Raw genomic sequence first — 55402 nt, forward strand, 5'->3', positions numbered from 1 at the left:
TGGTTGGTGGTCCAGACGCTCGAGGCGAGGGCGTATTCAACATCGTTGGCCATGTCCACGGCCTGCTCCTCCGTATCGAATTTCTGCACCGTGATCACCGGACCGAAGGTCTCCTTCTGCACCACGTCATCGTCCTGCCGGGCGCCGGTGATGACGGTGGGCTCAAAGAAAAAGCCCCTCGACCCGGCTCTCCGGCCCCCGGTTTCCACGCGGCAGTGGGCAGGCAGCGCTTCGATCACGGCGTTGACCGCGTTGAAGTGGTTGATGTTGTTCAGTGGACCGAAGTAGTTCTCCTCGTCGTTGTCGCTGCCGGTTTTCAGTTCCTTGGCAGCGGCCACGAGTTTCTCCACCAAAGCGTCGTGCACGGAGTCCTCCACCAGCACACGGGTGATGGCCGTACAGTCCTGGCCGGCATTGAAGAACGCAAATTCGGCGACGGCGGTGGCGGTCCGGTCCAGGTCAGCATCCGCGAAAACGACTGCCGGCGCCTTGCCGCCCAGTTCCAGGTGGGACCGCTTGAGCATTTTGGCGGCGCCGGAGGCCACGGCAATACCGGCACGGACGGACCCGGTGATGGAGACCAGCCCGGGCACAGGGTGTTCGACCATCAGGGCACCGGTATCCCCCGTGCCCAGGACCACGTTGAGCACCCCGGCCGGGAAGATCTCCCCCGCAAGCCGGGCCAGGACCAGGGTGGATTCCGGGGTGGTGTCCGAAGGCTTGAGCACCACGGTGTTGCCCGCCGCGAGCGCGGGGCCGATTTTCCACACAGCCATGAGCAGCGGATAGTTCCACGGGGCCACCTGCGCGACGACGCCGATCGGCTCGCGGCGGATGAAGGACGTGAACCCTTCCATGTACTCTCCCGCGGACTTTCCCTCAAGGACCCTGGCTGCGCCCGCAAAGAAGCGCAGCTGGTCTGCCCCTACAGCTACTTCCTCTGCGGCAATCAGGGAGCGCACCTGGCCGGTGTTGCGGTGCTGCGCTTCGACCAGTTCGCCGGAATTAGCCTCGAGAGCGTCCGCCAGGCGGAGCAGCATCCGCTGCCGTTCGCTTGGAGTGGTCCGCTTCCAGGTCCGGAACGCCGCAGCGGCAGCATCCATGGCGGCATCGACGTCCGCCTGCACGGAGACCGGTGACACGGCAACAACGTCGCCGTTGGCCGGATTCACGATGTCCAGCACTTCGGGACCCTTGGACGGCACAAACCCTCCATTGATGAAGTTCTGCAGTATCTCGGCCATTCCGGATGTCCTTTCGCGGCGGGCGGGTACGAACCCGATTACGGCTAAACCTACTGCGCTGCGTGGATCACATCCATCGTCTCTTACACGAGACACGGCCTCCGCCGAGCCGGTACACCTGTACCTTGCGCCGAATGTACGTCATCTGGGCAGTTAACCTGTAGGGATGACTACCACCGCGAAGGCCAGGACCATCCGCTGGCAGGGAGAGGATGATCCGGACCGCATGGATACGGCAGTGGTGTCCTTCCGGGACCGGGAGCTTGCTGCCGCCGGCACCTCGGTCGCACCGGAATACCGCGCGTCGTGGACCCTGTCCACGATCCCCGGCTGGGTCACCCGGCGGCTGACGGTACAGGTGACGGGCAAAGGCTGGTCCAGGTCCCTGCACCTTGAACGCAGCGCCGAGGGGCGGTGGAGCGCCGAGACAACAGTCTCCGGCCTCACGGACCTGCCCGCGCCGGGGATTGCGGACCCGCGCACCCTCGACGAAGCCCAGGACTGCGACCTCGGACTGTGCCCGCTGACCAACACCATGCCGATCCTGCGGCTGGACTTGCTCAACGAGTCCGCTCCCCCGGACGAAACACAGCTCACGATGGCCTGGGTGGAGATGCCCAGCCTGCGGGTGCTGCCCAGCAGGCAGGTCTATTCCCAGGTCCGGCCTTTCTCGCCCGACGCCGGACCCGCCGTCGTCCTCTACAGTTCAGCCCACGGCGGGTTTACCGCCGAACTCACCGTAGACGCGGACGGCACCGTGATCGACTATCCCGGACTGGCCACGCGTCTGCCCTAGCCCGCAGAGGGCACCAAACCTGGCGCCACGGCAGACATGGTCGGGAACTCCCGCACGCTCCATGCGGACTCCGGGAGCCCGACCGCGTCCGGACCCCGTCCGTGTCCCGGCTAGGATTGGAATACATCCACTCAACGCACGCTTGGAGACCACATGAGTGAAATTTTCCTGGATCGATTCCGCGCCCTGGTCCCCAAGTACCTTGAGGACAACTGGCGGGAAGAAGACGGCATCCCCGAGCAGGAGCTCGATTCGATGCTCGCTGCCCACGATTTCAACATCCCGCTGGTACTGCGTGAGTTCTATCTCGCTCTCGGAGGCTGCGAGGACCTGATGGAGGCCTTCCACTTCTTCTGGGATCCGGACGAGCTCGAGATCGAAGACGGTTACCTGCTTTTCCTCGAGGATGAGGACGAGAAGTTCGTTTGGGGCATCCGTGCGGATCAGTTGGACGTTCCGGACCCCATAGTCTGGCGCCGCAACAACGCACGCGGTGACTGGCAGAGCGAGGAAGGCACCCTCAGCGAGTATGTCCTGGACATGTTCGAGTGGGTTTTCGAAGAGGACGAAGACGAGGACTAAGCCTTCGATGAAGGACGCTTTCCGCGAAGAAACCTGGAAAAGCCACGCACCGGACGGCTATGAATGTCCGTTCTGCGACATGGCATCCGGGGAGTTCCGCTACCCCGGCAATCTGTGCGAGCCCGGGGATCTGATCTACTCCGATGACCTGGTGCTAGCGTTCATCGCCTCCCACGGCTTCGACCCGGAACCCGGACACGTGCTGGTCACCCCCCGCGCGCACTACGAGCTGCTCTATGAGCTGCCCGACGACGTCGCAGCGCGGATCATGCTGGTGACCCGGGACATGGCCGTAGCCATCAAGAAGGCCTGGAATCCCGACGGCGTCACCACCCGGCAGCACAACGAACCTGCCGGCAGCCAGCACGTCTGGCACTACCACCAGCATGTGCTTCCGCGCTGGACCGACGACGGCCTGTACTTCACGCCTAAGCGCCCCATCGTGCCGCCCGCTGTCCGGGCACGCAAAGCAGCGGAGCTGCGCGCCGTCCTGTAGGCAGGACACTCTCCTGCGCAGCTGGCAGGCGCGGCATCTGGCGGCCCTTGGTGCGCAGGACAATGAGGGCCGCGCTGGCGGCAGCCCGGCAACAGACCGTCAGACCTCGCGGTTGACTACAGCCCGGGCGAACGCGGCGAGGGCTTCCTTCACTACGGAGTCCGGCAGCGGTGCGAGGGCAGCCACGGCGTCTTCGGACCAGCCGCGTGCCACTTCCCATGCATCCTGGGTCACCGGACTGCTGCGCAGGGCGGCTACGGCTTCCGCCAGAGCCTCATCCGAGCTGAGGTCACGGTCCACCAGTTCCAGCACCGCAGCAGCGTCCGTGTCTCCTCCGGCCGCAGCGCGGCGCAGCAGCAGTACGGGCAGCGTGGGGACGCCTTCACGCAGGTCCGTGCCGGGCGTTTTCCCGGACTTGACCTGCATGCCGGTGACGTCGATGACGTCGTCGGCGAGCTGGAAGGCAATACCCACCTTCTCGCCGTATTCGACCATGATGTCGATGACGTCCTGGCCGGCACCGGAGAACAGGGCACCGAACTGGCCGGAGGCGGAAATCAGCGACCCGGTTTTGTCCGCAATTACGGACAGGTAGTGTTCCAGCGGATCCTGGCCCTCCGCAGGGCCGACGGTTTCATGCAGCTGGCCCAGGCACAGCCGCTCAAAGGTGTGGGCCTGAATAGCCAGGGCCGGACCCCCGAGGGCGGAAACGAGGCTCGACGCACGGGCAAAGATCAGGTCGCCGGTCAGTACAGCCACCGAGTTGCCCCAGATCTCGTGCGCAGTCGGTGCTCCGCGGCGGTACGGAGCCTCATCCATCACGTCGTCGTGGTAGAGCGTGGCAAGGTGCGTCAGCTCAACAACCACTGCCGACTGGATGACCTTCTCGGGCGCATCCTCCGCACCGAGATGGGACGCAAGCAGGGTCAGGAGCGGACGGATGCGCTTCCCGCCGGCCTCCACGAGGTGCCGGGACGTGACATCGGCAAAGGGATCGGAATTGGCGACAGCTTCACGCAGCCGCAGTTCCACCTGCTCCAGGGACGCGGCCATCGACGGGCCCAGCCTCGGGTCCTCCGCCAGCAGAGCGAACCCCGGCGGCAGGGCGGAAGTGCTCGGCGCGGTCTCCGGGCTGGTGTTGGTGGATTCAGTCACTGTTCAAGACTAACTATTTGTCGGAACGGGTGGACAACAGGCATCTAGCGTCACGGCAGCTGCGCGGATTGCCGGGAGGTCCCCGGCGTTCCCTGGTTGCTTGCCGCAGGAACCAGCATTTCCAGTAAGGCAATAACTCTATCCTCTATGCCTTTGGAGCTGCGGTCCGTGAGGTTCGCGAGCATACGCACCACAAACCGCATCAGCACCGGAATGGGCATCCCGGTGCGGAGAGCCAGTTTCATGATTGCAGGACGGCCGATCATGGAGGCAAAGATACGGCCGAGGGTGAAGTGGCTGCCCCACTCTTCCCGCACGTGCCCTGCATAGCCGCGCAGCTCGCCGTCGAACGCGGCACGGGACGTAAGCAGGCCGGGCGTGAGGGCAGCGCCTTCGCCCTCGATGATGTGTTCGGCGGCAAACCGAGCCGATTCCATGGCGTAGGAGATGCCTTCGCCGTTGAAGGGGCTGACCATGCCGCCCGCATCACCGAGCAGAAGCAGCCCGGGTGAATAGTGCGGAGTGCGGTTGAAGCCCATGGGCAGAGCTGCACCGCGGATTTCGCCCACTTGGTTCTCGGGAGTGAAACCCCACTCTGCGGGCATGCCCGCAGTCCAGTCGCGCAGGACCTTGCGGTAGTCCAGCTTCCCGAATTCCTTGGAGGAGTTCAGGATGCCCAGGCCCACGTTGGAGGTTCCGTCGCCGACGCCGAAGACCCAGCCGTAGCCGGGCAGCGGATTGCCGGCGGCGTCGGGAAGTTCCAGCCAGCCTTCCATCCACTCGTCATTGGTGCGGGGGCTCTCAAAGTAGGTGCGCACGGCCACGCCCATGGGACGGTCGTCGCGCTTTTCGATGCCCAGACTCAAGGCTGTGCGGCTGGAATTTCCGTCAGCAGCCAGCACGACGTCGGCAAAGAACTCCCGCCGTTCGCCGGTACGCCTTCCGTTTTCGTCCAACACGTTGGCGACGGCGCCTTCCACCCGTCCGTCGTCCGCACGGATTGCGGAGACCACCGTATGCCGCTCAAGGATTTTCGCTCCAGCAGCCTGCGCGTGGCGGGCCAGGGCCTCGTCGAAACCGAGTCGGGTGCGGATCAGGCCGTAGTCCGGGAAGTCCGAAAGCACCGGCCACGGCAGCTCAAGGGTCCGGCCGCCGGCGATCAGGCGCAGTCCCTTGTTCCGGCGCCACCCTTCAGCCTCTTCGTGCGGCAGCCCAAGGAACTGGATTTCGCGCACCGCACGGGGAGTCAGGCCGTCGCCGCAGACCTTTTCCCGCGGGAAAGCAGTCTTCTCGAGAACGGTGACGTCCACTCCGGCAGAGGCGAGGTAGTACGCGGCTGTGGAGCCGGCGGGACCGGCACCGACAATAAGGACCTTCACTTTGCCGGCTGTCCTCCGGGCTTGACGGCGCGGTGCACGGCGACGATTCCGCCGGTGAGGTTCCGGTAGGCCACATCCTGCCAGCCGGTTTCGGCGATCCACGATGCAAGGCCGTCCTGGTTCGGCCAGGCCCGGATGGATTCAGCCAGATAGACGTACGCATCCGGGTTGGAGGCAACCTTGCGTGCGATCGACGGCAGGGCACGCATCAGGTACTCGGTGTACATGGTGCGCCACACCGGAACCACCGGGGAGGAGAATTCAGCAATGACGAGGCGTCCGCCGGGCTTGGTTACCCGGAGCATTTCCGCCAGGGCCTTCTTCGGCTCGTTGACGTTACGCAGGCCGAAGGAAATGGTGGAGGCGTCAAAGGAGTTGTCCTCGAACGGCAGGTTGGTGGCATCGCCGGCCACGAAGTCAATGTCGGGACGCCGGCGCTTGCCTACCTTGAGCATGCCAAGCGAGAAGTCGCAGGCAACGACGTCGATCCCTGCATCGGCATAGGGCTCGCTTGAGGTACCGGTGCCGGCGGCCAGGTCCAGGACCCGCTGTCCGGGCACGGCCCCCACGGCGTCCACCACAACACGGCGCCAGCGGCGTGTCTGTCCCAGGGACAGCACGTCGTTCACGACGTCGTATTTAGGTGCCACGTCGTCAAACATGGCAGCAACTTCATCCGGGCGTTTTTCCAACGATGCGCGGTTCACTCTGTCATTGTCTCAAACAATGCAGGGGCCACCGAACCGGGCGTCCCTTGTCGTGTTGCTCTCAGCCCCGGGGCCCGATATCCGGCCTGCACCGGCGGCGGAGTACTGTGGAAGCACTATGACCACCCTGCGTTCTGTGACAGTGCCCGTCGGTGAGCTTTCCGCCGCCATGGGTCTCCTGGAGTATCTGGTTCTCGACGAGCAGCTGTGCTGGATCCGGCGCCAGGAAGGACTTGTCGGCTTCGGAGAAGCCGCCCGTTTCACCTCCAGCGGCCCCGAGCGCTTTGCCCGTGCACAGCAGTGGTGGCGGTCCATCCTGGCGGAAGCCGAGGTCGAAGACCCCCTGGCAGCCCCCGGCACCGGCGTCGTCGCCTTTGGCTCCTTTGCCTTCTCCAAACGTTCCCCCTTTGAATCCCGGCTGGTGATTCCCGAAATTATCGTGGGACTGCGCGACGGCGAGGGCTGGGTAACGTACACCACCGCCGATCCCGACGCCGACCTCAATGCCGAGACGGCGAAGGCGGCACTGGCCCGCTACCTGGAGGATCTGCCGGTCTACCGCGAAAGTGATGCGTCGGACCGGGTGCTGCCGGGCATGCTGAGCGAGTCCGAGTGGAAGAACGCCGTGGCACGCTCCGTGGCCCACGTCGCCGCCGGAGATCTCAGCAAGATTGTCCTGGCCCGCGACATTGCCGTGAAGCTGGGCAGCCCGGTGGTCTCCTCGCAGGTACTGCGTGAACTGGCCGTACGTTACCGCGACTGCTGGACGTACTCCGTGGATGGACTGATCGGCTCCACCCCGGAGATGCTGATCCGGGTCCGGAACGGAACCGCCGAGGCCCGGGTGCTGGCCGGCACCCTGGACCGTGCAACGGCACCCGAAGATGATCCGGACTACGCCCAGCGGGTGCTGGCGGGGTCCGATAAGCAGCAGCACGAACACCAGATCGCCATCGATTCGCTCACCCGCTCCCTGGAGCCTTTCACTTCTTCGATGACTTCCCACACGGAGCCGTTTGTCCTCGAGCTGCCCAATGTGTGGCATCTCGCCTCGGATGTCCGGGCCGCGCTCGCTCCCGACGAAGGCGGCCTGATTCCTACACCGCTGACGCTGGTGGAAGCACTGCACCCCACCGCGGCCGTCTGCGGGTTCCCGACCAGCGTTGCGGGCGAACTGATTAGTGAACTTGAACACATGGACCGCGGCCCGTATGCAGGACCGGTGGGCTGGATGGATGCCGCCGGAAACGGCGAGTGGGGCATCGCCCTGCGCGGTGCGGTGATCGAAAGTCCCACCGATGTGCGGCTCTATGCAGGCTGTGGAATTGTCGCCGGCTCCAATCCTGCGGCGGAACTAGAGGAAACCTGGAGCAAGTTCCGGCCGATGCTTGAGGCCCTTGGCCTCGGCCGGCCCGTCGCCAGGGCGCAGCGTATTCCCGACTTCGCCGCATCGCCGGCAGGGTTCTGAGCCACCACTGATGTCCCTCCCGGGACCGGTTGCATAACCGTATGGTCCTTTGCATAAATTTACAGTGGGTAGAATAGAAACTCGGAAGTGGCCCTCACGGGCCTTTCCGCCTGATGCCGCTCTGGAGACGGTTGGTTTCCGCCTGCGGCTTGATCTATTCCTGCCGACCAAAGGTCTGAATTCCCATGCCGCATAAAGTCCGTACCACCGTTGCTGCCCTCCTGGCTGTCGGGGCACTCGCCCTTACCGCCTGTGGCGACTCCACCTCAGCTGACGAATCCGGCCTTGCCACGGTCAACGAGGGTTCCCTCACGGTTTGCTCGAATGTTCCCTTCAAGCCCTTCGAATACGTCGTGGACGGGGAATACACCGGATTCGACATTGAGCTCACCCGCGAGATCGCCAAGGGCATGGGCCTGGAGCATGAGATCCAGAATGTTGGCTTCGACGGCCTCCAGAGCGGTACCGTGCTCGCGGCCCGTCAGTGTGACCTCATAGCTGCGGCCATGTCCATCACTGAGGAACGTGCCGACAAACTGGCTTTCTCCGACCCGTACTATGACTCGCCGCAGACCCTGCTCGTTCCTGCCGATTCACCGGTTGCCTCCCTTGCGGATCTGAAGGGCAAGAAGATAGGCATCCAGCAGGGCACCACCGGCGAAACCTATGCACGGGAAAATGCCGGCGACGCGGAAATCATGTCCTTCCAAACCGATGCCGAGCTTTTCCAGGCCATCCAGGCCGGAAACATCGACGCGGTCCTGCAGGACCACGCCGTAAACCTGGACCACACCGAGGATGGCAAGTTCCGGATTTCAGCCACCTTCGAGACAGGTGAGTCCTACGGCTTTGCCATGAAGAAGGACGGCAGCGAGGAACTGGTCGCGAAGGTGAATGAACAGCTTGCTGCACTGCGGGAGAATGGGAAATACCAGGAGCTCCATGACCGGTTCTTCACGAAGTAGGCGCAGGCAGCAGCAGGCCCTCAGCACGGCATCCGCCGGGCACGGGCGGCGGCCGGAGCCCGCGGACATGTTGCCGAAATATGTACTGAGTACGCTCTAGACTGCTTCCCAATACCAAGCTACGGGTGAGTCCTCTCACACCGTCCGACGTTAGGTTGTATACCAATGCCGCACAAAGCCCGCACCGCTGCCCTCACCTTTCTAACCATCGGCGCCCTCTCCCTGACCGCCTGTGGTGGCGACGACGCCGGAGCCTCCGACGACTCCGCCAACGGTTTTGATCTGGTTTCAGAAGGCACCCTGACGGTCTGCTCGGACATCCCGTTCGTTCCGTTCGAGTATGAAGAAAACGGTGAATACACCGGTTTCGACATGGACCTGGTCAAGGAGATCGCAACGGGCCTGGACCTTGAACTGGCAGTCCAGGACGTTGGATTCGAGGGCATTGCCAGCGGCACCGTGCTGGCTGCGGGCCAGTGCGACCTCGAAGCAAGTGCCATCACCATCACGCCGGAACGCGAAGAGGCCATGGGCTTTGCGGATCCGTACTATGACTCGCTGCAGTCCCTGCTGGTCCCGGCGGATTCTGATATCAAAACCATCGCTGACCTGAGCGGAAAGAAGCTCGGCGTCCAGCAGGGCACGACAGGCGAAGCGTACGCGCGGGAGAACGCTCCGGACGCTGAGATCGTCTCCTTCCCCTCAGACGGCGAACTGTTCCCGGCCATTCAGTCCGGTAACGTCGACGCTGTGCTCCAGGACCTGCCGGTGAACATTGGACACACGGAGGATGGTGACTTCACCATCGCCGAAGAGTATGAGACCGATGAGTCCTACGGCTTCGCCATGGACAAGGACAACACCGAACTCATCTCCGCCGTCAACGAGCAGCTCACAGAGATGCGCGACAACGGCAAATACCAGGAGATCTACGACAAGTACTTCACCGAATAACGCCTAGACCACTGCGTCGTCCCGGGCCGGGCGCCCGGGACGACCCCTTTTCTTCCCCGGAAGGCCCCCACTTTGAAACCCTCCACCCGCAGACGCCTGTTCCGGGGCGTCCTGTATGCCGTTTTTGTCATCGCGCTGGTAGCCGTAGTCCTGGCTGCCGACTGGGAAGCTATCGGTGAGAACTTCTTCGACGCCGAGGTGGCCCGTGAGGCTTTCCCCACCATCGTTACGGTGGCGGTCAAAAACACGATTATCTACACCATCATCGCTTTCGCCGGCGGGCTCCTGCTGGGCCTGCTGCTGGCCCTGATGAAGCTCTCCCCCGTCGCTCCGTACCGCTGGGCCGCCACGGCCTACATTGAACTTTTCCGCGGACTGCCGGCCCTGCTGGTGATCTTTGGTTTCGCCTTTGCCGTCCCCATTGCCTTTGACTGGCGTCCGCCGGGAGGCAGCGCCGGCGCCGGGCTCCTCGCCCTGATCATCGTGTCCGGTGCGTACATTGCCGAGACAATCCGCGCCGGCATCCAGGCAGTACCTTCCGGCCAGGCCGAGGCCGCCCGGTCCCTCGGCATGGGTCCGGCCTGGACCATGATCTCCGTGACCCTGCCCCAGGCGTTCCGGATCATCACGCCGCCGCTGACCAACGAGCTCGTCATCCTGATCAAGGACACCTCCCTGCTCTTCATCGCCGGCATGGCCCTGCAGGACCGCGAGCTGACCACCTTTGCACGGGACTCCGTCTCCCAGACCGCGAACGCCACTCCGCTGGTGCTCGCCGCACTGATGTACCTGATCATTACGCTGCCGCTGACCCAGCTGGTGGCAAAGCTTGAACGACACAACCAGAGAGGCAGGTAGCAGCCATGAGCGTTCCGAACACCAACGCCCCTGCCATCGAGGTCCGTAACCTTCACAAGTCCTTCGGAAGCAACGAGGTGCTGAAGGGCATCGACTTCCATGTGGACCAGGGTGAGGTGGTCTGTGTGATCGGCCCCTCCGGTTCCGGCAAGTCCACCCTGCTGCGCTGCGTCAACCGCTTGGAGGAGCCCACCAGCGGCACCGTCCTGGTGGAAGGCGTGGACATCACCCATCCCGACACGGACCTGGACAAGGTCCGTACCCGGATCGGCATGGTTTTCCAGCAGTTCAACCTCTTCCCGCACCTGAATGTGCTGCGCAACCTGACCCTGGCGCAGCGCCGGGCGAAAAAGCGCGGTCAGGAAGAGGCGTCCAAGGTCGCCATGAAGAACCTCGCCAAGGTTGGTCTGGAGGACCGCGCCACCGCGTTCCCCGCCCAGCTGTCCGGCGGCCAGCAGCAGCGTGTGGCCATTGCCCGCGCGCTGTCCATGGACCCCGACATGATGCTCTTCGACGAGCCCACCAGCGCCCTGGACCCGGAGCTGGTTGGCGATGTGCTTGCCGTAATGCGCCAGCTGGCCGAAGAAGGCATGACCATGATGGTGGTGACCCACGAGATGGGCTTCGCCCGCGAAGTAGGCGACCGTGTGGTCTTTATGGACGGCGGCGTAGTGGTGGAGCAGGGACGTCCCGAGGATGTCCTGGGCAACCCGCAGCACGAACGCACACGGGCGTTCCTCTCGAAGGTTCTCTAAACCGGTTCCCTTGGACCGTGGGCCCTGTCCTGTGTCAGGCCCGCGGAGACCAGTGATGTTCCGTCGGCACGGCCCGCACCTTCTGGTGCGGGCCGCGCTGCGTTTCGGAGGCAGGGTTTCACGGGTTTCAGGGGCTCCACAGTTGTGTCCGGGTTTCCAAGGCGTCCAAACACCCTAAGGTGTCCAAACGCCCCGGGTGTCTCCGCTTCAGCCCAGTGCGAGTCCGTGTTCGGCCAGGGACTGTTCTACGATGCGAAGCGCCTTCGGACCCATGCCATGGAGCGAAGCAAGCTGCTCCCGCGGGACGCCGGCCAGCTGGCGAAGTGAGTCATAACCTGCCCCGGTCAAGGCGCGGGCCGCAGGGGCTCCAACCTTCGGCAGGGCATCGAGCGGTGTAGCCATGCAGCGAGGCTACGCTTCAGCCAGGCGGGACGTATAGGCCGCAGCAGCCCTTGTCTGGGCAGCATCTCCGCGGCTCCGGCGCAGCTCCTCTCGTCGCCGCTCCGGCCGTCGCCTCTCCGCAGCGCTCCCAGCCGCCCGTTATTTCCCCAGCGCTGCCGTCACAGCGCTCTGGACCTGACGGTGCAGGCCGCGCAGCGTTTCCCGCGCGGTGCAGACTTCCAGTACCGAGCGCCCATTGACCGGTTCCGCCAACGCAGCTTCGAGTTCATCCGCAGACCGGATCAGTTGATGGCGCACTCCATAACCGCGGCACAACCCGGCGAGGTCTGCGCGGTGCGGTGTTCCGAAGAAGCGTTCCACCAGTGCCGCATACCGCGGATCCTCCCCCAGTGCTCCGTGTTCCAGCACCGAAAAGATGCCGCCTCCGCCGTCGTTCAACACCACGATCTGCAGATCAGGCTCGGTCTCCCCATCACCCAGGAGCAGGGCACCGGCGTCGTGCAGGAAGGTGAGGTCCCCCAGCAGCAGCCGGGTCGGAATGCCGTTCGCCAGCGCGATGCCCGTTGCCGTGGAAATCGTTCCGTCGATCCCGGCGAGCCCGCGGTTGGCGTATACGTCCAGCGGATGCCAGCCTGGGGAGGCGACCAGGTCCATGTCCCGGATCACGTTGGAGGAGCCAAGCACAAGGTTCGCATCCGCAGCGTCCCAGACCAGGTCCGCCACCTGCAGCCCGGTCAGCTGGTCCTGCTGCTCCAGCAGGTTGGTCAGGGTGTTCAGAGCAGCCTCGGATGCGTTGCGCCACTCCTCGAGCCAGCCGGGTGCACCGGTGCCGGCGAATTCGAAGAGTCCGGGGATGTCGCTGATGATGGTTTCCGGACGCCGGCCCGGAGCGAACCAGTTCACCGGCCGGGGCAGATACAGGGCCTTCTCGACGTCGGTACGTGCCAGCAGCGCCGCTACCGGCCGGGAGAGCGTGGGCCGGCCAAACACCACAACGCGTTCAATCCTCGGACCCAGTTCCGGCAGCAGCAGGCGGTAGGCGCCCACTGCATTGGGACCAAAACGGGCGTTGGAGGACGGCTCGGCCAGCAGCGGAAGCCCGGCACGCAGCGCGAACAGTGCCGCAAGCTCCCCGGCGCCGTCGCCCGCCACCACCACAGTGCGGTGCGTCCCGGGAATTGGCGGATCGGTTGCCGGGACCCGATCCGGGAACGACGCCGGCGCGGGCAGCGCCGTGCGGTCCGCCGCGGACTCCAGGAACAGCGGATCCGACTCCCCGGGGGTCAACGGATCACGGAACTGGAGGTTCACGTGGACCGGCCCTACCGGCATGGCGTCACCGAGCCCGGCCAGCGCTGCGGAAATCGGCCCGGCGGGATCGGTCCCTGCCTCCACATCGGCGGAAGCCATGGGGAAACCGGCGAAGATTCCCGGCTGCACGGTGGTCTGGTTCGCGCCGGTGCCGTGCAGTTCTGCGGGACGGTCGGCCGAGAGGACCACCAGCGGGACGCCGCCGTGGTGCGCTTCCATGACAGCGGGCATCAGTTCGCCGACGGCGGTGCCCGACGTCGTCACCACGGCCGCGGGACGCCGGCCTCCGCGGGCCAGGCCGAGGGCCGTGAACCCGGCAACCCGTTCATCGATCCGCACGTGGACCCGCATCCGGTCCTGCAGTTCGGCTTCGGCCAACGCATAGGCCAGCGGAGCGCTGCGGGATCCGGGAGCGAGGACGACATCACGCACTCCGGCGGAAGCCAGGGCGGCAACGGCGGAGCGGGCTGCCTGGAGCGCAGTCAGGTCGGCGGAAGACGGGGTGGGGGCGTTCGAGGTTCCAGTCACCTTTCCATCCTAGGGTTCCGGGCATCAGGCCCGTAGCCGGCCCAATCCCACGGATTTCCCACCCTGGCGAAGTCCCCGTCACACCTAGCCGCGCCTATTCCACCAGTTCGTACACCCGTTCCAGCCGGTCCAGCCACCACTGCGTGCGCTCCGGCGGGGCCGCGAACCGTTCCAGCAGTTCCCCGGACACCGGTACGTCCCGCACGGCCAGAGCGCCGCCGTCGGGCAGCAGGGACTCCTCGGTCACGTCCCCTGCCATCAACGAAAGTGTGCCCAGCCCGCAGGCGTAGGGAAGCTCCGGCAGGGCCGCGGCCAGCGCGACTCCGGTGCGGATCCCCACCGAGGTGTCGATGGCGGAACTGACCACTGCTGGCAGCCCGGCCTGCGCCACAATCTGCACAGCCCGGCGCACCCCGCCCAAGGGGGCGGCCTTGATGATGATCAGGTCTGCGGCGTCCTCCCGGGCGACCTTCAGGGGATCGGATTCCTTGCGGACACTCTCATCGGCGGCGATCAGCACCGGGATCCCGCGGCGGCGCAGCTCGGTCCGGACGGCACGCAGCCCATCGATGCCGGCGACCGGCTGTTCGGCGTATTCCAGTCCGGCTTCGGCCAGCAGGGTCAGTGTTTCGACGGCGGTGCGAAGGTCCCAGCCCGCGTTGGCGTCCACGCGGATACCGGCGTCGGGCAGCAGCCGGCGGACTTCGGCCACCCGGGCCAGGTCTTCCTGAGGAGTCTGGCCGGCTTCGGCAACCTTCACCTTCACTGCGGATACGGCCCCGAAACGGGCCAGCACGCCCTCGACCTGGTCGACCGCTACGGCGGGCACCGTTCCGTTCACGGGAATCGAGCGACGGAGAGGTTCGGGGTAGCCCTGCCATGCCGCTTCCAGTGCGGAGGCAAGCCAGGGCGCGGCTTCGGCATCGGAGTATTCGGGGAAGGGCGAAAACTCGCCCCAGCCGGCCGGACCCTCAACCAGCAGGGCTTCGCGGTGCAGAATGCCGCGGAACTTTACCCGCATCGGGAGGGAAACCACGCGGGCTCCGGCCAGGAGGTCAGTCAGTTCGGGGGTCTGGGGCACCCTGCCAGCCTACGCGTTGCCGCCCGCATGCCGCCTGGGCTGTCTGGGCAAACAGGAAACGATCATGATCATGTGGCAATCTGGAACCAATGGATACTCGCAACTTGCTGGCACAGCGCTCCCGTGCCCAACGACCGGCTGCGCATAATCCGGCGCTCTTCCTTTTTGCCGCGCTTCTCTGTGCTGCCGGCGTTGCCGCAACCTATTGGTTTTTTGTCCGCACCACGATTGGCCAGCTCGCCGATGAGTCGGCCTTCAAGGAAGCCGAGCTCATTGCCCCGGGAACCGGCCGGCCGGTGCTCGCCTTCCTGGACAACCTGCCGCTGATCTCGGTGTTCATCGCGGTGATTGTGGTGGTGTTCGTGTCCATCCTGCGGCACCGGATTTCGCCGGCAGTGATTGCCCTGGGCACGTTCGCGGCCGCCAATGTCAGCAGCCAGCTGTTGAAACGGACCGTGCTGGACCGGCCCGACCGCGGGGTGGTGACCCTGGATTTCAACTCGCTTCCGTCCGGCCACACCACGCTCGCGGCCTCTGCCGCTGCCGCTGTGTTCCTGCTTGCCTCGCCGCGTTGGCGGCCGCTGACCGCGCTCTTTGGCGGCAGCTACGCGGTGCTCGCAGGTGCAGCCACCTTCCTGAACCTCTGGCACCGGCCCGCCGACGTCGTCGCCTCGCTGCTCGTGGTCGCGGCATGGACACTCGTGGGCGGCCTGGTCATGATGCGGACGAATCCTGAATGGAACCGATGGCCGGCCAAGGGCGCGGCGCAGGGCTCCGCCAAGGCTGTTGCCCTGCTCTGCGCCGTCCCGGGAGTGCTCGCCACGGCGGCAAGCCTGGGCCTGTACTTCTATGCCCGCTGGGATCCGACGGCACTGACCACCTCCGCGCCGCTGTACTTCTGGGCGGGACTGGCCCTGATTGTCGGCGTCGGCTACCTGGTCAGCGCCCTCGCCTGCTGGCTCTTCAGCCAGCAGGCCGGAGATCCTGCCCGGCGCTAACGCACTTCGCGTACGCCGGCCGGATTGCCGGTGGCTTTCCGTCCGGGAACCCAGAGCCAGAGCACAACGGCACCCAGCAGTCCCAGTCCGGCTGTCGCCCAGATGCCCGCCGAGAGGGACACGAGAGCGGTGACGGCCGAGAGGATGCCGGGCCCACCCATGGTCCCGATATCCGCCAGCAGCCGCCAGATCCCGAGGAACTGCGGACGTCCCGGAGAGGGTGAGAAGTCCGCGCCGAGAGTCATCACGATTCCGGATCCGATACCGTTGCCGAACCCAATCAGCAGCGCAGCAAGGAGCAGACCGGTGGCCCCGGAGGCCAGCGGCAGCAGCGCGAGGCCCAATCCCATGATCAGCATGCAGGGCACCGCCACCGAGCGTCTCCCCCAGAGGTCCATGGCCTTGCCTGCGGGGTAGAAGATCAACATGTCGATGGCACCGGAAAGCCCGTAGATCAGTGCCGTGGAGGTGGGATCGAGACCAATGTGCTGGCCCCAGAGCGGAATCACGGCCTGCCGGGTGGCCCGGACGGCTGCTATCAGCAGCACCCCTATCCCAATGGTCCGGAACACCCGTGCATGGCTGCGCAGGATGGACCGCACGGTGGGCGCCGGGGCGGAGTCCAGGGGTTTCACTCCCTGTCCTGCCCCTCGCCCGGAACGGACGGCCAGGTCCGGCACTTGGAAGCTGAGGATCCCTGCCCCGACGGCAGCCAGGGCCCCCACCCAGTAGGCGCCCGTGGTACCAAAGAAATGGATTGCTCCCGCAGCCGCGAAGGGCCCGATGAACACACCGATCCGGTTCACCCCGCCGAGCGTGGACAGTGCCCGGGCCCGGAAATGCACGGGCACGGCCTCCGTCAGGTAGCTTTGCCGGGCCAGTCCGAACACCGATCCGGCCATCCCGACCATAAACACCGCCACCGCAAAAACCCACAGCACCGGGACCGAGGCCGCGAGGACCATAGCCAGCGCGGACCAGGCGGAAGCAGCGACAAGGGCCCATTTTTCCCCGAAACGCGTGGTCACGATGGTCGCCGGGACATTCGTCAGCAGAGAGCCCACGCCGGTAAGCGTGATAACGAGGGCGGCAAGGGCCACAGTGGCACCGAGGCCACGGGCGCTGAGCGCGATCACCGGCAGGATGGCTCCGGTCGCCAGCCCGTAGAGGAGGGTGGGACCGTACGCCGGGATGGCTATTTTCCGAAGGCTGAAATCGTCCGCTGGCACGGCCCCAGACTATCGCTGACCGCGCCTGCTTCCGGTCCGGGCTACTTCAGGTCTATCTCCGGACGACTTCAGGCCTATTTCCGGAGCCATTTCCACCGGGCCAGGGTCCGCAGCCGGGTGAGCAGCGCCCGGGACTGGTCCGGACCGTACGGCAGGATGGGGATGGCTTTCGTCATGTCCACGGACGCCTGGTCCATGGCGCTGCGGGTGACGGCGACGGCGGTGCGCATCTTGTTCATCTGGGTGGTCACGAAGTCGACCGTGACGGGTCGCCCGTGCCCCGGAACGAAGACCGTGTACAAATCTTCCAGGGAGGCGACTTTCCCCAGGGTCCGGATCCAGTCCTTGGGGAAGGAATCTTCAAAGGCCGGATCTGCGCCTTGTTCCACCAGGTCACCGGTGAAGAGCACATCGCCGGCTCCCACCAGCAGATCATGGTCCGTGTGGCCGCGGCCCAGCTGGAAGAGCGTCACGGAGATACCGCCCAGATCCAGGTCAACGGGAACGTCCTCCACCAGTTTCGTGGGCTCGGCAATTTCCGTGTGGGCCCCCATGGCTGCAGCCATTTCCGGTTCCGCATCGGCGGCCTGGGGCCGGTGGCTGTTTCCGTTTTCACGGATGCTGGCGGCGCAGCCGGCGGTTGCCCAGATGTCCTCCGCACCCTTGGCAAGCAGCAGGGCGTTGCCGAAGTAATGGTCGAAATGCGCATGCGTGTTAACTGCTGTCAGCGGCAGATCGGTGAGTGCCCGCACAGCGTCGTAGATCTCCTGCGCCATGCCCGGCCCGGCACCGGTGTCAATAAGCAGGGCACGTTCGTCCCCGATCACTAGCCCGGTATTCACGGCGAAGGCAGCGTTGGAGCGCACCCATACCCGGGGCGCCACCTCCTGCCAGCCGAGCTGGCCCGTGACGTGCTGCGGTGTTTCAGTCATGTCGGCTTTCCTTTCGCTGGCCGGTCTCCAACCTATCGCGGGTGATTGCTCCCGGCCCGTATTAGAGGTCCGCAAGGACACGGCCAGGGTTTTCGACGGCGTCGGCAACGTAGCGCAGGAAACCGCCGGCGGTCGCGCCGTCGCACACGCGGTGGTCGAACACCAGGGTCAGCTGGGTGACTTTCCGGACGGCAAGCTGGCCGGAGACGACCCACGGCTTGTCAATGATGCGTCCCACGCCGAGGATGGCCGACTCGGGATAATTGATGATCGCGGCGCTTCCGTCCACGCCGTAGACACCGTAGTTATTCAGGGTAAAGGTGCCCGAGGAAAGCTCCTCCGGGGTAGCCCTGCCGTCCTGTGCAGCGGTGGTGAGGCGGCGGATCTCTGCATCCAGGTCCCGTGTGGACAGGGCGTCTGCCCGCCGGACGGAGGGAACCATCAGCCCGCGCCCGGTCTGGACAGCGATGCCAAGGTTGATGCCGTCGAAAGCCTCAATCGCAGCTTCGTGTTCTTCCCCCTCAGCCGGGCTCCCGGAGCTGTCCCCCGCGGCCACGAAGCGGGTGTTGAGCGCCGGGAATAGGGCGAGACCGGCGAGCGTGAACCGCGCCAGGAAGGCCAGCAACGAGGGTACGTCCTGCCGCTGCTCCGACAGGACATCACGCAGCTCCATGAGGGGCGTCGCATCCACATCCACCCAGACGGTTGCTTCCGGTATAAGACTCCGGCTCCGGCTCAGGTTCGCGGCAATCGTGCGCCGGACTCCCCGGACGGGCGTGCGCGAGATGACGCCGAGCCCCGTCCGGACATCTCGTATGTCCCGGACGTCCCGGATGTCCCGGACGTCTCGGGCAGCCCGGACGGCTCGTGTCTCCGCGGCGTCCCGGGCAGCCCGGCCGGCTGCCTCAACCACCTCGCCCTCGACCACCTCACGCTGGGCCACCTCAACCTGGGCCACCCCGCTCTGGACGCCCTCGGCCACCCGTGCGGTAGCCGCTGCCCGGCTGGCCACCTCGGCCTCGACGTCGCGCCGGAGGATCAACCCCTCGGGACCGGTCCCGGAAAGATCCGTCAGCTTCACTCCGGCATCGCGGGCCATCCTGCGGACCAGCGGGGAAACGCACCGCGGAGCTTCGGGCCGGACCGGGACCGCCGCAACCGGGGCAGCAGGCGCCGCCATCCGCCGGCGGGGTGCGCGGGTGCGCCGGGGTGCTAAGCCGGATTCCGGGGTCCCGTAACCGATGAGCACATTCCCAGACCCGGCCCTCTCTTCCTGCCGGTACGCCTCTCCCTCCGCCGATGCCCCAACACCCGCTTCAGGAACCGCCGCCGTCACAGACGTTTCGGGTGCTGCGGCCGAGGTCTCCACCGAGATCAGTGGACGCCCGACGTCGATGCTGTCGCCGGCCTCACCGTGCAGCTGGGCAATCGTGCCGGCAAACGGCGACGGAACCTCGACCAGGGATTTGGCGGTTTCCACCTCCGCCACAGGCTGGTCGACGACCACCGTGTCTCCTTCAGCCACGAGCCAATTCACCAGCTCGGCTTCCGTCAGTCCTTCGCCCAGGTCCGGCAACAGGAAGGTACGCACGCTCATCGTCGGGCCTCCGAACTGCCGGATCGCGGGGAACTGCGGGTTTCCAAGCTGCCGGCTTCCATGCTGCCCGTTCCTTCGTTTTCAGCTGCGGGCTCGTCCCACTGCAGCTCATCCACGGCGTCCAGGATCCGGTCCACCCCGGGCAGGTACCAGTGCTCCAGCTTCGGTGCCGGATACGGAACATCGAACCCGGTCACCCTCAGCACCGGGGCAGCAAGGGAATGGAAGCAGCGTTCCTGGATACGGGCAACGATTTCAGCGGCCACGGAAGCGAAACCGGGGGCTTCGGCAATAACCACTGCCCGCCCGGTGCGCCGGACCGACTCGTCCACGGTGGCGTCGTCGTACGGGACAATCGACCGCAGGTCGATGACTTCCAGGGACCGTCCCTCGGCCTCGGCGGCTGCCGCGGCAGCCAGTGCCGTCGACACCGACGGACCGTAGGCGACCAGCGTCGCATCCGTTCCGGTGCGTGCCACCGCAGCTGTACCGATGCCTCCCGGAACCTCCCGGCCTGTGCGTACTGCCTCATCGGCTGCCTGCCGCAGGGCGGCAAGGTCCACCGTTTCCTTGCTCCAATAAAGCTTCTTCGGCTCCAGGAACACCACCGGATCATTCAGCCGGATGGCGGCGCGCAGCAGGGAGTAGGCATCGGCCACGGTTGCCGGCGCGACGACGGTCAGGCCCGGAGTGTGTGCGTAGTAGGCCTCCGAGGAATCGCAGTGGTGCTCCACTCCGCCAATTCCACCGGCGTACGGAATGCGGATCACCATGGGCAGCTTCACCTTCCCGCGCGTCCGGTTGGACATCTTCGCGACGTGGCTGACCACCTGCTCGAAGGCGGGATAGGCGAAGGCGTCAAACTGCATTTCCACCACCGGCCGCAGTCCGTTCATCGCCATGCCGACTGCCATGCCCATGATCCCGGACTCGGCCAGCGGAGTGTCGAAGCAGCGGCCTGTTCCGAACCGTGCCGTCAGCCCGTCGGTGATCCGGAAGACCCCTCCGAGCGGCCCTACATCCTCGCCGAAGACCACCACCGACGCATCGGCAGCCATTTCGTCGGCGAGCGCGGCGTTGAGTGCCTTGGCGAAGGTCAGGGATTCAGACCCGGAAGGTGCTTCGCCGTCCAGGTCCCGCGCCTCGGGGCGGGTGTCCGTAGCGTTTGCTGCCATAGTGCTGCCTTTCCGATGGTCAGCGCTGGGCGCTGGAGGTGCCGGGGGTTTCCGGGTGGGAATTGGCAGCGGGGCTGCCGCCCGGTTCCCCGCTTTCCGGGTCGCCGCCCGGGTCGCCGCCCGGTTCGCGGCCAGGTTCGCTGTCGCTGCATTCCGGTTCACCGTTTTCCGGTGCATCTCCGCTGGGTCCGCTGCGGCCGATTTCACCGCGCAGAAGCTCGGCCTGCTCATCCAGCTGCGGTGTGGCCCGAGTGTAGACATGCTTAAACAGGGCCATCGGATCCGGGTCGACGTCGGTGTTCAGGCCTTCCCGCATGGCCGCCGCGAGGGCTTCGGCCTCTGCCGCCAGTGCTTCCTCGCGCTCATCATCCAACAGTCCGGCGGCGCGCAGGTAAGTCCGTGCCCGCACCACCGGGTCCCGGGAAACCCAGCCCTGCACTTCCTCGGCCGAGCGGTACCGGGTGGCGTCGTCGGCGTTGGTGTGGGCCTGCATGCGGTAGGTGTGCGCCTCCACGAGCGAGGGGCCGCCACCCTCGCGCGCCCGCTCCACGGCCGCACCCAGGACGGAAAGGAGCGCGGCGACGTCGTTGCCGTCCACCCGTTCCCCCGGCATGCCGTAGCCGACGGCTTTATGCGCCAGGGACGGAGCCACCGATTGGTTTTTCAGCGGCACCGAGATGGCATATTCGTTGTTCTGGATGAAGAAAACCACGGGCACATGGAACACCGCAGCGAAGTTCAGCGCCTCATGGAAGTCACCCTCGCTGGTCGCACCGTCACCGCACAGGGCCAGCACCACGGTGTCCTCGCCCTTGAGTTTGGCCGCATGGGCGACGCCGACGGCGTGCAGCAGCTGCGTGGCCAGCGGAGTCGCCTGGGGTGCCACCCGGTACTCATACGGGTCGTATCCGCTGTGCCAGTCCCCGCGCAGCAGCGTCAGCACCTGCAGCGGATCCACACCACGGGACATCACGGCAACACTGTCCCGGTACGTAGGGAACAGCCAGTCCTGTGCCTGCAGCACCGCGGCGGCGGCCACCTGGCAGGCCTCCTGCCCGTGCGAGGAGGGATAGACAGCCAGCCGGCCCTGCCGCACCAGGGCGTTCGCCTGGTCATTGATCCGGCGTCCGGCCACCAGCCGGGCGTAAGCATCCTGCAGCATGCCGCTGCCGGGCAACGGGTAACGGGGGTCGTGGTGTTCCTTGCCGTCCAGATCGATCAGCTGGACGGGAACATCCGAGGGAAGCAGCGCGTGCACGGGTCCGGAACCGCTTTCGGCAGGCACATCGACCTGCCGGGTCCTGCCGGTGGAGATGGTCATTACGAGCCTCCGTCTGCCAGCACCGCGGCGCCGTTGCACGCGGGATGTACTGTCTTGCCAGTATGCTTTCGGCGGTACTTTCGTGACCAGCATTCCCGTAAATCTTGGACGGCAGCGCACTCCAGGCGTATTCTGATGGACACCTTGCAAATGTTACGCAGATTACTTGGGGAGAGCGTGGACATTATGACTACAACGCAGGTGCAGCCGCTGGACGACGTTGACCGGAAAATCCTGGCCGTCCTGCGCTCCGACGGAAGGGCCTCGTTTACGGCCGTCGCGCAGGCCGTACACATATCCCGGGCGCATGCCTACTCCCGGATTGCCCGGCTCACCGAATCCGGGGTACTCAGCCGATTTACCGCACTGGTGGATCCGGAGAAGGCAGGGCTCGGCTCCTCCGCGTACGTCACCCTGAAGGTCCGCCAGCACGCCTGGCGGGAATTGAAGGACCGCCTCAGCGAGGTGCCGGAGATCCACCACATTGCCCTGGTGGGTGGTTCCTTTGACGTTATAGTGCTGGTCCGCGCCGAGGACAACATCCACCTGCGCAGGGTCATCTTTGACCAGCTGCAGTCCATGCCGGGTGTCCTGGACACCCAGACGTTCCTGGTCTTCGAAGAACGCGACACCCGATAGGTTCCGGAACCTACCAGCAAAGACAGAAGAGGCAGGGCCTGCAGCTGCAGGCCCTGCCTCTTTCGTTCGCCGGTATCAGTTCGCCGGTATCAGCCGGCCCGGTCACCGTGGTCAGTCGGGTTACTTAGTCCGCCCCGCCACTCTGGCCAGTCCGGTTACTTTGGCCAGTCCAGCCACTCTCGTCAGCCCGGCGACCCTGATCTGCACCGCCGCTCTGGTCAGAGGCCACCCCGTTCAGCCAGTGAACGCCGGCCGACCGAAGGATCAGTTTTCGTCGTGCCCCTGGTCGGAGCTCATCTGGTCCTCTGCCGGAGGGGTCTCCCCCGGGGGAACCCCGCCGCCGGGCTCCAGGCCGGTGATGTTGCCATCCAGCGGATCAGGATTGGTGCTTCCTGCCTTCGTCTCACTGTGGGCGTGGTTGCCGGTGCCCTCCTGCGTTCCGGAGCCCTTCTGCGCGTCCTTGGGCTTGTCCGGGTTCGCCGGGTCGTTGTTCGGGTTGTAGCTGTCGGCCATGTTCCGCCTCCTCGGTTTCTCAGAGTTCTCTAGCGCCGGTAAGCACCTGTTGTAAGCATGCTTACGAGTTACTCCCAACCTAGCCCTGCGTCCGCCGCACCACAACCCGGGCCAGGCCGGCCCACGTCCTGGGCCAAGCCGGTTCCGGGTGCGGACACTGCCCCATCAACCTTGGAAAACAGGCCTGCGCTTGGCCAGGAAAGCGCTGAATCCTTCCGCGTAATCGGGCGTTGCACTGAGCTTCTCCTGGACCGTGTTCTCCGCATCAAGCGCATCCCAGAACCCCAGGCGCCGGTCCCGGATCTCAGCCACCAGCTGCCGGGAAGCCGTATAGGCCTGGGTGGGACCGGACGCAACGCGGAGTGCCGTGGCCCGGGTGTGGTCCAGCAGGACGGTGGGGTCCAGAGCGCGGCTAAACAGGCCGGCGGCGACGGCCTCGGCTCCGGTCATCAGGTCCGCGGTGTAGATCAGGTCCAGGGTGCGGTGCGGCCCCAGCCGTTCGGTGAAGAGCCAGTGTCCGCCCGAGTCCAGTGCCGCACCGAGGTTGGCGAACGGAGAGCCGATCTTCGCATCGGTGGCTGCATATACGACGTCGGTGGCCACCAGCAGTCCGAGGCCCACCCCCAGGCACGCACCCTGGGCCGCCGCGAAGGTCGGTGCGGGAAAGGCCGACATCTTCTGCAGGAGCGGCCGCAGGCTGTCCACGAGGTAGCCGCGTGCATCGTCGTTTTCAGGCGAAACGGAGCCCAGGTCCCGTCCGGCACAGAAGCTCCTGCCCTCCCCGCGCAGCAACAGGGCGCGCACGCCGGCGGCTGCCGCGTCGTCGTACGCGTCCGCGAGCTCGGCCAGGGCAGACCTGTCCAGGGCATTGAGTTTCCGCGGGGCAGCCAGGACAACTTCCGCGACGCCGTCGTTGATGCTCAGTTCAATCATCGGTGCCCTCCTAGGCGTCGTAGTCCACGCTGACTTCGCTGCTGGTGGGGCGGCTCTGGCACGTCAGGATGTAGCCACGCTCCAGTTCCTCCGGTTCCAGTGCATAGTTCTCCTCCATGTCCACGCTGCCGGAGACCAGCTTGGCGCGGCAGGTGCCGCAGACACCACCGGCGCAGGCGAACGGTACATCAGGGCGCACCCGGAGGGCAGCGTTGAGCACCGATTCACGGGCATGCACCGGGCTGGCCACCTTGCCCTGCAGTCCGTCCAGCCGGAAAGTGATGTCGAAGTTGTCCCCGGAACTGTCGCGGAGAACGGGCCGGCCGGTGGAACCTTCCGGACGGTCTGGACGTGCCGTGGTGAACAATTCGAAACGCACCTTGGCCGGGTCAACCCCGCGCTCTGAGAGGGCATCGCGGCACAGCTGGACCAGGTCGAACGGGCCGCAGAGGAACCATTCATCCACTTCCCCAGCCGGCAGTACCGAGTCGATCAGGGTGGTGATCTTCCCGGCGTCGAGTCGTCCGCTGAGCAGCGGCGAAATGCGCTGCTCACGGGAAAGGACGTGGTGCAGGGCGAAGCGGGACGGATACCGGTCCTTCAGGTCCGCCAGCTCTTCGAGGAACATCACGTCCATCGCCGCCTTGTTCGCGTAGACGAGATCAAAGCGGGTGGTCGGCGACGAGGCCAGCACGGTCCGCGCGATGGCAATGACGGGCGTGATGCCCGACCCTGCAGCGACGGCGGCAAACATCTGCCCATGCGCCGGTCCCAGGTCGGCGGTGCCGGGGGCATGGCGGGAGATGAAACTGCCGGCCGGGCTCATCACGTCCAGCACGTCACCGGCCTTCAGATGCTCGTTCACCCAGGAGGAAAACAGTCCCCCGAGATCCCGTTTGACTGCCACCCGCAGTTCTCCGGGTAGCGGTTCGGCGCAGATGGAATAGCTGCGCCGCAGCTCCGTGCCGTCCAGCACGGTTCGCAGGGCGACGTACTGGCCCGGCAGGTAGGAGTAGGACTCCACGAGTTCCGGCGGCACGCCGAAGGTGACCTCCACGGCGTCGTCGGTCAATCTGCGTACGGCGGCAACCGTCAGGGGGTGGAAGGCGCCGCGGCGCAGCGGCGCTTCGGGAAGGACGGTCATGGGTCAGAGCACCTTGAAGTAGTCGAACGGCTCCCGGCACTCGCCGCAGACCCAGAGCGCCTTGCAGGACGTGGACCCGAAGCGGGTCAGTTCATGGGTATTCAGCGAGGAACACTGGGGGCATTTCACGCTCAGGCCCACCCGCACGGGTCCCGCAGCGGCACGGCCCGACGGCGGCGCGATGCCGTAGGCGTCCAGCTTCGCCTTTCCGGCGCTGCTCATCCAGTCGGTGGTCCATGCCGGTGCAAGCTCCAGCGAAACCGAGACGGCGGGATAGCCGGCAGCGCGGAGGGCCGCGGTGACGTCGGAGCGGATGGCGTCCATGGCGGGGCAGCCGGAATAGGTGGGTGTGATGGCCACCTCGACGCGGTCGCCGGAAATCTCCACCCGCCGCAGCACACCGAGGTCCTCGATGGTCAGTACCGGAATCTCGGGATCACAGACCGTCGCGGCCACATCCCAGGCGGCTGCGGCCGCCGGGTCGGCCGGGCGCAGGACGGGAGGTTCCGGCCGCATATCCGGGGTTTCCGGATGTGCGGCAGGTGGTTGCGGACGCAGGCGGGATTCCATCAGGCTCACCATGCGGCACCGGGATGTTGGCGGGCCAGCACCTGCATCTCGGCCAGCAGGTAGCCCAGGTGCTCACTGTGCCGGCCCTGCCGGCCACCGCCGGGGGCAGGTGGAACCGCGGGCAGCTCCACTTCGGCTTCGCGGAGCACAGCGGCGATGTCGCGGTCAAAGGCAGCCTTCAGCGACGAGGGCAGGACGGCACGGCCGCCGAGTGAGACCACGAGTTCGTCGTCGTCGAACAGCTCGCCCACGTACGGCCAGGTGAGTTCGAGCGCGCGGATCATCCGGCGTCGGGATTCGTCCGTACCCAGGGCCAGCCGGAGCACCCACTGGATGCTGTGGTCCCGGTGATAGTCCACTTCCTTGACCGCCTTGGCGGCGATCGCGGACAGGGTGGGGTCGGTGGAATGCTGCAGGGCCGAGTAAAGCCCGAACTGATAGCAGGAAACCGCCAGCTGCCGGGCGATGGTCCGGGCGAAGTCGCCGTTGGGCTGTTCCACCAGATGCACCGAACGGAATTCGGTCTCGTCCCGCCAGTACGCGAGGTCGTCCTCGGTGCGGCCGTCGGCGCTGCCGGCATAGCTGAGGAAGGACCGGGCGTGGCCGATCAGGTCCAGCGCAATGTTGCCCAGCGCAACGTCTTCCTCCAGTTCCGGCGCCCGGGAAATCCACCAGCCCAGGCGCTGGGCCAGCACCAGGGCGTCGTCGCCAAGGCGCAGGGCGTAGGCGGCGGTGTCCGGATCGGCACGGGTTTGTGCAGCGGCAATGTCCTCCGGCCGAAGTGCGTTGCCGGGAGTGATGCGGGTAGCGCTGTCCGAATTCACAGGTGCTTCACCCCCTCGGACTTGGTGTAGTAGGTGGCGTGCCGGTAATCCTTGCCCTGCGGGGACTCGAAGAACTGCCCCTTGGCATCGGGGTCGCTGGCGATGATGGCCGACGCCGGCACCACCCAGAGCGAGACACCCTCGTTGCGCCGGGTGTAAAGGTCGCGTGCGTTGCGGACGGCCATATCGGCGTCGGGGGCGTGCAGCGAACCGGCATGGACGTGGGACAGCCCCCGGGAGGACCGGACAAAGACTTCCCACAGCGGCCAGGCGGTCCGGGAAGCCCCAGCCGTGCCGGGGTCTGCGTGCTTCTCGGCCGCTTCGGTCAGGGCCGTGCCGGTTGCCGCGCCCGTTGCCGGGTCCTGCGGTGCCGTGGCTGTCCCGACCGGTTTGGAACCGTCGTCGCCCGTTGTGGATCCACCGGTCATCGCTAAGCCACCCCCGCTTCGGCCGAGCCGGCACCTGCCGCTTGCCGCGCAGCATAGGCCGCCGCGGCTTCCCGCACCCAGGCGCCGTCTTCATGGGCTTCCCGCCGCCGGGCCAGCCGCTGTGAGTTGCACGGCCCGCGCCCGGCGAGGACCTCGGAAAACTCGTTCCAGTCCAGCGGCCCGTGTTCCCAGCTGCCGGTCTCCCCGTTGTAGCGGATGTCCTCGTCGGGAAGGGTCAGCCCGAGGACTTTCACCTGTTCCACGATCATTCCGACAAACCGGGACCGGAGTTCGTCATTGGTGAAGCGCTTGATGTTCCAGGCCATGGACTGGCGTGAGTTCGGGGAATCCTCATCCGGCGGTCCGAACATCATCAGCGACGGCGCGTACCAGCGGTTGATTGCGTCCTGGGCCATCTCGCGCTGCGCGGGCGTGCCGTTGGCCAGTTCCAGCAGGATCTCGAAGCCCTGCCGCTGGTGGAAGGATTCCTCCTTGCAGATCCGCACCATGGCCCGTCCGTAGGGGCCGTAGGAGGCCCGGCAGAGCGGCACCTGGTTGCAGATTGCGGCACCGTCCACGAGCCAGCCGATGGCCCCCATGTCCGCCCAGGTCAGTGTGGGGTAGTTGAAGATGCTTGAGTAGCGCGCCTTGCCGGCGATGAGGTCGGCGGTCATCCGGTCCCGCGGGGTGCCCAGCGTTTCGGCGGCGGAGTACAGGTAGAGCCCGTGGCCTGCTTCATCCTGGACCTTGGCCATGAGGATCGCTTTGCGCTTCAGGGAGGGTGCACGGGTGATCCAGTTGGCTTCGGGCTGCATACCGATGATTTCCGAATGCGCATGCTGCGAGATCTGCCGCACGAGGGTCTTGCGGTAGCCCTCGGGCATCCAGTCGCGCGGCTCCACCCTGGCATCCGCCGCAATCAGCGCCTCGAAGTGCTTCTGGCCGGCTGAAGGCTCTGCACTCATGGTTACTCCGCCATCCTGCTCATTTAATAATTACTGACCGTTCGTTCAGGATATGGAGGGGTGTTGTGCCCGTCAAGGGTCCGGGCTATGGAAAACTGATGGAAAGAAGTGACGGTCTGGAGAGGATTGTGATGGCTATACCCGAGCCCGGTGCCGGCCGCCGGACCGTTCCAGCCGGCGTGCCTTCCACCAGCGGATCACCTGCAGGGCAGGCAGACGCCGGTCATGCAGAGGCGAAGCAGGCAGAGACAGCGCAGGCCGCCGCAGGGCAGGCAGAGACAGCGCAGGCAGAGCGGCCATCGGTCGCCGTCGTCATTGTGCCCACCCTTCTGGGACTGCTGGGTTTCTTTGCCGTTGCGGCCGCTGTGACCGCTGATGCCGCCACGGTCAGTGTCACCGTTCCCGGGATGCTGCTGGCCCTTACCGCCCTGGTGGTGGCCGGGGTCAGTCCGCTGTACGCCCGGAATTCCACCTGGCTGTCCCTGCGCCGCCCGGCCGTGCTGCTGGCTTTATGCCTTCTGGTGGAGGCGGCATTGTTCCTGTTCGCTCCGCAGCTGGTCCTGTTCTCGTTGCCCGCACTGCCGCTCGCGCTGGGCGGGGGTGCGGTACTGCTGGCCACGAGCCTGTGGGGACAGTTCCGCAAGGGTCCGGCAGCCGAGCCGGTGCTGCTCCCCCTGCGTGAATCGCCGCCCCGGCCCTTCACTTCGACCCTGCTGGTGGTGGCGGTGAACTGGGCGCTCTTCCTTGCGGCCGGAGCATTGTGCGCCTGGCTCCTGCTCGGAGATTAGTTCCCTGCTTCAGGCGTAAAAATCTCCTCGATGCTCCTGCCGAAGACTGCGGCAAGACGGAAAGCCAGGGGTAGCGAAGGATCGAACCGCCCCTTCTCGATGGAGATCACGGTCTGCCGCGATACGCCGAGCAGAGCCGCCAATTGCACCTGGGATAAACCCAGCCGCTGACGCTCTACGGCCACAGTGTTCTGCATTCCTAGGAGTTGCGGCGCTTCAGGAGCGCATAACGCAGCGACCAGGCGGCCAGCCCGGCAGCGCAATAGACGGGCAGGGGAACATCCAGGTTCAGGAGGGTCTCGGCAAGGACGCCCACGGCGAGCAGGACCATGAGATCGACGAAGGCCCGGGACGACGCCGCATCGGACCAGGAGCGTTCCACGTCCGCCGCTGACTCCACCTCCACGCGGTCGGTTTCTGCGACATTGAACACCAGCAACCACAGTGCGGCCGCCAACACAGGCCCTGTCGCGGCGGCAAAGACGGCGGCGGAGACCAGCGGGCTGGCTCCGCTGGTGGCCGACGCCGCCCATCCCAGCAGCGCACCGGCTGCGGTTCCGCCGACGACGGCCCCGGCAACCCGAACGCGCTTGTCCACCGTGCGGATGCCCGCATTATTCTTCATGCGGGCATCCTGCTCCCTGAACGGAATTAAGTCAAGGAAGCTTTACATCCGATCGGCGGGTGGTTCCCGCCGCCGCGGGATCAGCCGCCAGCATAAAGCCCGCGGGGTCCTTCGACGCCGCCGCAGGGGTCGATATATTCGAAGCATGACTACTCCCCAGCCCCCGGTTGCCAAGAAAGTCCCCACCGAACGCACCCGCCACGGTGACACGTTCATCGACAACTACGAATGGCTGAGGGAAAAGGAAAATCCGGAGGTGGTGGAACACCTCAAGGCGGAGAACGCCTACGCCGCAGCAATGACTGCTGACCAGGAACAGCTGCGCGGGGAAATCTTCAACGAAATCAAGAACCGCACCGAGGAAACGGACCTCTCCGTTCCCGCACGCAAAAAGGGCTGGTGGTATTACTCCCGCACTGAGGAAGGCAAGCAGTACGCCATCCACTGCCGCACCGCCGCGCAGGACACCGGGGACCTCGACGCCGACTGGACGCCTCCCGCCGTCGTGCCCGGAGTGGCAGTTCCGGGCGAACAGATCCTGGTGGACGGCAACGCCGAAGCCGAAGGCAAACCGTTCTTCTCGCTCGGCGGCCTGGCCGTGACCGAGGACGGAAACCTGCTGGCGTACTCCGAAGACAACGCCGGAGACGAGCGCTTCACGCTGCGGATCAAGGACCTTCGCACCGGGGAACTGCTGCCGGACGTCATTTCCAATGTCTTTTACTCGCTGGCCTTCTCCCCCGATGGAAACCGGGTGTTCTACACGGTGGTCGATGACTCCTGGCGCCCATACCAGGTCAAGGCCCACACGCTCGGCACCCCGGTGGAGGACGACGTCGTCATCTACCAGGAGGATGACATTGCCATGTGGACCGGATTCGACCTCTCGCCGGACCGCCGGCAGCTGCTCATCGGCATCAGCAGCTCCGAATACAGCGAATACCGGGTCCTGGACTTCGACGACCCCACCGACACCGTGCGTACCCTGATTCCGCGGAGCGAACGCATCCTCTACGAGGCCGAGCCCCTGACCCTGGACGGAACGCGGCACTACCTGCTGACCCACAACCGGAACGCACTGAATTCCATGCTCTCCCTCGTTGCCGAGGCCGAGTTTTCGAAGCCCCTGGCGGACCAGCACTGGCAGACCGTGATCGCCCATGACGACACCGTGCGCGTCAACGGTGCCGCGGTAACCCGCAGCCATGTCCTGGTGTCCGTCCGCAAAGACACCACCGAGCGGGTCCAAATCCTGCCCGTGGAAGGCCTCGGCACCCCGGCACAGGGCGTCCCGGTGGAACCGGCGTTCGACGAGGAGCTGTACACCGCGAATTTGGCCAACGCCGAGTTCGATTCGCCGATTGTCCGCCTGAGCTACACCTCCTTCCTCACGCCGCCGCGGGTGTACGACTACGTCCTGGCCACCGGCGAGCTGGAACTGCGGAAGGAAACCCCCGTCAAGGGCGGCTACCGCTCCGAGGATTACGTAGCGGAGCGGGAATGGGCGACGGCGGCGGACGGCACCCGCATCCCGCTCTCCGTCATCCGCCGGGCGGACCTGCAGAAGGACGGCAGCAACCCTGCCCTTGTCTACGCGTACGGCAGCTACGAGATGAGCATGGACCCGGGGTTCAACATCGCCCGGCTGTCCCTGCTGGACCGCGGCGTGGTCTACGTCGTGGCGCACATCCGTGGCGGCGGCGAGATGGGCCGGGCCTGGTACGACGACGGCAAGAAGTTGAACAAGAAAAACACCTTCACTGACTTCGTGGATGCCACCGACTGGGTCGCCGCCTCCGGGTGGGCGGATCCGGACCGGATCGCTGCCATGGGTGGTTCCGCCGGCGGGCTGCTGATGGGTGCCATCGCCAACCTGGCCCCCGAAAAGTACCGGGCCATCGTGGCGCAGGTGCCCTTCGTGGACGCGCTGACCACCATCCTGGATCCGGACCTGCCCCTCTCGGCCCTGGAATGGGAGGAATGGGGCAATCCCATCACCGACCCCGAGGTCTACCGGTACATGAAGGAATACAGCCCGTACGAGAACGTCCGGGCCGTGGCCTATCCGCAGATTGCCGCAGTCACCAGTTTCAATGACACCCGCGTGCTGTATGTGGAACCGGCCAAGTGGGTGGCGCAGCTGCGCGAAACCAGCACGGGCAGCGAACCGATCGTGCTGAAGATCGAGATGGACGGGGGCCACGGCGGCGCCTCCGGCCGGTACGAGGCCTGGAAGGACCGGGCCTGGGACTACGCCTTCATCCTGTCCGCCCTCGGCGCACGGGAGCTGCTCCCGGCCGCCCGCACGGAGGACGCTGCCTAGGCAGGAGACCTCGGGGCTTCCCGTTTCCCATAGACGAAAAGCAGGGCCGTTCCCCCACCGGGAGCGGCCCTGCTTTTTCGAAGAAATGGTCCTACCCGCGGAACCCGAAGGACCGGGCGACCACCGGGGGAAAGCGGAAGTTACTCCGCTGCGCCCGCACCTTCGGCTTGGGTCTTACCGGAGGCGGTGTGCCCGGAGACAGTGTTACCGGGGGCAGGGTTCCCGGAGACAGTGTTCCCGGCTGCAGTGTTCCCGGCGCTGCGGCGCGGCTGGGTCTCTTCCGCCGCATCATCCTTCGACTCATCGTCAGTGATGGCCTTGTGGGACTGCCGGATCACCTCAACGACGATCGGAATGACGGAGAGCACCACCACGGCCACGAAGATCAGGTCCAGGTTCTCCCGGACAAAAGGCACCCGGTCGCCCAGCACATAGCCCAGCAGGGTCACGCCCACACCCCAGACAAATGCGCCCAGGGCATTGAAGCCGACGAAGGCCTTGTATTCCATCTGCGCGACGCCGGCCACCACGGGCGTGAACGTCCGGACCACCGGCACGAACCGGGCCAGGACCACTGCCTTGCCGCCGTGCCGGTCGAAGAAGACCTGGGCCCGTTTCACGTTTTCCCGTTTGAAGAGCCTGCTGTCGGGCCGGTTGAAAACAGCTGGTCCCGCCTTCTTGCCGATGAAGTAGCCCGTCTGGTCACCCGCGAAGGCACAAATGAAGACAAGGACTCCCAGCAGCCAGACATTAATGTCGATGGTGCCGGTGGCGACAAGGAGACCGGCAGTGAAAAGCAGGGAGTCGCCGGGCAGGAAGAAGCCCACAAGCAGTCCGGTTTCAGCAAAGACAATGCCGCAGACCAGCAGGACCACCCACGGTCCGAGGGCTGGATCGGCAAGGAACACCTGCGGGTCCAGCCAATGAGGCAAAAGGGACGAAGTAGGAGGCCGCACAGGGCCGGCAACGGCTGTGGCCGCGGAGAGAGTCACCTCACTAGGGTACGTCATGCCCCCGTGGGAACGACGGACCGCCCAAAAGACGGGACAGCAGCCCAGACCGGGCCATAACCGCGGCATTCCGGTCATCTTTCCCGCCTAGACCGCTCCGATGCCGCTCTTTGACCCCTCCTTGACAGGCGGCAGCCGCCGATATTACCTAATGAACATTCGGTAATGAAATGAGGTCCAATGGCTGACACCGATGTCACCCGGGATTCACACCCTGCCCACCCCCTCCTGGTCAACGATGCAGCGTCGGCATGGCTGGGGATCCAGGTTCTGGAGACCGGAGGCGGAAGGGCACGCATCTCGATGCTGCTTCGTCCCGAGATGGTGAACGGCTTCGGCATCGGCCACGGTGGGATGGTCTTCGCGTTTGCCGACACCGCCTTTGCCCTGGCCTGCAACCCCGAAGCCGGCGGCCCGGCAGTACAGCGGGAGAACATCACCGTTGCCGCAGGCGCCGATATCACTTTCCTGGCACCGGTGCAGGTGGGCGAGCTGCTGACGGCGGCCGCTGAACACCGTGCAGGCAACGGGCGCAGCGGTGTGTATGACATCGAGGTACGTTCCGAACGCCCGGACGGCACCTCCGACGTCGTCGCCCTGTTCCGGGGACGGTCGCGCACCATGCGCAACCCCGCCCGGCCCGCTGCGGTCCCGGCAGGAAGCCGCGCATGAAATCGACGCCCGCTCTTCTCAAGTCCACTGCCGCCGATCCCTCGAGCCTGGACCCGGAGGAACGCATGAGTCGGGATGAGCTGGAAACCCTCCAGCTCAAGCGGCTCCAGCAGACCCTCGCGTACGCGTATGAACAGGTGCCGCTGTACCGGCGCAAGTTCGACGACGCCGGCGTGCACCCGTCGGATCTGCAGGATCTGAGCGACCTTGCGCGGTTCCCGTACACCACCAAGGAGGACCTGCGCTCGACCTATCCGTTTGGCATGTTCGCCGTCCCCCAGCAGCAGGTTGCCCGCATCCATGCCTCCTCCGGAACCACCGGGCGGCCCACCGTCGTCGGGTATACGGCAGGCGACCTGGACCGGTGGGCGTCACTGGTGGCCCGGTCGCTGCGTGCCTCCGGCGTCCAGCGTGGGTACAAGGTCCACAACGCCTACGGCTACGGGCTCTTTACCGGCGGGTTGGGAGCACACTTCGGCGCGGAGAAACTCGGCTGCACGGTCATCCCCGTCTCCGGCGGGCAGACGGAGCGGCAGGTCCAGCTCATCCTGGACTTCGAACCGGACACCATCCTCTGCACGCCCACCTACCTGCTGGCCATTGCCGACGCCATGGCAGCCGCCGGAATCGATCCGCGCTCCACATCGTTGAAGAACGCCGTCCTCGGCGCCGAGCCCTGGACCGAGGAAATGCGGCACGAACTGGAAATGCTGATGGACCTGGACGCCTGCGACATCTACGGGCTCTCGGAGGTCATGGGTCCGGGCGTGGCCGGGGAGTGCGTGGAAAGCAAGGACGGATCCCATATCTGGGAGGACCACTTCCGGCCGGAGATCATCGACCCGTTTGATGACACCCGGGTCCTGGGCGACGGCGAACCGGGCGAGCTGGTCTTCACCTCGCTGACCAAGGAAGCGCTGCCGATCATCCGTTACCGCACCCACGACCTCACCCGCCTGCTGCCAGGCACCGCCCGGCCGTCCATGCGCAGGATGGGACGCATCACCGGCCGCAGCGACGACATGATCATTCTGCGCGGAGTCAACCTCTTCCCCACCCAGATCGAGGAAATCGCCCTGCGTATCCCGGCCCTAAGCCCGCATTTCCAGCTCGAAATCACCCGTCCGGGACGTCTCGACGAGCTGACGGTGCGGATCGAGCGGCGGACAGATGCCACGACGCCGGAATCCGCCGCCGCCGCAGCTGAGCTGGAGGCACAGGTGAAAATGCACATCGGATCCTCCTGCGCTGTTCAGGTCGTCGATCCCGGGACGCTGGCACGATCCAGCGGCAAACTGCGGCGGATCCACGACCTGCGCCGCGGTCCCGACGCCGGCACCCCGCGGTGAACCGACCGTTGACGTGGGAAAATGGCGCCATGCCTGCCGCCTCCCGTCCCTCCTCTTCCGCCAACTCCGCCAACTCCGCCAACTCCGCCTCCGCTGTGGACGACCGCACTGAATCCGTGGAGTCCGCAGCCGGGGCAGCTGGGACCACATCCGCCGTCGACCCCGTTCCCGCCGTCGATCCCATTTCCGCCGTGGACGCCACCGTCGATCCCGCGTCCGGTCCGCGCCGGGGCCGGCCGGGCCATGATCAGCAGACGGTGCTGAACGTGGCCGTGGATGTCTTCAACCGGCACGGCTACGAAGCCACGTCGATGGGGATCCTCGCCGAAAACCTGGGCATCACGAAGTCGGCGATCTATCATCACGTGCCGTCCAAGGGCGATCTGCTCCGTCTGGCACTGGACCACGCACTGGACGGTCTTGAGGCGGTGCTGGATGATCCGCAGGCGGCATCGGGTCCTGCGGATGTGCGGCTGGAGTTTGTCCTGCGCGGCACCATCCAGGTGCTGACAGAGCGGTTGCCGTTCGTCACCCTGCTGCTGCGGCTGCGCGGCAACACCGAGATTGAGCGCAGTGCGCTGGCCCGGCGCCGGGAATTCGACCACCGGGTGGCCGGGCTGGTGGAGGCGGCGCGGAGCGAGGGGTCCGTGCGCAGCGACATTGATCCCCGCACCACCACCCGGCTGCTGTTCGGCACGATCAACTCGATCGTGGAGTGGTACAAACCCGGCGGACCGCTGCCTGCCCAGAAGCTCGCGGACAACATCATCACCATGGTCTTCGACGGGCTGCATACCCGACGGCAGTAACGCTCGCCCGGCTAGCAGGAGGCGCAGTGCCTGACCGGCTGATACTTCCCGGCGTTACTTCTCGACCAGGGTCAGCACGTCGTAAGTGGCCACCAGTTCGTCGTTCTGGTTGGTTAGCACGGCGTCCCAGGCCACCTCGCCGTAGTCGTCGGTTTCCCGGGGCGTGATCTTCTTGGCAGTCAGTGTGACGCGGATGGAGTCCCCCGCCGCCACCGGCGTCAGGAACCGCAGGTTTTCCAGGCCGTAGTTAGCAAGCACGGGACCAGGGGCCGGATCCACGAACAGGCCCGCACCCCAGGACAGCAGCAGGTACCCGTGCGCCACGATGCCGGGGAAAAACGGATTCGCCTCAGCCGCTGCCGCGTCCGTATGGGCGTAGAACGTATCCCCCGTGGTCTCCGCAAAGGCCGCAATATCCTCGAGTGCCACTTCCCGCAGGTCCGACCGCACGGCGTCGCCCACCCGCAGCTCGCTGAGCGGTTTGCGGAACGGATGTCCGGCGTCGAACCGGCGGTCGGCCCCGGAATGCCAGATGCCGGTGAGAGCCGTGAGCATGTTGGGTGAGCCCTGCACCGCGGTGCGCTGCATGTAGTGCCGGACGGCGCGGATGCCGCCCAGTTCCTCGCCGCCGCCTGCCCGGCCCGGGCCGCCGTGGACCAGGTGCGGCACGGGCGAGCCGTGCCCGGTGGAGGACCGTGCGTCTTCCCGGTTCAGGAACAACACCCGCCCGTGATGTCCGGCTATGCCGGTGAGCAGTTCCCGGGCCACGTCCGGATCATTGGTGCAGACCGTGGCGACCAGGGATCCGCCGCCGCGCGCGGCGAGGCGGACGGCGTCGGTGACGTCGGTGTAGCCCACCACCGAGGCCACCGGACCGAACGCTTCGATGCTGTGCAGCGCATCGGCGTCGCTGTCCGGCCACGTCAGCAGCAGCGGTTCCATAAAGGCACCCTCCGGCGCGGGTCCCGTGCGTCCGTCCACCAGGACGACGTCGGGCGCGTCCAGGGATCCCAGCGCCAGTTCCGCGCCGGCAGCCAGCATCCGCTGCACGGCGTTCCGGACGCTGTCCAGCTGCTCCCGGGAGGCCAGGGCGCCCATCGTGACGTTCTCCGCGCGCGGATGACCCAGGACCACGCGGCCGCGGATGCGTTCTGCGGCAGCGGCCACCACGTCATCCACGAGGCCCGCGGGAACAATGGCCCGGCGGATCGCGGTGCACTTCTGCCCGGCCTTGGCCGTGATCTCAGTGACCAGCGACCGGATAAACGCGTCGAACTCGGGGGTTCCGGGTACCGCGTCGGGGCCGAGGATGGCTGCATTCAGCGAATCCGTTTCCGCTGTGAACCGCACCCCGCCCGTGGCGATGCGGGGGTGCGACCGCAGCCGCTCCGCCGTATCAGCCGAACCGGTGAAAGAGACCATGTCCCGGTAGTCGAGGTGGTCCGGCAGGTCCCGCGCGGAACCCGAAACCAACTGCAGGGATCCGGCGGGGAGGATGCCGGCGTCCACAATCATCCGGACGGCTGCTGCCGTGATGTATCCCGTGGGGCTGGCTGGCTTGACGATGCTGGGCACCCCGGCAAGGAACGCCGGCGCCAGTTTTTCCAGCATGCCCCAGACCGGGAAGTTGAAGGCGTTGATCTGCACGGCGACGCCCGGGATGCGGGTGTACAGGTGCTCGCCGAGAAATGAGCCGTCCTTGGCGAGCTGTTCCGCGGCACCGTCGATAATCACGGTCGAGTTCGGCAGTTCCCGCCGGCCTTTGGACCCGTAGGCAAACAAGACACCGATGCCGCCGTCAATGTCCACCAGCGAGTCCGTCCGGGTGGCGCCGCTGCGGGCCGATACGGCGTACAGCTCGTCGCGCTGGGCGTTGAGGCGCACCGCCAGTTCCTTTAGCATCAGGGCACGCTGGTGAAAGGTGGATTTACCCAGTTCCGTCTGGCCCACGGTCCGGGCGTAGTCGACGGCGGCGGCGGTATCCAGGCCCTCGCTGCTCACCAGGACGAGCAGTTCACCGGTGCTGGCGTCATACACTTCCGTACCGCGCGGTCCGGCAGGATCGGGGGTCCACCAGGCGTCCCGGATATAGCTGGGAACCGTCTCAACGTCTATGGCCGTTGCCGTCATTTTCGGGCCTTTCGCAGCAGGGAAAGCCGCAGCCAGCCTCCGGAGGCACCCTCGCCTGCACGGATTACTGACCATGCGGTCGGTATCTCGCCAGCGTAGCGGAAAGCTTCCCCTGCCACATCTGTCCACCCCCTGGATCATGGCCGCCTTCGTGGGCCCTGAGTGGTCGTGTGTCGTGGTTGCCGCCCGCTGCGCACTGCGACAGACTCGTGCCTAACCGCTGTACCCGCTGCAAAGGAGCACAATGATGAGCCCCATTCCCGCACTGTCCCGCCGTTTGGCCGTTCTGGTTCTGGGCAGCGCCGCCTTCTTGGCGGGCGGCGCCGCCCCGGCCGCCGCCGTCGGCCAGGGATCCGAGTCCCGTGGCGGACACTCAGCGGAACACCGCGGCGGGAACGGCCACGGGAATGGCCATGGGAATGGCAGCGGGCGGGGAAACAGCGGCGTCGATTATGTTGCGTTCGGTGATTCGTATGCCTCCGGCTACGGCGGCGGACCGGTGCTGGACGCGTGCGGCCGGACCGCCCAGGGCTACCCCGCTCTCCTGGATGCCCAAAACCGGGTGGAGCTCGACGGCGACGTCACCTGCGCGGGCGCGACCGCCCTGACGACGCCGCCCGCAGCACCCGCCGGACCGGTGGACCTGCCCGAGCAGATTGACGACGCCGAGGCCCGCGGCCTCCTGACTAAACAGACCGACGCCGTCACCGTCACGATTGGCGGCAATGACGTGAGGTTCGGTTCCGTGGTGGCCGCCTGTGCCGGCGCACAGCTGCCGGCCACCTGCGCTCCCGCCATCGAGCAGACGGCAGCATATGCACGAAACGTCCTGGCGCCGGAGCTGGCAGAACAGTTTGCCCGGATCACTGAGCTGGCTCCGAAGGCGACCCTGGTGGTGACCGGTTACCCGTACCTGTTCGAGGCCGGCACCCCCGGACCGCTCAGTGCCCAGGCGCAGGCTCTCTTCAACGAGGGAACCGACGCCCTGAACGCGGTCCTCGAGGAGCAGGTTCCGCGTGGCGGGGTGTTCGTGGACGTGGTGGACGAGTTTGCCGGGCACGGTGTTGGTTCCACTGATTCCTGGATCCTCTTCGAGGGTGGACAGTTCGATCTGCACCCGACGGAGACGGGTTACCGGGAGGGCTACACCGCAGCCATCCTCGAGGACGCGGGGCGCGCATTCGGGGCGGACTGCCGTGGAGGGAACCGCCGGTAGCGGCCACACCGCAGAGGGCCACCGGCGGCAGCCCTCAAGACGCCGGCGGCAGCCCTCAGGACACCGGCACCGGCACCGCGTGGCCGAACCGGAACAGGTTCTGCGGATCGTAGGTGGCCTTGGCCGCCTGCAACCGCCGAAGAACCTCCGGGTCCCAGGCGGGTTGGACTCCTGACTCCGTGCGTACGTGTCCACGCAGGTTGATAAGCGCCCCTGCGGTGTACGGTTCGACGGCGGCGTCGAGCCTCTCCAAAGCCGCTGCAGTGGCGTCCGCAACCGGCGGAACGTTCAGCCCCAGGGAGTAGAGGTTAAATCCTGCCCCGCGGCCGGATACCGCGTCCTCGACCGGAGGATCCAGCGCCAGGGCACCACCCATCAGCCGGATCTCCGTCATCATCAAGGGAGTATCCGATCCCGGCCCCACCTGCTCCAGCAGGGCGTCTGCCAGGCCCTCGGGCAAGGAACCCAGCAGCGAGCCGCTGTCCAGGCTTGGCACCGGCTCATCCGGGTCCATGTGGATGCTGTCCACTGCCCCGTAGTCCATCGGCCCGGCCGTATCCATCATCGGCTCGGATACATGCCTCATGGGTTCCAGCAGCATATTGCCGCTTTCCGGGCTGCCGAACAGCGCGAACCGCAGATGCACCGGAGCGGTTCCGCGCAGCTCCTCGGGCAGGAACGGAACATCCGGCAGGTGCAGGAAGGCCAGGGACGCCGAGGCGTCGCTCGGCAGCTGGGCGGTCCAGGCGCGGAAGGCATCGAGGACCTCCGGACCTGAGTCTTCCGGATACATGATGCCGCCGCCGTAGAACTCCCGGAACGGGGTCAGCCCAAGCGTCATGGACGTGATGACGCCGAAATTACCCTTGCCGCCGCGCAGCGCCGCGAACAACTCGGCGTCCTCGCTGTTTCCGGCTTCGAGATGCCGCAGCGTGCCGTCGGGGGTGACCACGTCAAGGGCCTGCACGTGGTCGCTGGCGAATCCCAATGCCCGGCCCATCAGCGGCAGCCCTCCGCCGGACGCGTAGCCGACCACACCGACCGTTCCGGAAGATCCATGCGGGCCAGTGAGCCCGAGCAGCACGGTCCGTTCCAGCACCGACCGCCAGCGCACCCCGGCACCTACGGTGACCGTGCCGGCGTCGGCGTCCACCGCCAGGTCCTGCAGCCGGGAGGTATTGATCAGCAGGCCCTCCTCCATCGCTGCCGCGGCACCGTGCCCGGTCGCCTGCATGCCCACGGGAACGCCACGCTGCGCTGCCCAGCGGACCGCATTGCGCACGTCCTCGGAGTCGACGGCACCCAGCACGGCGTCGGGCCGCTGGACCACCGAGGGGTTGAATCCAGCGGTGCCGTCGGCGTATCCGGGGCCGCCGAGGCGGTCCAGCGGGCCATGCACCACACGGCGGAGGGCTTCAAGGTCTGCATCCTGGAGCATGGGATTCTCCCGATCGACAGGGCAGGCCTGACAGGAGGCGTCGCGGCCTGCGTGGAGCTTGGGCTTAGACGTTAAGCACAGCCCGCCCGTTCCGGTCTACCCCTGCCGCGGATTTCCATATCTTCCTGCGGCAAATACCGCAGGCCGCGCGGCCGGGATTGTCAGGAGTCGCCGGCGAGGACTTCCTCGAGATCGAACTTCACCGGCTCCTCCAGCTGCCCGTAGGTGCAGGATTCCGGGGTGCGGTCCGGCCGCCAGCGGGAAAACTGAGCCACATGGCGGAACCGTTCCCCCTCCATATGGTCATAACGCACCTCGATTACCCGTTCCGGGCGCAGCGGGACGAAGGAGAAGTCCTTCTTCCCGTTCCAGCGGCTGCCCTCGGAGTTACGCGGGGTGCGGTTGCCCTTCTCCTGCTCCCCTTCGGCCCAGGGATGCCCTTCCTCGACGGCGACCAGAGACTGGAGCTCCTCGAACAGCTCCCGGCGCCGGTCCATGGAGAAGGAACTTGCCGCGCCCACGTTCACCAGCACGCCGTCGTCGTTGTAGAGGCCCAGCAGCAGCGAACCGATGAGGTCCGGCCCGCTTTTGTGCACCCGGTAGCCCGCGAGCACGCAGTCGGCGGTGCGCTCATGCTTGAGTTTGGCCATGGTGCGCTTGTTGGGTGAGTACGGAGCGTCCAGGGGTTTGGCCACGATCCCGTCCAGCCCGGCGCCTTCGAAGCGGGCGAACCAGTCCTGCGCGCGGTCCGCGTCGTCGGTGGCGGCGGTGACGGAGACCGGCGCCTCCGCCGTTTTCAGGGCCTGCACCAGGGCTTCCCGGCGCTCGGAAAACGGGCGGTCGCGGTAGTCGGTGTCACCCAGTGCCAGCAGGTCGAAGGCCACGAACCGGACCGGGGTTTCCTCAGCGAGCAGTTTAACCCGGCTGGCGGCGGGATGGATGCGCTGCTGGAGCAGTTCGAAATCGAGCCGCTTTCCGTCCGGGGCCACCATCACGATTTCGCCGTCCACCACGCACCGCTCGGGAAGATTCGCGCGGAGGGCGTCGACGAGTTCCGGGAAGTACCGTGTCATCGGCTTTTCGTTCCGGGAGCCGATTTCGACGTCGTCGCCGTCCCGGAAAATGATGGACCGGAACCCGTCCCACTTTGGTTCGTAGAGGTAGTCCCCGCGGGGCAGGGCACTGACGGGTTTGGCCAGCATCGGGGCAATCGGAGGCATCACCGGAAGATCCATGTGCCCATTCTTATCCGATTGCGGGCCGTTCCCCCAGCCCTGCGGTGAAGGCGGTGAACAGGTCGCGGCCCTGCTGCCAGGACCCCACACCGCTCTTTTCGTTGATGTGGGCCACCTCGCCGGCATCGATGACGGGCACGTTCCAGGCTGCGGCCATGCTCCGTGCCGCGGGCAGGGCGCAATAGGGGTCGCTCTGGCTGGCAATCAGCAGGCCGGGAACGGGCAGTTCCTCCATCCGCGGATTCCGGAATGTTTCAACAACTTGCGGGAAGGAGGCAGCAACGGGATCCGGCGGGCTGACCAGGAACGCGCCGCGGGCGCCGTCGGGGTTCCGATGCAGCCATTCCACTGCGGCCAGGCAGCCGAGGCTGTGCGCAACGAGGACCGTCTGCCCGTTCCGCGCTCCGGCGGACCGGTCCAGGGCAGCCATCCAGTCCTCCAGATCGGGTTCGTCCCACGACGACGGCGAGATGCGGGTGGCATCGGGCAGCTCTGCCTCCCAGCGGCTTTGCCACTGCTCCGGCGGTGAGCCCTGGTAGCCCGGGATTATGGTGATGTGCATTGGAGCTGCTTCCTTTCGCTGTCCTGCATGTGAGCGGGAATACTGCCGACCGCTCCGGCGCTGGAGCTGATATGAAGAAAATAGGGTTCCTGTCCTTCGGACATTACCGGAATGCGATTGGGTCGCTGACCCCTTCTGCGGGGGACGCACTGCGTCAGCAGGTTGAGTTGACCGTGGCTGCGGAAGAGATCGGGGTGGACGGTGCCTATCTGCGGGTCCACCACTTCGCACCGCAGTTCTCCGCACCGTTCCCGCTGCTCGCGGCTATGGCCGCCCGGACCAGCCGGATCGAGCTGGGCACCGGCGTGATCGACATGCGTTACATGAATCCGATTGGAATGGCCGAAGATGCTGCAGCCACCGATCTGATCAGCGCCGGACGGCTGCAGCTGGGCATCAGCCGGGGATCCCCCGAGCCGGCCCTGCGCGGTTATGAGTCCTTCGGCTACGTTCCCGGTCCGGATTCCTCCGACGCCGAGATGGCCCGGCAGCACACGGAAGTCTTCCGGGCCGCCATAGCCGGAGCAGGTGTGGCGCAGGCCGATCCGGCCATGACCGGCAGCACCGGCGCCATGGCCGTCGACCCCCTCTCCCCCGGTCTCCCCGGCCGCATCTGGTGGGGGTCCGGCACCCGGGCCACCGCCAAATGGACCGGAGAGCAGGGCATGAACCTCATGAGCTCCACCCTCCTCACCGAAGACACCGGTGTGCCGTTCGATCAGCTGCAGGCCGAGCAGATCGCCGTGTACCGGCAGGCGTGGGCCGACGCCGGGCATCAGGGCACACCGCGTGTGTCCGTCAGCCGCAGCATCATTCCCCTGGTGACCGAGGCGGACCGGCGGTACTTCGGGCTCCGTGCCCAGGCCGAAGGCCGCGACCAGGTGGGCCACCTAGACGGCGACCTGGCCCGGTTCGGCAAGAGCTACATCGGCGAACCGGACGTCATCGCCGCGGAACTGGCTGCGGATGCCGCCGTTCAGGAAGCGGATACGGTCCTGGTGACCGTGCCGAACCAGCTGGGCGTGGACTACAACGCGCAGCTGCTGGAAAGCATCGTCAAGCTCGTGGCACCGGGGGCCGGCTGGCGGTAAGCCGGTCCCGGGGGTGCCCCCCCCCAGCGGTCTGGAACCTTGGCACCTTCGGGGCCTGGATCCGGCGGCAACGAAATTCCCCGCTCGCAGAGCTCGTGGAGAATATTAAAGCCGCCTCCTCCAGGCCCCTTCGTGCGTCCGGCACCTTTCGCCATGCCCTCGTGGGTCCGCTGCTTCCCGCCCGCCTTGGGGTGTGCGTCGACTCCTGCCAAACCCCTTCGTGGGTCCGTCTCCTCCCGGCGCCTTCGTGCGTCCGTCACCTTCGTGCGTCCGTCATCTTCCGCAATGCCCCGGATGGTGAGGAGCGCATCCTTCGGGCCCACCTCCCGCGGGGAGTGTGCGAGGGTATTCGGCCCCGGGACCTTCCGCGGACGGAAGGCGAGCTGCGGACTATGGGCGCCGGACCGCTCACCACCGCACACCCGGGAATGGCCCCTGTCGAAATGTCGGCGGCCTCCGCTAAAGTAGTTTTCAGCTTCACGAGATGTGGCCTCCGCCCGGGAAACCGGGCATAAAAGCTCCGACTGGCCCCACACCAACCCCACTGTTCGGCGGGTGGTTCGGATGACGAAGCGGCCTGCTTCGTCCGTTGCAGGCAAGGACAACCTGAAAAGGAACCCACTGTGAGCATTTCCAGTGTCAGCAAATCCGGTCTCAGCAACTGCAGCGGCTTCGCGCCGGGGCACAACATCCATTGGATCCACGGCCGCCGTCTCGAGGGCTGGGAGCAGTGGTCGGACGTCGAAGCCACGGCCGATCCGCAGCTGGACCTCATTTACCTGGTGTCCGAAGGAATCCAGCACCTGATGTGGTTCCACAATGTTCCGGCCGTCGCCACCGCACTGGGGGCCGCCGTCGATACCCCGCAGTGGTGCCAGCGCTATTCCACGCTGATGGTGCCCGGCGGGTTCGAGTCCGATGCGCGGAGTTCTTTTTTCTACTTAGCCCGGCCGGAGCGGGTGGTTCCGTGCAACGGCTCCCTGGTCCGGGCACCGGAAACTGAGCGCATCGAAAAGGCCGGCTCCTAGCTGCCGAGGCTCACCTTGTGTACAGCAGATGCGCCCTGATGGGTCCGTGGCCAGCATCAGCTGTACACAAGGCGACGGCGCCGACGCGGCAGCCAGCATCAGCTGTACAGAAGGGACCGCAGCAGCCCGCCGGAGACGTCCTGCTACTGCTGGAGCAGCTCCGGCGGGACCGCGTACATCACCAGCACCCCCAGGAGGTTCTTCGCCGCGTGCACCCCGTAGGACAGCATGAAGTTGTTGCCCGCCCAGACATAGAGGCCGACCAGGGTGGCACCCATCGCCAGGTAAGGCACCAAGACCGGCAGGGTGAGGGATTCCTTGCCCACGACGTGGATGGACGCGAACAACAGGACCGACAGGATGCCGCAGGCCCAGATATTCCAGTACCGGCTGAGCTTGCCGATCAGCAGGTGCCGGAAGATGTACTCCTCCACAAAGGGCGCCAGCACCACGATCAGGGGAATGATCAGCCAGGGCGAGACGGACCCGACAAACCCCTGGACCGCTTCCTGGTTCGCTGCGGTCTGGACGTCCCCGGTCACCAGGACAGCGGCCATGGTGGCGATGAGCATGATGATGACGCCCGCGGGAATCAGGGCCAGCGTCAGCACCGGGCGGGTGGCCAGGATCTTCGTTTCCCGCACCACATACGGGCGGGCCGCAAGGAAGGCCAAAAGGCCGGCAACTGCGTAGAAGCCCAGGTTCAGGACGTAGGAGGCGGTGAGGGGATCCGGAACCACCATCACCAGCACCGGGAAAATGAGCCCCGGTGCGAAACTCAAGACCAGCAGGAACAGGACATAGAACCCGGCCGCCACGGCATCCCGCCGGGTGAAGCGGTAGGAAAGCCACGGTATCGACGCCGGTGGACGCCCCGCCGGTCCGGTCCGGTATTCGTTCGCAGTCATACCCTCAGGATATGGGCCATCCCGGAGCTATGGGGCATCCGGCGGGGATACAGGCCTGCGCTAATTCAGCTCCGCGATCACCGGAGGCATGGCCTCCAGCAATTCCCGTGCCAGGAAGCTGAGCGGCCCCCGGGAGGCGGAGAGCCGGTCCCCGCTCACGGCGTGCAGATAGGTTCCCCAACAGGCAGCCTGTTCCGGCGTCGCCCCGCGGGCCAGGAACCCGCCTACGGCACCGGCAAGGACATCCCCGGAACCGGAAGTGCCCAGACCGGAATTTCCGGCAGGAACCTCCCAGCTCTTTCCGTCGGGAGCGGTAATAACGTTGTGTGCGCTGACCACGGCCTGGTATTTCCGCGCCACTTCCAGGGACGCCTTCGCCAGGTCCAGGGAATCTTCGTCCGCCTCCTCATCCTCGAGCAGGCGGATGAGTTCGGCGCCGTTCGGGGTCAGGACGAGGCGTCCGGCCAGGGCATCGTAAAGATCAGGCAGTCCGGGCAGCACACCGAGGGCATACGCATCCAGCACCACCTGCGTCTTTTCCCCGAGCAGCGGCACCACTGACCGCAGCAGCGCTGCGGCCTGGTCGGGGTCGTCCAGCCCGGGGCCGATAACTACGGCCGACGCGGTCGCTAGATCGGATTCAAGCAATGCACCGGCCGCCTCGCCGTCAATCCCACCGGATTCCTCGCGCAGTCCGACCACCCCGGATTCGGGGATGGCAACGGCCACGGCGATCGCCGCCGATTCCGCCAACCCCATGGTCAGGCGGCCGGCGCCGACCCGCAGTCCGGCAAGCCCGGTCAGCATCACGGCGCCGGGGGTGCGGCGGGCTCCGCCGATCACCAGTACGGTGCCCCGGTCTTCCTTGCCGGAGGCCTCGGTGGACAGCCTCCAGCCGCGCAGCAGCGCAGGGGTGACGAGCTCAGCGGGGGTGGATGTCATCAGTTTCTCCTGCATGTTCGGTTACGGGCGCTCCGCCGTCCTGCAGGTGGAGCACGTTGTTAAAGGTGTGCAGCTGCCACGGCCCGGTTCCGCTGGGACGCACCAGCCGGGTGACGGAACCGTTCCGTACGCTGTTGGCGGCGGCGGTGTCCAGCAGTTCCTGCTCGCTCATCCGTTCCAGAACGTAGCGGATCAACAGGATCACGGCGTCATGGCAGACCACAGCCACCCGCTTGCCGTCTTCCTCGTCATCCAGATCGCGGAAGACCGAGCGCAGCCGCAGTGCGACGTCGGCCCAGGACTCGCCGCCCGGCGGCCGGTATACGAACTTGCCCAGCCAGGACCGGCGTTCGGCTTCCTCCGGAAAACGTGCCGCGACGCCGGCAGAGGTCAGCAGGTCCAAAATGCCCAGTTCCCGGTCGCGCAGGCGTTCATCAATCCGCATACCGCCGGTGATGCCGGGCAGTCCCGCCAGTTCCGCGGTCTGCCGTGCCCTCAGGTAGGGCGAGCACCAGACGGAGTCGGGCAGTTCCCCAGCGGGAAGCCCGGAAAACCAGCGGCCCAGCGCTGCGGCCTGCTGTTCGCCGTCTGCGCTCAAGGGAACGTCGGGGTCCCGCCAGGGAATGTCAATGCGTTCGGCACCCTCGCGGCCGGCGCGGGTAGCGGCCACATTGCCTGCGGATTCACCGTGGCGTACCAGAATAAGTTCAGTTGCACCCATGCTCCGACTCTACCTGCCGGTGCACGCAGACCAAGGGAAACAAAACAGGCCTGCCGGGCTGCGACACGCCCTGCCGTCGGTGCGGGGCCCGGATAACCACTGGGCACCAATGGAGCCGCAACCGTTCCCGGTGCGCAGTGTCCGGCGGTATTGCCCACTGGCGATAAACTCGATTCGTGAGCTCAGAACTTCCAGCACAGGTGTCCGATATTTTCGACCCGCAGCAGTGGCGTCTTGTTTCCGGGTTCGAGGACCTGCAGGACATGACCTACCACCGCCAGGTGGAGCGCGGCGCCGACGGCACCGTAGTGCGTGACCTGCCGACGGTGCGCATCGCGTTCGACCGTCCGGAAGTCCGCAACGCCTTCCGCCCCGGGACCGTGGACGAGCTGTACCGGGCCATGGACCACGCACGGATGACGCCGGACGTTGCCACTGTGCTGCTCACCGGCAACGGCCCCTCCCCCAAGGACGGCGGCCACTCGTTCTGCTCCGGCGGGGACCAGCGGATCCGCGGCCGCGACGGCTACCGGTACGCAGAGGGCGAAACCAAAGAGACCATCGACCCGGCACGTGCGGGACGGCTGCACATCCTGGAAGTCCAGCGGCTCATGCGGACCATGCCCAAGGTGGTCATCGCCGTCGTCAACGGCTGGGCGGCAGGCGGCGGGCACAGCCTGCATGTGGTCTCGGACCTGACCATCGCCTCACGCCAGCACGGCAAGTTCAAGCAGACCGATGCCACCGTGGGCAGCTTCGACGCCGGCTACGGCTCGGCGCTGCTGGCCCGGCAGATCGGCCAGAAGAAGGCGCGGGAAATATTCTTCCTGGCGCGCGAGTACTCGGCCGAGGACATGGTCGCCATGGGAGCGGTCAATGAAGCCGTCGACCATGCGGACCTGGAAAAGGTGGCCCTGGAATACGCCGCAGACATTGCCCGGCAGTCCCCGCAGGCCATCCGCATGCTCAAGTTCGCCTTCAACCTGGCGGACGACGGGCTGGCCGGGCAGCAGGTCTTCGCCGGCGAAGCAACCCGCCTGGCCTACATGACGGACGAGGCGGTGGAGGGCAAGGAAGCATTCCTTGCCAAGCGTGATCCGGACTGGTCCTCCTTCCCCTACTACTTCTAGGAGCTCCTTGGAACTGCTTCCAGTCCTGGTGACTCCGGGTTTCGACGCCGGAATGCTGCTCTCCCCGCTGGCCGACGCGCTGGCGGGTGAGGGACCGGCCGTCGCACCGCACACCGATCCGGCCCAGACCTTTACGGGCGAACTGCCCAACGACGACATTGCCCTGGTCGTCAGCACCTCCGGTTCCACCGGCACCCCGAAGCAGACCATGCTCAGCACCGATGCGCTGGCCGCTTCCTCGATGGCCACCGCCGTCGCACTGAAGGCGGACGGCCAGTGGCTGTCCGCCCTGCCGGTCAACTACATTGCCGGAATCCAGGTCCTGGTCCGTTCCCTGTACGCCGGCACCCAGCCGGTCTTTATGGATTTGTCCGTGCCGTTCAGCGCCGAGGTGTTCACGCGTGCCGCAGAGGACATGACGGACCGCAACCGCTTCACGTCCCTGGTCCCCACCCAGCTGCACCGCCTGCTGCAGGACCCGGCACCCGAAACCCTCCGTGTGCTGCGCCGGTTCAACGCCATCCTGCTCGGCGGGGCACCGGCCGGTGCCGCCCTGCTGGACAAGGCCCGCGGTTACGGGCTGAACGTGGTGACCACCTACGGCATGAGCGAAACGTGCGGCGGGTGCGTTTACGATGGTGTCCCGCTGCCCGGCGTCGACGTCATCCGGTGGGAGGGGCGCCTCTGGATTGCCGGTGATGTCCTTGCGGACGGCTACATGGGCCGGCCGGATCTCACCAGCGACCGTTTCCGGTTCAACTCGGGACAACGCTGGTTCCGCACGGATGACACCGGGACGGTCGACGACGACGGCCGGGTCAGTGTCTCCGGACGGCTGGATGACGTTATCGTCAGCGGGGGAATCAAGGTTTCCGCGCAGGCAGTGGCCGAGGCCGTGGAAACCGTCCCCGGCGTCGAGCAGGCGTTTGTGCTGGGCCTGGACGACGCCGAGTGGGGCTCCCAGGTGGGGGCCGCCGTCGTCGGCAGCGTTGACCCGGAACTGGTACGCGAAGCCGTGCGCTCCCGGCTCGGCTCGGCCGCAGTCCCCAAGGTGGTCCTGCTGCTTGAATCCCTGCCCCTGCTGCCCACCGGCAAAGCGGACCGGATGACCCTGCTGCGGCTGCTGGCCGCTGCGCGGCACTGAACCGCCGCTACAACACCTGTCTCGACTAAGAACTAAGGAACAACACCGTGGCTACAGCCGCCCAATGGTTAGAAGGCGCCCGCCCCCGGACGCTGCCGATGGCAATCGCGCCGGTCATCATCGGATCCGCCGCCGCGTACGACCTCGGGGCATTCCACCCCGTCCGCGCAGTGCTGGCCGCCCTCATTGCCATCCTGCTGCAGGTCGGCGTGAATTACGCCAATGACTATTCCGACGGCATCCGCGGAACCGACGACAACCGGGTGGGTCCGCTGCGGCTGACCGGTTCGCGCCTCGCCTCCCCGAAGCAGGTCAAGTACGCTGCATTCGCCTGCTTCGGCGCCGCCATGCTGGCAGGAGTCGCCCTCGTGGTCCTGGCCTCCACCTGGTCCCTGATCCTCGTGGGAATCGGCTGCGTAGCCGCCGCGTGGGGCTACACCGGAGGCAAGAATCCCTACGGCTACCTTGGCCTGGGCGATGTGTTCGTCTTCGTGTTCTTCGGACTGGTGGCCACGCTGGGCACCACCTACACCCAGGCGCTGGAAATCAATACGGCTGCTGTCCTGGGCGCCGTCGGCACCGGACTGATCGCCATGGCGCTGCTGATGGCCAACAATGTCCGGGACATCCCCACGGACCGCGAGTCCGGCAAGCGGACCCTTGCGGTCCGGCTGGGCGACGGGCCGGCACGGATCAGCTACGTCATGATGCTGGCCCTGGCCCTGCTGCTGCCGCTGTTCATTGCCGGAGACTACCCGTGGATCCTGCTGGTGCTGCTCCTGATCCCGGCATGCATCCTGCCCGCCTGGCTCATGCTGACCGGAAAGAAGCGCGGCAGCCTGATCCCCGTGCTGAAGCACACGGGCATGATCAACCTCGGTTTCAGCGTGCTGTACGGCGCCGGGCTCGTCATCACCCGGCTGCTGGCCTAGGGGCGGTCCGGCTTAGGACTCCGGGGCTAGGGCCTGCCGGGGCTAGGCTTCGCGGCGGCGGTCGTTGTCGACCTGCACGTCCGGGTGCTCTGCCACGAGGTTGTCCTCGGCTGCTGAGTCATCCAGCTCGCCCTGGCTGCGCTTGGGTGCGCGTTCCTCGGTGAACCGGCGCTGCACGGTGCGGGCCGCTTCGTCGCGCATGTCCCGGGCAAACAGGTACGTGACGCACCAGGCCATGACGGCGGCAGCCAGTGCCGAAAGCAGGAGGCCCAGTCCGAGCAGCATGCAGATCGCGAAGAAGACGGCCACCAAACCCAGGCGGAGTGCGGTAAATTTCCAGAAAGCCACGCCTTCATTCTATGCGCTTGGCGTCCTGGGCGTTCCTTCCCCCTGCAGGCCCCCGCGGGCAGGACCCTCCACTACAATGGCCGTATGCCCCGTCTTGTGTTGTTCGGCGTCATCATCGTCGCTGCCGTGATCATCTATGCCGCAATCGACTGCGTTATGTCCCGGGCAAACGAGGTGCGCAGCATCTCCAAGACCTCATGGCTGTTCACGATCATCCTTATTCCCGTCCTCGGCGCAGTGCTCTGGTTCCTGTTTGGCCGCCCGTCCGGCGGATCCCCGGGAGGTTCCGGACCGCGCGAGCCGCGGCGTCCGTCGGCCCCCGACGACGATCCCGAGTTCCTGCGCAACCTGGAGATCCGGCGCCGCCAGGCCCAGAAGGAAGCCGAGCTCCGGGCCCGTGAGGCCGAGCTGCGTGCCCGTGAAGAGGGCCGCGGCAAGCAGAACGACGACGGCAAGCCCGGAGCCTGAGACTCCTCGCCTACCCTGCGGTGCCCCCTTCGACGCCCACCGGCGGCTCGAGAAGCATCAGCTCTTGAGCCTGGCCGCCACCCGCAGGACCAGCATCTCCCCCGCTAAGCCGGCATGATCGGCAGCAAAAGACCCGTCCCGGAGAGTTCCGGAACGGGTCTTTTCTGCTGCTGGAGGCGTTCGGCCCCGCTGGGGCTAGACGCCTGAGTAGCTGTGCAGCCCGGAGAAGAACATGTTCACGATGGTGAAATTGAAGATCACGCAGAGGTAGCCGACAATCGACAGCCAGGCGGACCGGGTCCCGGTCCAGCCGCGGGTGGCGCGGGCGTGCAGGTAGCCGGCGTAGACCACCCAGATAACGAACGTCCAGACTTCCTTGGTGTCCCAGCCCCAGTACCGGCCCCATGCCTGTTCGGCCCAGATTGCACCGGCCATAAGGGTGAAGGTCCACAGCACGAACGCCACCGCGTTGATGCGGTAGGAAAGGTTCTCCAGGCTCTGCGCCGACGGCACGATGCGCATGAAGGGCAGCCGCTCCTTGCGTCCGGAGCGGATACGGGTTTCCCGGTCGGCCTGGAGCAGCTGCAGCGCGGACATGGCGAACGTGAGCGTGAACAGTGCCGACGCGATCACGGCAACGGATACGTGGATGATCAGCCAGTAGCTCTGGAGCGCCGGAACAAGGTGTGCCACCGGCGTCGGGAACCCGATGGTGGCGGCCATCATCATTACCAGCACCAGGCCAAGCACCACGGTGCCGAGGAAGCGCAGGTCACGGCGGGTCAGCACCAGCAGGAACACCACGGCGACAACGAGGGCGCCGGTGGTGCAGAACTCGTACATGTTGCCCCACGGAACCCGGTGCGCAGCCATGCCGCGGGTGACGACGCCGGCCGCATGGATGGCGGCAGCCAACACGGTCAGCGCGACGCCAACCCGTGCTGCGTTGCGGCGCGGACCGGTGTAGCCCATGGCGGAGTCAGCGGTCTGCGCTTCACGGCTGCCTTCGGCGTCCCAGTCCCGGACGGAGCCGTTGCCGGCCGGGACGGTTTCCCGCACGGCCGTCTTTTGTTCCAGCCTGCTCTCCACCGCCTTGATGGTTTTGCTGCTCTTGGCCAGGTCCCAGGTGAACGCCAGGAACGCCGCCGTGTAGGCAAATGCCGCCAGCAGCATGAAGAGCTCGCTGTAACTGGCGAGGGTGTAATCGATGGAGGGCATTACCGGTCCTTATCTGATTCTTCTGCGGCGCTGCTGTCCGCCGGTGCGTTTGCGGGTACGGTAACCCGCCCAACATTGTGTCCTTCTGCGTCCTGCGGTGCCAACCACTTCGCGGCAAACAGGCCGCGCAGTGCTGCGGCTTCGCTGGTGAGGCGGGGATCTTCGCCCCGGGCCAGGAGCCCGTACTCGACCATGACCCGGCCATCCGGATGCTGGCCGGCCCGGACCCAGACCCGCCTGCGCGCCAGGAACAGGGACGCGGCAAGTCCGGACAGGGAGAGCACGGCGAACACGAGCACGCCGGTCTTTGCCGGGTCGTAGTGGATGTCCAGTGCAGCGTACCGTTTGAGCCCGTCGAAGGTGATCGATCCCTTGCCGTCGGGCAGCTCGTAGGTCTGGTTGGCGCCCAGGACAATACCGCCGGCGTCCAGGTCGCGGTTATTCAGCGGCGTCAGGTCTTCGGTCTCCAGCACGTAAACGTTGGAGGGGACACCTTCGTCCAGCCCCAGGTCACCGTAGTAGGAGTTGAGGTTCAGCTGCGGGTTGATCGGGTCCGGATCGCCGGAGTAGCTGACCCCGGCCTCGTCGATCATGGCGGTGGGCAGGAAGAAGCCGACAAAGCCGAGCTGGTCGGGCTTGGCATCGGGGGCCTTGACCACGGCCAGCGAGGTGTACATGGCATCGGTGGGCACCGCGACCACGGGGCCTTCCAGCGCCACGTTGCCCTCGCCGTCGCGCACCGTGACCACGGGAGCGTAGCCGTTGCCGACCAGGTATACCCGGGTTCCGCCCAGCGTCAGGGGCGAGTTGACCTTGAGGACCTGCTCCTCCGGCTCGGCGTCGGGGTCTTCCTTCACGGTCATGTGAGCGGTGAAGTCCAGGGGCTGGCCGTAGTGGGTCTCGGATTCGCGGTCGAACTCGATGTCGAACTCATCCAGCGTGAGCGAGTACGGGCTCAGCTGGCTTTCGGAGAAGTTGGAGCCCGGTGTGAAGGTGTCGTAGCTGACCAGGGTGTTAACGAAGGACTCCCCCTCCACCACGATCTTCTGTCCGCTGTAGCCAAACAATCCGCCTACGGCAACGCAGGCCAGGACACCGATGAGGCTGGTATGGAAGACCAGGTTGCCCAGTTCCTTGGCAAACCCGCGCTCCGCGCCGACGGACGGACGGTCGCTGTCCCCATCCCGGACGTCTACCCGGTAACCGCGGCGGCGGAGGATCTTCGCGGCGTCGCGCACGGCGTCCGCCGGGGTCAGGGACGCGTTGGCCGGAACCGTGAGGGTTCCGTACTCGGGCATCCGTGACAGGCGGCTGGGCGTGCGCGGAGGCTTCGAGCGCATCGCCTTGAAGTGCGCCTTGGCCCGGGGAATGACGCAGCCGATCAGGGAGATGAAGAGCAGCAGGTAAATGGCCGAGAACCAGACGGAGGAATACACGTCAAAGAGCTGGAAACGGTCAAGCCACGGACCGGTCTCGGGGTTGTCCTTGAGGTACTGCGTCACCACGGCGGGATCGGCGGGGCGCTGCGGGAACAGGGAACCGGGAACGGCGGCGACGGCGAGGAGCAGCAGCAGGAACAGGGCCGTCTTCATGCTGGTCAGCTGGGTCCAGGCCCAACGCAGGGTGCCGAGCAGCCCCAGGGCGGGCAGCGCAACATCGTCCTTCCGGTCCTTGGCAGGGCGGGAGGGGCGGGGCGTTGTTGCTTTGTCTGTCACGTTATCCGGTCCCGGGGTCAAAGTGTTCTCATGGTTCGTCTGTTCTCATTTTGTTCGGTGGTCCGCTGTTCAGTGGTGCGCGAATCGTTCGATGCTGCGCGAATCAGATCGGCAGGGACACGTTACCCAACCAACCTTGGAGCTCGTTGATCCACAGGTTCCAGACGCCGCTGACCATCAGCAGGCCGAGGACAATCAGCATGCCGCCGCCGAAGCGCTGCAGGGCCAGGCGGTGGCGGCGGAAGATGCCCAGGGCACCCATCCCGCGCCGGAAGCCGATGGCGATGAGCAGGAAAGGCAGCCCGAGTCCAAGGCAGTACACGAACGTCAACAGCGCGCCCTTGGCGGCGCTGGCATCGCTTCCCGAAAAGGAGAGCAGCTGCACAGCGGAGAGTGTGGGACCGATGCACGGCGCCCAGCCCAAGCCGAAGGTGATGCCCAGTACCGGCGCACCCCACAGCCCGGCCGGGGGTTTCGCCTCGATTTTGCGGTCCCGCTGGAACCAGCTCATCCCGCCCATGAAAACAATGCCCAGCAGGATCACCACCACGCCGAGGGCCTGCGTGATCCATTCCTGTTCGGAGCCTTTCAGCCAGGCGCCCAGCTGTCCGATTCCGGCGCCAAGGGCCACGAAGACCACCGAGAAGCCCAGGACGAACAATCCGATGCCCGCGAACATCCTGCCCCTGCGCTGCTTTTGCAGGTCGACGCCGGTCAGCCCGGTGACGTAGCCGAGGTACCCCGGAACCAGGGGCAGCACGCAGGGGGAAAGGAAGGACACGAGGCCGGCCAGGGCAGCCACCGGGATGGCCAGCAGCACGGACCCGTTCAGCACGGTGTCGGCAAAGGTGTTTGCAGTGGACTCGGCCACGGGAGCCACGACGGCGGGAAGGAAGGACACTGTCCCTACGCTGCCAGCGCGTCGCTGATCAGGGCCTTCAAGGTGCCCTTGTCCGCCAGCCCGAGGATGCGGGCCGCCACGCGGCCCTGCCGGTCCAGCACCAGGGTGGTGGGCACGGCCGACGGCGGGACGAAGTTGGTCATGGCCAGCAGCACGCCGCCGTCCTTGTCCCTGAAGCTGGGGTAGGGAATGTTGAAGTTCCGCTCGAACGCCTCTGCGGTGGCCTTCTCGTCGCGGATATTCACGCCGTAGAACCGGGCACCTTCGGAAGTGAAGTCATCATGAAGTTCCACCAGGTCCGGCGCTTCCTTCCGGCACGGAGCGCACGCTGCGTACCAGAAGTTGAGGACGACGACGTCTCCGGCCCATTCGGCGGAGGTGACTTCGGTGCCGTCAAACAGGGTTCCTGCCAGCTGCACGGCGTCGCCGCGGTCGGACGCGTCGTATTCGGTCACCGAGCCGTCACCGGCAATGTAATTCTTGTTGTCTCCTGCGTTTGCCTGTTCGGCCAAGGGGTCATCCGTGGAACAGCCGGCTGCGGCAGCGGCGAACGGGACAGCGAGGGCCAGCCCGGCACCGAGCCGAAGGAAGGAGCGGCGGCCGAAGGCTTCCCGCTCAACAGGGCTCTGACGGTTCTTCAAGGATTTCCAGCTTTCATCGCGGCAGGGAGGAGCCACTTCTACAACGCGTAGTAATTCTATTATGCTCCCGGAACATTTGCTGCACCGGGAAGGAGGTCGGCGCTCGGCT

Annotated in this window: 57 protein-coding genes and 1 riboswitch (2 of these 58 running past the window's edge); of the genes, 22 read left to right on the plus strand and 35 right to left on the minus strand. The window is 66.3% G+C overall.

What is annotated here, in order from left to right:
- Window positions 1-1244 carry the 5' portion of a gamma-aminobutyraldehyde dehydrogenase gene (locus QNO10_RS11825; protein ID WP_229947120.1) on the minus strand. 187 nt of this gene lie to the left of the window's left edge, so the window shows 1244 of its 1431 coding nt (coding positions 1-1244); its start codon is at window positions 1242-1244; its stop codon lies off the left edge, out of view.
- Between the two features lie 166 nt (window positions 1245-1410).
- Between QNO10_RS11825 and QNO10_RS11830 the strand changes: the two genes are divergently transcribed.
- The 3 genes from QNO10_RS11830 (at window position 1411) to QNO10_RS11840 (ending at window position 3118) form a co-directional block, all read left to right on the plus strand.
- Window positions 1411-2040, plus strand: a complete 630-nt coding sequence (locus QNO10_RS11830; RefSeq protein ID WP_229947119.1) for a putative glycolipid-binding domain-containing protein — start codon at window positions 1411-1413, stop codon at window positions 2038-2040.
- Between the two features lie 153 nt (window positions 2041-2193).
- The gene (locus QNO10_RS11835; RefSeq protein ID WP_229947118.1) at window positions 2194-2622 is read left to right on the plus strand and encodes a hypothetical protein; all 429 of its coding nucleotides are present in this window, start codon (window positions 2194-2196) and stop codon (window positions 2620-2622) included.
- Between the two features lie 7 nt (window positions 2623-2629).
- Entirely contained in the window at window positions 2630-3118 is a 489-nt protein-coding gene (locus QNO10_RS11840) for an HIT family protein (RefSeq protein ID WP_229947116.1), read from the plus strand.
- 99 nt (window positions 3119-3217) lie between these two features.
- Here QNO10_RS11840 and QNO10_RS11845 read toward each other — a convergent pair whose 3' ends face one another.
- The 3 genes from QNO10_RS11845 to QNO10_RS11855 are packed head-to-tail and all read right to left on the minus strand — an operon-like array spanning window position 3218 to window position 6359.
- Window positions 3218-4273: a polyprenyl synthetase family protein gene (locus QNO10_RS11845; protein WP_229947114.1), complete on the minus strand. Its 1056-nt coding sequence runs from the start codon at window positions 4271-4273 to the stop codon at window positions 3218-3220.
- Window positions 4274-4323: 50 nt separating this feature from the next.
- Entirely contained in the window at window positions 4324-5652 is a 1329-nt protein-coding gene (locus QNO10_RS11850; protein WP_229947112.1) for a geranylgeranyl reductase family protein, read from the minus strand.
- On the minus strand, window positions 5649-6359 hold the full coding sequence (locus QNO10_RS11855) for a demethylmenaquinone methyltransferase (RefSeq protein WP_229947110.1): 711 nt from the start codon (window positions 6357-6359) through the stop codon (window positions 5649-5651). The genes QNO10_RS11850 and QNO10_RS11855 overlap by 4 nt, the downstream gene beginning before the upstream one ends.
- A 118-nt stretch (window positions 6360-6477) precedes the next feature.
- On the opposite strand from QNO10_RS11855, the gene QNO10_RS11860 reads away from it, so the two are divergent.
- The 5 genes from QNO10_RS11860 to QNO10_RS11880 all read left to right on the plus strand — a co-directional run bounded on the left by QNO10_RS11860 (window position 6478) and on the right by QNO10_RS11880 (window position 11359).
- Entirely contained in the window at window positions 6478-7827 is a 1350-nt protein-coding gene (locus tag QNO10_RS11860) for an isochorismate synthase (protein WP_229947108.1), read from the plus strand.
- A 185-nt stretch (window positions 7828-8012) separates the two neighbouring features.
- Complete coding sequence (locus QNO10_RS11865; protein WP_229947086.1) at window positions 8013-8792, plus strand: basic amino acid ABC transporter substrate-binding protein; 780 nt, start codon at window positions 8013-8015, stop codon at window positions 8790-8792.
- Window positions 8793-8957: 165 nt separating this feature from the next.
- Window positions 8958-9746 carry a basic amino acid ABC transporter substrate-binding protein gene (locus QNO10_RS11870; protein ID WP_229947084.1) on the plus strand — a complete coding sequence of 263 codons (789 nt, stop codon included), beginning with the start codon at window positions 8958-8960 and terminating at the stop codon, window positions 9744-9746.
- 72 nt (window positions 9747-9818) lie between these two features.
- Window positions 9819-10604 (plus strand): amino acid ABC transporter permease, encoded by a 786-nt coding sequence (locus QNO10_RS11875; protein ID WP_229947082.1) that lies wholly within the window; start codon window positions 9819-9821, stop codon window positions 10602-10604.
- A gap of 5 nt (window positions 10605-10609) precedes the next feature.
- Window positions 10610-11359, plus strand: a complete 750-nt coding sequence (locus QNO10_RS11880) for an amino acid ABC transporter ATP-binding protein (RefSeq protein ID WP_229947080.1) — start codon at window positions 10610-10612, stop codon at window positions 11357-11359.
- 207 nt (window positions 11360-11566) lie between these two features.
- Here QNO10_RS11880 and QNO10_RS11885 read toward each other — a convergent pair whose 3' ends face one another.
- The 3 genes from QNO10_RS11885 to QNO10_RS11895 all read right to left on the minus strand — a co-directional run bounded on the left by QNO10_RS11885 (window position 11567) and on the right by QNO10_RS11895 (window position 14681).
- Entirely contained in the window at window positions 11567-11761 is a 195-nt protein-coding gene (locus QNO10_RS11885) for a helix-hairpin-helix domain-containing protein (protein WP_229947078.1), read from the minus strand.
- Between the two features lie 138 nt (window positions 11762-11899).
- Window positions 11900-13600 carry a 2-succinyl-5-enolpyruvyl-6-hydroxy-3-cyclohexene-1-carboxylic-acid synthase gene (gene menD / locus QNO10_RS11890; RefSeq protein ID WP_229947076.1) on the minus strand — a complete coding sequence of 567 codons (1701 nt, stop codon included), beginning with the start codon at window positions 13598-13600 and terminating at the stop codon, window positions 11900-11902.
- Window positions 13601-13694: 94 nt separating this feature from the next.
- On the minus strand, window positions 13695-14681 hold the full coding sequence (locus QNO10_RS11895; protein WP_283995860.1) for an o-succinylbenzoate synthase: 987 nt from the start codon (window positions 14679-14681) through the stop codon (window positions 13695-13697).
- 89 nt (window positions 14682-14770) lie between these two features.
- Between QNO10_RS11895 and QNO10_RS11900 the strand changes: the two genes are divergently transcribed.
- On the plus strand, window positions 14771-15679 hold the full coding sequence (locus QNO10_RS11900) for a phosphatase PAP2 family protein (protein ID WP_229947075.1): 909 nt from the start codon (window positions 14771-14773) through the stop codon (window positions 15677-15679).
- Here QNO10_RS11900 and QNO10_RS11905 read toward each other — a convergent pair.
- The 5 genes from QNO10_RS11905 to pdhA form a co-directional block, all read right to left on the minus strand.
- Window positions 15676-16908: an MFS transporter gene (locus QNO10_RS11905; RefSeq protein WP_229947072.1), complete on the minus strand. Its 1233-nt coding sequence runs from the start codon at window positions 16906-16908 to the stop codon at window positions 15676-15678. The two genes, QNO10_RS11900 and QNO10_RS11905, sit on opposite strands and share 4 nt — an antisense overlap.
- A gap of 74 nt (window positions 16909-16982) precedes the next feature.
- Window positions 16983-17840: an MBL fold metallo-hydrolase gene (locus tag QNO10_RS11910; RefSeq protein ID WP_229947069.1), complete on the minus strand. Its 858-nt coding sequence runs from the start codon at window positions 17838-17840 to the stop codon at window positions 16983-16985.
- 61 nt (window positions 17841-17901) lie between these two features.
- Window positions 17902-19437 (minus strand): dihydrolipoamide acetyltransferase family protein, encoded by a 1536-nt coding sequence (locus QNO10_RS11915; protein ID WP_229947067.1) that lies wholly within the window; start codon window positions 19435-19437, stop codon window positions 17902-17904.
- Complete coding sequence (locus tag QNO10_RS11920; RefSeq protein ID WP_229947066.1) at window positions 19434-20612, minus strand: alpha-ketoacid dehydrogenase subunit beta; 1179 nt, start codon at window positions 20610-20612, stop codon at window positions 19434-19436. Before QNO10_RS11920 ends, QNO10_RS11915 begins: the two co-directional genes overlap by 4 nt.
- Window positions 20613-20631: 19 nt before the next feature.
- Complete coding sequence (gene pdhA, locus QNO10_RS11925) at window positions 20632-21933, minus strand: pyruvate dehydrogenase (acetyl-transferring) E1 component subunit alpha (protein ID WP_229947064.1); 1302 nt, start codon at window positions 21931-21933, stop codon at window positions 20632-20634.
- A gap of 186 nt (window positions 21934-22119) precedes the next feature.
- Here pdhA and QNO10_RS11930 point away from each other — a divergent pair, with 186 nt between their 5' ends.
- Window positions 22120-22572, plus strand: a complete 453-nt coding sequence (locus QNO10_RS11930) for an Lrp/AsnC family transcriptional regulator (protein WP_229947062.1) — start codon at window positions 22120-22122, stop codon at window positions 22570-22572.
- A 264-nt stretch (window positions 22573-22836) separates the two neighbouring features.
- Here QNO10_RS11930 and QNO10_RS11935 read toward each other — a convergent pair whose 3' ends face one another.
- From QNO10_RS11935 to paaA, 7 genes are all read right to left on the minus strand, one after another.
- Complete coding sequence (locus QNO10_RS11935; protein WP_229947060.1) at window positions 22837-23085, minus strand: DUF6480 family protein; 249 nt, start codon at window positions 23083-23085, stop codon at window positions 22837-22839.
- 165 nt (window positions 23086-23250) lie between these two features.
- Window positions 23251-24018 carry an enoyl-CoA hydratase/isomerase family protein gene (locus QNO10_RS11940; protein WP_229947057.1) on the minus strand — a complete coding sequence of 256 codons (768 nt, stop codon included), beginning with the start codon at window positions 24016-24018 and terminating at the stop codon, window positions 23251-23253.
- Window positions 24019-24028: 10 nt separating this feature from the next.
- Window positions 24029-25162: a 1,2-phenylacetyl-CoA epoxidase subunit PaaE gene (paaE, locus tag QNO10_RS11945; protein ID WP_229947054.1), complete on the minus strand. Its 1134-nt coding sequence runs from the start codon at window positions 25160-25162 to the stop codon at window positions 24029-24031.
- Window positions 25163-25165: 3 nt separating this feature from the next.
- The gene (paaD, locus tag QNO10_RS11950) at window positions 25166-25678 is read right to left on the minus strand and encodes a 1,2-phenylacetyl-CoA epoxidase subunit PaaD (protein WP_229947052.1); all 513 of its coding nucleotides are present in this window, start codon (window positions 25676-25678) and stop codon (window positions 25166-25168) included.
- 59 nt (window positions 25679-25737) lie between these two features.
- Complete coding sequence (gene paaC, locus QNO10_RS11955) at window positions 25738-26556, minus strand: 1,2-phenylacetyl-CoA epoxidase subunit PaaC (protein WP_229947049.1); 819 nt, start codon at window positions 26554-26556, stop codon at window positions 25738-25740.
- Window positions 26553-26984, minus strand: coding sequence for a 1,2-phenylacetyl-CoA epoxidase subunit PaaB (paaB, locus tag QNO10_RS11960; protein WP_229947045.1), 432 nt, complete (start codon window positions 26982-26984; stop codon window positions 26553-26555). Before paaB ends, paaC begins: the two co-directional genes overlap by 4 nt.
- 2 nt (window positions 26985-26986) lie before the next feature.
- The gene (paaA, locus tag QNO10_RS11965) at window positions 26987-27949 is read right to left on the minus strand and encodes a 1,2-phenylacetyl-CoA epoxidase subunit PaaA (RefSeq protein WP_229947043.1); all 963 of its coding nucleotides are present in this window, start codon (window positions 27947-27949) and stop codon (window positions 26987-26989) included.
- A gap of 131 nt (window positions 27950-28080) precedes the next feature.
- Between paaA and QNO10_RS11970 the strand changes: the two genes are divergently transcribed.
- Complete coding sequence (locus tag QNO10_RS11970) at window positions 28081-28737, plus strand: hypothetical protein (protein WP_229947041.1); 657 nt, start codon at window positions 28081-28083, stop codon at window positions 28735-28737.
- Here the strand turns inward: QNO10_RS11970 and QNO10_RS11975 are convergent.
- Window positions 28734-28934, minus strand: coding sequence for a helix-turn-helix transcriptional regulator (locus tag QNO10_RS11975; RefSeq protein ID WP_229947039.1), 201 nt, complete (start codon window positions 28932-28934; stop codon window positions 28734-28736). The genes QNO10_RS11970 and QNO10_RS11975 overlap by 4 nt on opposite strands.
- Before the next feature lie 2 nt (window positions 28935-28936).
- The gene (locus QNO10_RS11980) at window positions 28937-29362 is read right to left on the minus strand and encodes a hypothetical protein (RefSeq protein ID WP_229947036.1); all 426 of its coding nucleotides are present in this window, start codon (window positions 29360-29362) and stop codon (window positions 28937-28939) included.
- A 145-nt stretch (window positions 29363-29507) separates the two neighbouring features.
- Between QNO10_RS11980 and QNO10_RS11985 the strand changes: the two genes are divergently transcribed.
- The gene (locus tag QNO10_RS11985; protein ID WP_229947034.1) at window positions 29508-31685 is read left to right on the plus strand and encodes a S9 family peptidase; all 2178 of its coding nucleotides are present in this window, start codon (window positions 29508-29510) and stop codon (window positions 31683-31685) included.
- Window positions 31686-31825: 140 nt separating this feature from the next.
- Here the strand turns inward: QNO10_RS11985 and QNO10_RS11990 are convergent, their stop codons facing one another.
- On the minus strand, window positions 31826-32677 hold the full coding sequence (locus QNO10_RS11990; RefSeq protein ID WP_442860230.1) for a DedA family protein: 852 nt from the start codon (window positions 32675-32677) through the stop codon (window positions 31826-31828).
- Window positions 32678-32875: 198 nt separating this feature from the next.
- Between QNO10_RS11990 and QNO10_RS11995 the strand changes: the two genes are divergently transcribed.
- The 3 genes from QNO10_RS11995 to QNO10_RS12005 all read left to right on the plus strand — a co-directional run bounded on the left by QNO10_RS11995 (window position 32876) and on the right by QNO10_RS12005 (window position 35525).
- A complete protein-coding gene (locus QNO10_RS11995; RefSeq protein WP_229947028.1) occupies window positions 32876-33367 on the plus strand; it encodes a hotdog fold thioesterase in 492 nt (163 codons plus the stop codon).
- Complete coding sequence (gene paaK, locus QNO10_RS12000; protein ID WP_229947026.1) at window positions 33364-34716, plus strand: phenylacetate--CoA ligase PaaK; 1353 nt, start codon at window positions 33364-33366, stop codon at window positions 34714-34716. The genes QNO10_RS11995 and paaK overlap by 4 nt, the downstream gene beginning before the upstream one ends.
- Window positions 34717-34907: 191 nt before the next feature.
- Window positions 34908-35525, plus strand: a complete 618-nt coding sequence (locus QNO10_RS12005) for a TetR/AcrR family transcriptional regulator (protein WP_442860241.1) — start codon at window positions 34908-34910, stop codon at window positions 35523-35525.
- Between the two features lie 54 nt (window positions 35526-35579).
- Here QNO10_RS12005 and paaZ read toward each other — a convergent pair whose 3' ends face one another.
- The gene (gene paaZ, locus QNO10_RS12010) at window positions 35580-37655 is read right to left on the minus strand and encodes a phenylacetic acid degradation bifunctional protein PaaZ (protein ID WP_229947024.1); all 2076 of its coding nucleotides are present in this window, start codon (window positions 37653-37655) and stop codon (window positions 35580-35582) included.
- A gap of 247 nt (window positions 37656-37902) precedes the next feature.
- Here paaZ and QNO10_RS12015 point away from each other — a divergent pair, with 247 nt between their 5' ends.
- Entirely contained in the window at window positions 37903-38871 is a 969-nt protein-coding gene (locus QNO10_RS12015) for an SGNH/GDSL hydrolase family protein (protein WP_229947022.1), read from the plus strand.
- A gap of 55 nt (window positions 38872-38926) precedes the next feature.
- Here the strand turns inward: QNO10_RS12015 and QNO10_RS12020 are convergent, their stop codons facing one another.
- The 3 genes from QNO10_RS12020 to QNO10_RS12030 form a co-directional block, all read right to left on the minus strand.
- Window positions 38927-40309, minus strand: a complete 1383-nt coding sequence (locus tag QNO10_RS12020; RefSeq protein WP_229947021.1) for an FAD-binding oxidoreductase — start codon at window positions 40307-40309, stop codon at window positions 38927-38929.
- A 161-nt stretch (window positions 40310-40470) separates the two neighbouring features.
- Window positions 40471-41544, minus strand: a complete 1074-nt coding sequence (locus QNO10_RS12025; RefSeq protein WP_229947019.1) for an ATP-dependent DNA ligase — start codon at window positions 41542-41544, stop codon at window positions 40471-40473.
- 10 nt (window positions 41545-41554) lie between these two features.
- Window positions 41555-42106 (minus strand): RBBP9/YdeN family alpha/beta hydrolase, encoded by a 552-nt coding sequence (locus QNO10_RS12030; protein ID WP_229947015.1) that lies wholly within the window; start codon window positions 42104-42106, stop codon window positions 41555-41557.
- 71 nt (window positions 42107-42177) lie between these two features.
- Between QNO10_RS12030 and QNO10_RS12035 the strand changes: the two genes are divergently transcribed.
- Together QNO10_RS12035 and QNO10_RS12040 are read left to right on the plus strand one after the other, a co-directional pair.
- Window positions 42178-43197: an LLM class flavin-dependent oxidoreductase gene (locus QNO10_RS12035; RefSeq protein ID WP_229947012.1), complete on the plus strand. Its 1020-nt coding sequence runs from the start codon at window positions 42178-42180 to the stop codon at window positions 43195-43197.
- A gap of 475 nt (window positions 43198-43672) precedes the next feature.
- A riboswitch (SAM riboswitch) is annotated at window positions 43673-43805 on the plus strand.
- A gap of 15 nt (window positions 43806-43820) precedes the next feature.
- The gene (locus tag QNO10_RS12040) at window positions 43821-44225 is read left to right on the plus strand and encodes a hypothetical protein (protein WP_229947011.1); all 405 of its coding nucleotides are present in this window, start codon (window positions 43821-43823) and stop codon (window positions 44223-44225) included.
- A gap of 143 nt (window positions 44226-44368) precedes the next feature.
- Here QNO10_RS12040 and QNO10_RS12045 read toward each other — a convergent pair whose 3' ends face one another.
- Genes QNO10_RS12045 through QNO10_RS12055 form a run of 3 tightly spaced genes read right to left on the minus strand, consistent with a single transcriptional unit; the run spans window position 44369 to window position 46796 of the window.
- Complete coding sequence (locus tag QNO10_RS12045; protein WP_229947009.1) at window positions 44369-45133, minus strand: CPBP family intramembrane glutamic endopeptidase; 765 nt, start codon at window positions 45131-45133, stop codon at window positions 44369-44371.
- A 60-nt stretch (window positions 45134-45193) separates the two neighbouring features.
- Window positions 45194-46075 carry an NAD(P)H-hydrate dehydratase gene (locus tag QNO10_RS12050; protein WP_229947006.1) on the minus strand — a complete coding sequence of 294 codons (882 nt, stop codon included), beginning with the start codon at window positions 46073-46075 and terminating at the stop codon, window positions 45194-45196.
- Complete coding sequence (locus QNO10_RS12055; protein ID WP_229947004.1) at window positions 46056-46796, minus strand: histidine phosphatase family protein; 741 nt, start codon at window positions 46794-46796, stop codon at window positions 46056-46058. The genes QNO10_RS12050 and QNO10_RS12055 overlap by 20 nt, the downstream gene beginning before the upstream one ends.
- A gap of 176 nt (window positions 46797-46972) precedes the next feature.
- Between QNO10_RS12055 and QNO10_RS12060 the strand changes: the two genes are divergently transcribed.
- From QNO10_RS12060 to QNO10_RS12070, 3 genes are read left to right on the plus strand one after another with little or no spacing between them, the layout of a single operon-like run.
- Window positions 46973-47926 carry a 1,4-dihydroxy-2-naphthoyl-CoA synthase gene (locus QNO10_RS12060; RefSeq protein WP_229947002.1) on the plus strand — a complete coding sequence of 318 codons (954 nt, stop codon included), beginning with the start codon at window positions 46973-46975 and terminating at the stop codon, window positions 47924-47926.
- A 7-nt stretch (window positions 47927-47933) separates the two neighbouring features.
- On the plus strand, window positions 47934-49070 hold the full coding sequence (locus QNO10_RS12065; protein WP_229947000.1) for an AMP-binding protein: 1137 nt from the start codon (window positions 47934-47936) through the stop codon (window positions 49068-49070).
- A 47-nt stretch (window positions 49071-49117) separates the two neighbouring features.
- Window positions 49118-50002 carry a 1,4-dihydroxy-2-naphthoate polyprenyltransferase gene (locus tag QNO10_RS12070; RefSeq protein ID WP_229946999.1) on the plus strand — a complete coding sequence of 295 codons (885 nt, stop codon included), beginning with the start codon at window positions 49118-49120 and terminating at the stop codon, window positions 50000-50002.
- 42 nt (window positions 50003-50044) lie between these two features.
- Here QNO10_RS12070 and QNO10_RS12075 read toward each other — a convergent pair whose 3' ends face one another.
- The gene (locus QNO10_RS12075; protein WP_229946998.1) at window positions 50045-50350 is read right to left on the minus strand and encodes a DUF4229 domain-containing protein; all 306 of its coding nucleotides are present in this window, start codon (window positions 50348-50350) and stop codon (window positions 50045-50047) included.
- A gap of 84 nt (window positions 50351-50434) precedes the next feature.
- Here QNO10_RS12075 and QNO10_RS12080 point away from each other — a divergent pair, with 84 nt between their 5' ends.
- A complete protein-coding gene (locus tag QNO10_RS12080; RefSeq protein WP_229946997.1) occupies window positions 50435-50818 on the plus strand; it encodes a PLD nuclease N-terminal domain-containing protein in 384 nt (127 codons plus the stop codon).
- A 195-nt stretch (window positions 50819-51013) separates the two neighbouring features.
- On the opposite strand, the gene ccsB is transcribed toward QNO10_RS12080, so the two are convergent.
- The 5 genes from ccsB to QNO10_RS12105 all read right to left on the minus strand — a co-directional run.
- Entirely contained in the window at window positions 51014-52036 is a 1023-nt protein-coding gene (ccsB, locus tag QNO10_RS12085) for a c-type cytochrome biogenesis protein CcsB (RefSeq protein ID WP_229946996.1), read from the minus strand.
- Window positions 52036-53751: a cytochrome c biogenesis protein ResB gene (resB, locus tag QNO10_RS12090; RefSeq protein ID WP_442860229.1), complete on the minus strand. Its 1716-nt coding sequence runs from the start codon at window positions 53749-53751 to the stop codon at window positions 52036-52038. Before resB ends, ccsB begins: the two co-directional genes overlap by 1 nt.
- Window positions 53752-53854: 103 nt before the next feature.
- Window positions 53855-54652 (minus strand): cytochrome c biogenesis CcdA family protein, encoded by a 798-nt coding sequence (locus QNO10_RS12095; RefSeq protein ID WP_229946993.1) that lies wholly within the window; start codon window positions 54650-54652, stop codon window positions 53855-53857.
- A 5-nt stretch (window positions 54653-54657) separates the two neighbouring features.
- Window positions 54658-55293 (minus strand): TlpA family protein disulfide reductase, encoded by a 636-nt coding sequence (locus QNO10_RS12100; RefSeq protein ID WP_442860228.1) that lies wholly within the window; start codon window positions 55291-55293, stop codon window positions 54658-54660.
- A 59-nt stretch (window positions 55294-55352) separates the two neighbouring features.
- A protein-coding gene (locus tag QNO10_RS12105) for a histidine phosphatase family protein (RefSeq protein ID WP_229946991.1) crosses the window boundary here: on the minus strand, window positions 55353-55402 show its 3' portion. The gene runs 613 nt beyond the window's last position; only the last 50 of its 663 coding nucleotides appear in the window; its start codon lies beyond the right edge, outside the window; its stop codon occupies window positions 55353-55355.

It is taken from the genome of Arthrobacter sp. zg-Y919, assembly GCF_030142045.1.
In the GTDB taxonomy this organism is placed as follows: domain Bacteria; phylum Actinomycetota; class Actinomycetes; order Actinomycetales; family Micrococcaceae; genus Arthrobacter_B.

What these genes read in the sequence shown, in the direction of transcription:
- QNO10_RS11830 (WP_229947119.1), top strand. Translation starts at nt 1,411, where the DNA reads ATGACTACCACCGCGAAGGCCAGGACCATCCGCTGGCAGGGAGAGGAT.
- QNO10_RS11835 (WP_229947118.1), top strand. Translation starts at nt 2,194, where the DNA reads ATGAGTGAAATTTTCCTGGATCGATTCCGCGCCCTGGTCCCCAAGTAC.
- QNO10_RS11840 (WP_229947116.1), top strand. Translation starts at nt 2,630, where the DNA reads ATGAAGGACGCTTTCCGCGAAGAAACCTGGAAAAGCCACGCACCGGAC.
- QNO10_RS11860 (WP_229947108.1), top strand. Translation starts at nt 6,478, where the DNA reads ATGACCACCCTGCGTTCTGTGACAGTGCCCGTCGGTGAGCTTTCCGCC.
- QNO10_RS11865 (WP_229947086.1), top strand. Translation starts at nt 8,013, where the DNA reads ATGCCGCATAAAGTCCGTACCACCGTTGCTGCCCTCCTGGCTGTCGGG.
- QNO10_RS11870 (WP_229947084.1), top strand. Translation starts at nt 8,958, where the DNA reads ATGCCGCACAAAGCCCGCACCGCTGCCCTCACCTTTCTAACCATCGGC.
- QNO10_RS11880 (WP_229947080.1), top strand. Translation starts at nt 10,610, where the DNA reads ATGAGCGTTCCGAACACCAACGCCCCTGCCATCGAGGTCCGTAACCTT.
- QNO10_RS11885 (WP_229947078.1), bottom strand. Translation starts at nt 11,761, where the DNA reads ATGGCTACACCGCTCGATGCCCTGCCGAAGGTTGGAGCCCCTGCGGCC.
- QNO10_RS11900 (WP_229947075.1), top strand. Translation starts at nt 14,771, where the DNA reads ATGGATACTCGCAACTTGCTGGCACAGCGCTCCCGTGCCCAACGACCG.
- QNO10_RS11910 (WP_229947069.1), bottom strand. Translation starts at nt 17,840, where the DNA reads ATGACTGAAACACCGCAGCACGTCACGGGCCAGCTCGGCTGGCAGGAG.
- QNO10_RS11915 (WP_229947067.1), bottom strand. Translation starts at nt 19,437, where the DNA reads ATGAGCGTGCGTACCTTCCTGTTGCCGGACCTGGGCGAAGGACTGACG.
- QNO10_RS11920 (WP_229947066.1), bottom strand. Translation starts at nt 20,612, where the DNA reads ATGGCAGCAAACGCTACGGACACCCGCCCCGAGGCGCGGGACCTGGAC.
- pdhA (WP_229947064.1), bottom strand. Translation starts at nt 21,933, where the DNA reads ATGACCATCTCCACCGGCAGGACCCGGCAGGTCGATGTGCCTGCCGAA.
- QNO10_RS11930 (WP_229947062.1), top strand. Translation starts at nt 22,120, where the DNA reads ATGACTACAACGCAGGTGCAGCCGCTGGACGACGTTGACCGGAAAATC.
- QNO10_RS11935 (WP_229947060.1), bottom strand. Translation starts at nt 23,085, where the DNA reads ATGGCCGACAGCTACAACCCGAACAACGACCCGGCGAACCCGGACAAG.
- QNO10_RS11940 (WP_229947057.1), bottom strand. Translation starts at nt 24,018, where the DNA reads ATGATTGAACTGAGCATCAACGACGGCGTCGCGGAAGTTGTCCTGGCT.
- paaE (WP_229947054.1), bottom strand. Translation starts at nt 25,162, where the DNA reads ATGACCGTCCTTCCCGAAGCGCCGCTGCGCCGCGGCGCCTTCCACCCC.
- paaD (WP_229947052.1), bottom strand. Translation starts at nt 25,678, where the DNA reads ATGCGGCCGGAACCTCCCGTCCTGCGCCCGGCCGACCCGGCGGCCGCA.
- paaB (WP_229947045.1), bottom strand. Translation starts at nt 26,984, where the DNA reads ATGACCGGTGGATCCACAACGGGCGACGACGGTTCCAAACCGGTCGGG.
- paaA (WP_229947043.1), bottom strand. Translation starts at nt 27,949, where the DNA reads ATGAGTGCAGAGCCTTCAGCCGGCCAGAAGCACTTCGAGGCGCTGATT.
- QNO10_RS11970 (WP_229947041.1), top strand. Translation starts at nt 28,081, where the DNA reads ATGGCTATACCCGAGCCCGGTGCCGGCCGCCGGACCGTTCCAGCCGGC.
- QNO10_RS11975 (WP_229947039.1), bottom strand. Translation starts at nt 28,934, where the DNA reads ATGCAGAACACTGTGGCCGTAGAGCGTCAGCGGCTGGGTTTATCCCAG.
- QNO10_RS11980 (WP_229947036.1), bottom strand. Translation starts at nt 29,362, where the DNA reads ATGAAGAATAATGCGGGCATCCGCACGGTGGACAAGCGCGTTCGGGTT.
- QNO10_RS11985 (WP_229947034.1), top strand. Translation starts at nt 29,508, where the DNA reads ATGACTACTCCCCAGCCCCCGGTTGCCAAGAAAGTCCCCACCGAACGC.
- QNO10_RS11995 (WP_229947028.1), top strand. Translation starts at nt 32,876, where the DNA reads ATGGCTGACACCGATGTCACCCGGGATTCACACCCTGCCCACCCCCTC.
- paaK (WP_229947026.1), top strand. Translation starts at nt 33,364, where the DNA reads ATGAAATCGACGCCCGCTCTTCTCAAGTCCACTGCCGCCGATCCCTCG.
- paaZ (WP_229947024.1), bottom strand. Translation starts at nt 37,655, where the DNA reads ATGACGGCAACGGCCATAGACGTTGAGACGGTTCCCAGCTATATCCGG.
- QNO10_RS12015 (WP_229947022.1), top strand. Translation starts at nt 37,903, where the DNA reads ATGAGCCCCATTCCCGCACTGTCCCGCCGTTTGGCCGTTCTGGTTCTG.
- QNO10_RS12020 (WP_229947021.1), bottom strand. Translation starts at nt 40,309, where the DNA reads ATGCTCCAGGATGCAGACCTTGAAGCCCTCCGCCGTGTGGTGCATGGC.
- QNO10_RS12025 (WP_229947019.1), bottom strand. Translation starts at nt 41,544, where the DNA reads ATGGATCTTCCGGTGATGCCTCCGATTGCCCCGATGCTGGCCAAACCC.
- QNO10_RS12030 (WP_229947015.1), bottom strand. Translation starts at nt 42,106, where the DNA reads ATGCACATCACCATAATCCCGGGCTACCAGGGCTCACCGCCGGAGCAG.
- QNO10_RS12035 (WP_229947012.1), top strand. Translation starts at nt 42,178, where the DNA reads ATGAAGAAAATAGGGTTCCTGTCCTTCGGACATTACCGGAATGCGATT.
- QNO10_RS12045 (WP_229947009.1), bottom strand. Translation starts at nt 45,133, where the DNA reads ATGACTGCGAACGAATACCGGACCGGACCGGCGGGGCGTCCACCGGCG.
- QNO10_RS12050 (WP_229947006.1), bottom strand. Translation starts at nt 46,075, where the DNA reads ATGACATCCACCCCCGCTGAGCTCGTCACCCCTGCGCTGCTGCGCGGC.
- QNO10_RS12055 (WP_229947004.1), bottom strand. Translation starts at nt 46,796, where the DNA reads ATGGGTGCAACTGAACTTATTCTGGTACGCCACGGTGAATCCGCAGGC.
- QNO10_RS12080 (WP_229946997.1), top strand. Translation starts at nt 50,435, where the DNA reads ATGCCCCGTCTTGTGTTGTTCGGCGTCATCATCGTCGCTGCCGTGATC.
- ccsB (WP_229946996.1), bottom strand. Translation starts at nt 52,036, where the DNA reads ATGCCCTCCATCGATTACACCCTCGCCAGTTACAGCGAGCTCTTCATG.